This window comes from Amycolatopsis sp. NPDC058278, assembly GCF_042881395.1.
Lineage (GTDB): Bacteria > Actinomycetota > Actinomycetes > Mycobacteriales > Pseudonocardiaceae > Amycolatopsis.
On record NZ_JBHVXZ010000036.1, the window covers coordinates 1 to 57,418 of the forward strand.

Here is a 57,418-nt window from a genome sequence, read left to right on the forward strand (position 1 = left end):
GTGAGAAGGGTGTTCAGGTCGGTCGTCACAAACTGATCTTGGACACCCTTCGCCCGTCTCCGGTCACCACCCAGACTTACGCATTACTCGTCTAGACGATGTTGTGTTCCACCGGTGCGGTATCGACGGTTTCGAACCGCCGGACGTCGAGCTCGGCGATGTCCACCGCCGGCCGTCGCCGCAGGTAGAGGTCCCGGATCAGCTCGCCGGCGGCCGGGCCCATCTGGAAGCCGTGTCCGGAGAAGCCGGTCGCGTAGAAGAACCGCGACAGCAGGACGCTTTCCCCGATGATCTGGTTGCGGTCCGGCGTCGTTTCGTACAGCCCGGCCCAGGCTGTCCGGACGCCGGCGTCGAGCACGGCCGGGATCCGGCGGCCCGCCAGCTCGGCCAGCCGCGGCAGCCACTCGCCCGCCTCGTACTGGGTGTCGAAGCCGGGGACGCCGTCGTCCTCCGAGAACGACATCGCCAGGCCGGGGCCCTCGCGGTGGAAGTAGAAGGCCGACGGCATCTCGATGGTGAGCGGAACCGATTCCGGCAGCCCGGGCACCGGCCCCGTGAACACGACCTGCCGCCGGAACGGGCGCACCGGCAGGTCCAGCCCGGCCAGCTCGCCGATCCGGCCCGACCACGCGCCGGCCGCGCACACCACCGCGCCGGTCCGGACGAACCCCGCGGTCGTGACGACGCCGGTCAGCGCGTCGCCGTCGCGCTCGATCCCGGTGACCTCGACGCCGGTCCGCAGGTTCGCGCCGTGCGCGCGGGCCGCTCTCGCGTACCCCTGGACGACCGCGTCCGGCGTCGCCTTGGCGTCGTCCGGCGACCAGAGCGCGGCCACGAGGCCGTCGGTCTCCACCAGCGGGAGCACCTTCCTCGCCTCGCCGGGGTCGAGCAGGTGGCTGCGGACGCCGTACTCGCGCTGGAGCTCGGCGCAGCGTTCGAACGCGGGCACGTCGGCCGGGTCGGTGACGAGGTAGAGGTAACCGTCGCGGCGGAAGTCGATCTCGGTGCCGAAGTCCCGCGAGAAAGCGCTGTACGCGGCCAGCCCGCGCAGGCCGAGTTCGACGTTGACGCGACTGGTGAACGACGACCGGATGCCGCCCGCGGCCTTCGCCGTCGAGCCGCCGCCCAGCTCGCCGCGCTCGAGGAGCAGCACGTGCACTCCGGCTTCGGCGAGCCGGAACGCGCAGCTGAGGCCGATCACCCCGCCGCCGATCACGACGCAGTCGGCCATCGGTGGCAAGGACGTTTCCCCGGCGCCGCGGGCGGTCATACTCGCCAGAGTAGAACGTGATCCACCGGCGGCCACCGAGCGCGTAGAGTCGGCGTGCCGAGCTTGAGAAGGTGATGTCCCATGGCGATGATGCCCGTGACCGATTCGATGTTCCTCCTCGTCGAAACGCGCGAGCATCCGATGCACGTGGGCGGTCTGCAGCTGTTCAAGAAACCCGAGGGCGCCGGCGACGACTACCTCCGCGACGTCCGGCGTTCGCTGCTCGAGTCGGACAACATGCGCTCGGTGTTCCGGCGCCGCCCGGCCCGGCCGGTCAACACGATGGGGCACGTCGCCTGGGCGAACGACACCGAGCTCGAGCTCGACTACCACTTCCGGCACTCGGCGCTGCCGCAGCCGGGCCGGGTCCGCGAGCTGCTGGAGCTGACCAGCCGCTGGCACAGCACCCTGCTCGACCGGCACCGGCCGCTCTGGGAGACCCACCTCATCGAAGGGCTCGACGACGGCCGGTTCGCCGTCTACACCAAGGTCCACCACGCGCTGATGGACGGCGTTTCGGCGCTGCGCCAGCTGCAGGGCTCGCTCTCGGACGACCCGGCGGACATGGATTGCCCGCCGTGGTGGGGCAGCCGGCGCAAGCCGGGCGAAGAACGCGCGAAGCGCCCGCGGTCGTTCCTGCAGACCGCGAGCAAGACGGCCAACCAGCTCGCGAGCCTGGCTCCCGCCGCGATGAAGGTGGCGCGGGAGGCGTTCGGCGAACACACCCTGACGCTGCCGGGCCAGGCGCCGAAGACCATGCTCAACGTGCCGATCGGCGGCGCGCGGCGGTTCGCGGCGCAGAAGTGGCCGCTGGACCGCGTCCGCCAGGTGGCGACCGCGGCCGGGGTCTCGCGCAACGACGTCGTGCTCGCGATGTGCTCGGGCGCGCTGCGGGACTACCTCATCGAACAGCGCGCGCTGCCGGACGCGCCGCTCATCGCGATGGTGCCGGTGTCGCTGCGGCGCCAGAACGATCCGGGTGAGGCGGCGGGCAACAACATCGGCGCGCTGCTGTGCAACCTCGCCACCGACCTGCCGGACGCGGGCAAGCGGCTCGTCACGATCCACCAGTCGATGCGCAACGGCAAGCGGCTGTTCTCGGAACTGACGCCGCTGCAGACGTTGCTGCTCTCGGCGGTGAACGTCGCGCAGCTCGGCGTCTCGCCGATCCCGGGCGTCGTCAAGAACACGCGGCCGCCGTTCAACCTGGTGATCTCGAACGTGCCCGGCCCGCGCAAGCAGATGTACTGGAACGGCGCCCAGCTCGACGGCATCTACCCGGCGTCGGTGCTGCTCGACGGCCAGGCCGTGAACATCACGCTGACCAGCAACGGCGATCACCTCGACTTCGGTATCACGGGCTGCCGCCGCAGCGTCCCGCACCTGCAGCGGATCCTGACACACCTCGACACGGCCTTGGTGGAACTCGAAGCTGCGGTAAGGTAGCCCGCTCACCGACACGTCGGCTCCCCCATCGGAAGGAATCTTTCCGAAAGCGGGGCGAAAATTCTGGTCAGTACCCTCCGCGCGCTCCTAAGGTGGCGGCGATCAGCCCCCGGAAAGAGGAGCAGGACATGACCGAGGAGTGGACGACCCCGGACTTCGTCGAGTACGAAACCCCGATGGAGGTCACCGCCTACGCGGCCCGCATGGCGGACTGACGGATGCCGGTCGAGCCACTCCCGGAAAGCGCGTTCATCGACGCGCTGCGCGGTCTTTCCGGCCGGTACTGGGGAACGCACCCGTTCCACCGCCGGCTGCACGCGGGCGAGCTCGACGAGCGCGCGCTGCGGATCTGGGCGGCGAACCGCTGGTACTACCAGTGCGTGCTGCCGCAGAAGGACGCGGCGATCATCAGCAACTGCCCGCTGCCCGAGATCCGCCGCCAGTGGCTCGACCGGATCGTCTACCACGACGGCGTGAGCGCCGGTACCGGCGGGATCGAACGCTGGCTGCGGCTCTGCACGGCGGTCGGCCTGGACCGCGACGAGGTTCTCGATGAACGGCACGTCGCTCCCGGCGTCCGGTTCGCCGTGGACGCCTACGTGACCTTCGCGCGGACGAAACCGTGGTGGGAGGCCGTCGCGTCGGGACTGACCGAGATGTTCGCCGGGCACCTGATGCGGCAGCGGGTGGCGGACATGCTCGCGAACTATTCGTGGATCGCGCGCGAAGACCTCGACTACTTCACCAACCGGATCGACAAGGTTTCCGGCGAAGGCAAGGACACCCTCGACATCGTGGTCCGCCACTGCGTCACGCGCGAACAACAGGACCGCGCGATCGCCGCGCTGTCGTTCAAGTGCGACGTGCTGTGGTCGATGCTCGACGCGATCGAACGGACGGCCGCGTGATCACCGCCGAGTCGGTTCCGCAGCTGCGCCGCGGCGTCCGGCTGTCCTTCGACCACGTGAGGGAGACGCACGTGCTGCTGTTCCCCGAGGGTGTCCTGGTGCCGAACGCCACCGCGGCCGCGGTGCTCGAGCTCTGCGACGGCGCCCGGTCCGTCACCGAGATCACGGCGGCGCTTTCCGAGCGCTACTCCGGCGTGGTCGCGCAGGACGTCCTGTCCGTGATGGCCCGGCTGGGCGAACGGCGGGTCGTCGCATGGACGTGAGCCCGCCGCTGGGCCTGCTGGCCGAGCTGACCCACCGCTGCCCGCTGCACTGTCCTTATTGCTCGAACCCGGTGGAACTGACCACCCGGAACGCCGAACTGTCCACAACGGACTGGCTGTCGGTGCTGTCCCAGGCCCGCGAACTCGGCGTCCTGCAGGTGCACATGTCCGGCGGCGAGCCGTTGCTCCGGCCGGACCTGCCGGCACTGGTCGCGCACGCGAGCGGGCTCGGCTGCTACGTCAACCTGGTCACTTCCGGGCTCGGCCTGACGTCGTCGCGGCTCGACGACCTCGTGGAGCGCGGGCTGGCACACGTCCAGCTGTCGGCGCAGGGCGCGACCCGGGAGCGGGCCGACCTGCTGGCCGGGGCGAAAGCGCACGACCGGAAGCTCGCCGCGGCCGCGCTGGTGAAGGCGTCCGGGCTGCCGCTGTCGCTGAACGTGGTGCTGCACCGGCAGAATCACGACCAGCTGGCCGGGATCATCGAGCTGGCCGAGCGGATGGGCGCGGACCGGCTGGAGCTGGCGAACACGCAGTACTACGGCTGGGCGCTGCGCAACCGGGACGCGCTGATGCCGACGGCCGCGCAGCTCGCCGCCGCGGAGCCGGTGGTGCGTGCGGCGGTCGCGCGCTTGCGGGGCACGATGGAGATCGTCTACGTCGTCGCCGACTACCACGAGCCGTACCCGAAGCCGTGCATGTACGGCTGGGGTGCGCGGCAGCTGACCGTGGCCCCGGACGGCACGGTGCTGCCGTGCCCGGCGGCGTCGGCGATCACGACGCTTTTGCTTTCGTCCGTGCGGGACACGCCGCTGGCCGAGATCTGGTACCACTCGTCGTCGTTCAACGCCTACCGCGGCGAGGAGTGGATGACCGAGCCCTGCCGCACGTGCGACCGTCGCGAAATCGACTTCGGCGGCTGCCGCTGCCAGGCGTTCCTGCTCACCGGCGACGCCGCGGCCACGGACCCGGTGTGCTCGCGCTCGCCGCGGCGTTCCTCGGTCGATCTGATCCTGAGCCGTCCTCCGGTGGCTGATTTGGTCATGCGCCGGTGAAGGTGATCCTGCTCGGCACCGCGGCGGGCGGCGGGTGTCCACAATGGAACTGCGCCTGCCGCCTCTGCACGTCCGGGCTGGTGCCGCGCACGCAGGACTGCGTCGCGATCAGCGCGGACGGCACCGGCTGGTACCTGCTGAACTGCTCGCCGGACATCCGGGCGCAGATCCTCGGGACGCCGGAGCTGCGGGCCGGGCCGGGGCCACGTGAGATCCCGCTGCGCGGGGTGCTGCTGACGGACGCCGAACTCGACCACGCGCTGGGCCTGCTGATGCTGCGCGAATCGGGCGGGCTCCCGGTGTGGGCGCCACCGGCGGCGCTGTCCGCGCTGTCGCCGTTCCGGGCCGTTCTGGACGGCTACGGCGGCTGGACGTGGTCGTCCGTTGTGGACATTCCCGGGTTGCGGATCGAGGTGCTGCCGGTGAGCGACAAGCGGCCGAAGTACGCCACTGCTCCAGTTGAGGGCCCCTGGGTGGTCGCCTACCGGATTTCGGACCCGGCGACCGGCGGGGTGCTGGTGTACGCGCCGTGCCTGCGGAGCCGGCCTGCCGGGTTTGACGAGTTCGTCGCGGACGCTTCTCTCGTCCTGCTGGACGGGACGTTCTACGCGCCGGACGAGATGGCCGGCGTCGGCGGGCCGGACCAGCTCGCGATGGGCCACCTGCCGATCACGGCGAGCCTGCCCCTGATCGACGGGCGGCGGTGGGCGTTCACGCACGTCAACAACACGAACCCGGTGCTGGACCCGGCGTCGGCCGAGCACGCCGCCGTGCTGGCGGCAGGTGCCTCGCTGCCGCCGGACGGCACGACGTACGTGCTTTAAGCCGTTGACAGCGGTGATTGGCTGGAGCCATGTGCCTCCCGGTGACCGCTCATCGCCGATCGCCGATGAGCGACCCGCACCGGCCTGACGCGCCCTTCCGCCGGCCGGCCGCCGCGCGACTGCCGCGTCCTCCCCGGCCGGAGCCGCTCCCGTGACCGCGTCACTCCTCGCCCCGCTGCGGGCAGCTCCGTTCCGCGCCCTCGTCGCCGGCCGGAGCCTGGCCCAGTTCGGGAACGCGGTCGCACCCTTCGCGCTCGCCTTCGCCGTGGTCGATCTCACCGGGTCCGCCGTCGATCTCGGGATCGTCGTCGGGGCTCGTTCGCTCGCGAACGTGCTTCTGCTGCTGTTCGGCGGGATGCTGGCCGATCGGCTCCCCCGGTCCGTCATCCTGCAGGGCACCGAAACCGCCGCCGCCCTCACCCAGGCCGTCGTGGCCGCGAGTGTCCTTTGTGGATTCGCTTCGATCCCGCTGCTGGCCGGGCTCGGGTTCGTCAACGGCGCCGTCTCGGCCATCTCGCTGCCCGCGGCCGCTTCCCTCACGCCGTCGACCGTGCCCGGTTCGCTGCTCACCCAGGCGAACGCCCTGGTCCGGCTGCTTTCGAACACCGGCCGCATCGCCGGGGCCGGGCTGGCCGGCGTGCTCGTCGCCTTCGCCGGCTCCGGGTGGGCCCTCGCCGCGAACTCCCTGCTCTTCCTCGCCGCCGCGCTCGCGTACCGGCGGATCCGGCTGCCGCGCGGGGAACGCCTGCCCGGCAGCCGTCCGCTCGCCGAGCTCGCCGAAGGCTGGCGGGAGTTCCGCGCGCGGGCGTGGGTGTGGCTGGTGGTGCTGCAGTTCATGATCGTCAACGCGGTGACCGCCGGTGCGCTGCTGGTGCTCGGCCCGCTCGTCGCCGACGACACCTTCGGCCGCACCGGCTGGGGGCTCGCGCTGGCCGGGCAGACCGCGGGATCGCTGGTCGGCGGCGTCCTCGCCGCCCACTGGCAGCCGCGACGGATGCTCTTCACCGGCGTCGCGGTGGTCATGGCCGGGGCGCTGCCGATGCTGGCCCTCGGCCGGACGCCGTACCTGCTGCCGCTGCTGGCCGCGATGTTCCTCTCGGGCGTCGCCCTCGAACAGTTCTCCGTCGCGTGGGACGTGTCGCTGCAGGAGAACATCCCGCCGGACAAGCTCGCCCGCGTCTACTCCTACGACATGCTCGGGTCGTTCGTCGCGATGCCGATCGGCCAGCTCACCGCGGGCCCGCTGGCCGAACACGCCGGCCGGTCGGCGACGCTCGCCGGGGGCGCGGCCCTGGTCGTCGTCGCGACGGCGCTCGTGCTGTGCAGCTCGCAGGTGCGGGGGCTGGTCCGCCGGGCGCCGGCCGGCTCGGACGCGCCGGGCTAGCTCCGGCCGGCCCACGCTGGGGCACCGGGCCGCGCCCGGCTACCGCCCCACGCGGGGGCACCGGGCCGCGCCCCCGCTACCGGCCTACGCGCGGTCCGGACGTCAGGTCGCGGTGGCCGTCGAGGCGCCACCAGCTCTCCAGCGTCTCGCGCAGGGCCTTCAGCAGTTCACCGCCGGTCTCCAGCGGGACCAGCGCCGCCCTGCCGTCGTCCACCCGCAGCGCGGCGGACAGCCGGTCGCCCTGCTCGATCAGGCCGACGACCACCCGCATCGGCTCCCCGGTGACGTCGACGGTCGGGATGACACGTTCGTACCGCCAGCCTGGAGCGTTCACCCGGCCGACAGTGGCACAGCTTCCCGCACTCCGGTCCGGGTTTCACCCTCACGTGTGGTCAAGCGGGCGCCCAGGGCCGCACTTCCTCCAGCAGCTTCGCCACGGCCAGCACGAGGTCGTCCGAGTGCCGCGGCCCGACGATCTGCAGGCCGACCGGCAGCCCCGCCGACGTGCGCCCGGCCGGCACGCTGATCGCCGGCTGCTGGGTCATGTTGAACGGGTACGTGAACGGCGTCCACTCCGGCCACTCGCTCAGCCCGCTGCCCGGCGGCACGTCGTGCCCGGCCTCGAACGCCGCGATCGGCAGGGTCGGCGTGATCAGCACGTCGTAGCGGGTGTGGAACTCGCCCATCCGGATGCCCAGCGCGGCGCGCTCGGCGGTCGCGTCGAGGTAGTCGCTCGCCGTCCACTTCTCGCCGAGTTCCCAGACCCGGCGCAGACCGGGGTCGGTCCGCTCCCCGGACCCGGGCGGGAACGAGTCCAGCAGCTTCGCCGCCCCCGAGGACCACAGGACGTCGAACGCCGGCTTCGGGTCGGCGAACCCGGGGTCGGTCTCTTCGATGTGCAAGCCGGCGTCGCCCAGCGCGCGGACCGCGCCGGCGACGATCCCGGCCACCTCGGGGTCGACGTCGACGTAGCCGAGCGTCGGCGAAAACGCGGCGATCAGCCCGCGCACGTCCCGCCGGACGGCCTCGCGGAACGACCCCGCCGGCGGCGCCAGCGCGGCCGGGTCGCGGTGGTCGGGCAGGGACAGCACGTCCAGCAGCAGCGCGGTGTCGTCCACCGACCGCGCCATCGGCCCGGCGTGCGAGAGCGGGCCGAACGGGCTCGCCGGGTAGAGCGGGATCCGGCCGTGGGTGGGCTTCAGCCCGACGATGCCGCAGAACGACGCCGGGATCCGCACCGAGCCACCGCCGTCCGTGCCGACCGACAGCTCGCCCATCCCCGCCGCGACGGCCGCGGCGCTGCCGCCGCTCGACCCGCCCGCCGTCTTCGACGGGTCGGCCGGGTTGCGCGTGATGCCGCACAGCGGGCTGTCGGTGACGCCCTTCCAGCCGATCTCGGGCGTGGTCGTCTTGCCCAGCAGCACCAGGCCGGCCTCGCGCATCCGCGCGGCGACCGGGCTGTCGACGTCCCACGGCTGGTCCGGGTCGATGCTCTTCGAGCCCCGGACGGTCGGCCAGCCCTGGGTGAGGAACATGTCCTTGATCGACGACGGCACGCCGTCGAGCCACCCGATCGGGTTACCGTCCCGCCAGCGGACCTCGGACGCCTTCGCCTGCTCCAGCGCGCGATCGGCGTCGACGAGGCAGAAGGCGTTGCACTCGCCGTCCCGGGCTTCGATGGCCTGCAGGGCGTTCTGCGTCGCCTCGACCGGCGAAAGCTCACCGGTCGCGTAGGCGGCGACGAGCTCGCTGGCGGTCAGCATCCTGTCGTTCATCCGGCTCCCTGGTTCCCCGACGGCACGTACCCGAGCGTCTTGTCGACGACATTGCGCAGCGGCTCCCCAGCGCGCCAGCGGCGGAAGTTTTCGGTGAACACCTCGACCAGCGTGGTCCGCCAGCCGACGAAGTCCCCGGACATATGCGGCGAGATCAGCACGTCCGGCAGGGTCCACAGCGGGCTTTCGGCCGGCAGCGGCTCGGTGTCGAAGACGTCGAGCGCGGCCCCGGCGATGGCCTTGCTTTCGAGTGCCGCGACCAGGTCGGAGGTGACGACCAGCTCGCCCCGGCCGACGTTGACGAACCGCGCCGACGGCTTCATCGCGGCAAACGCCCGCGCGTCGAACATGCCCTTGGTGTGCTCGGTCAGCGGCGCGACCGCGACGACGTAATCGGCGTGCGGCAGGATTTCGGTGAGCCGCGCGGACTCGTGCACGACGCCGAAGTCGGGGTCGCCGGTACGCGCCCGGCGCCCGGCGCCGCTCACCCGCATCCCGGCCGCGCGCAGCAGCCGCGCGATGGCCCGGCCGATCGGCCCGGTGCCGACGACCACCACCTCGCGCCCGGCGATCCGCTCGCTTTCGCGGTGCAGCCAGCGGCCCTCGCGCTGCAGGTCGCGCGAGCGCGCGAAGTCCTTCGCGAAGGCGAGTACGACGCCCAGCACGTACTCCGCGATGGCGTCGTCGAAGACGCCCCGCGAGTTCGTCAGGACCACGTCGCTCTCCCGCAGCCCCGGGAACAGCACGGGGTCGACCCCCGCGCTGGCGATGTGCAGCCAGCGCAGCCGGTCGGCCGCGTGCCACGCGCCGGGCACGGCCGTGGAGAGGAAGTCGTAGACGAAGAGGGCGTCCGCCCCGGACAACGCTTCGGCAAGGCCCGCCGCGTCCGTGTAACGCACGACCGCCCCGGATTCGACAGCACGCATGTCCGGTGGGCGGGACTCGCCGCAGAGCACGGCCAGGACGGGAGCTTCCCGGTGTTCCGAGGCGATCACGTTGACACGGTAAAAGTCACTCGTATGATTGTCAACAATCCGAGGAACGACCCCCGGAGCACCGGACGTGTCACACACAGACGTATTCCGGAGGCTGAGCCTTGGATTTCGACTTCCTGGCGTTCGACGGCCCGCTGGCGCAACGCGGCATCGGCGTCATCGCCCCCTTCGACCTCGCGCTGGAGCGCGAGCTCTGGCGCTGGGTGCCGATGGAGGTGTCCCTCCACCTCGCCCGCACGCCGTACGAGCCCGTGCCGGTCAGCATGGAGATGGCCCGCCTGGTCAGCGACAGCCACCACCTGGCCGGCGCGACCCGCGACGTGCTGCACGTCGAGCCCGAGGTCGTCGCCTACCTCTGCACGTCGGGCAGCTTCGTCAACGGCGTCGACTACGAGCGCTCGCTGACCAAGGCGATCTGCGACGCCGGCGCGCCGGACGCCGTCACCACCTCGGGCGCGCTCGCCGAAGTGCTACACCAGCTCGACCTCCACCGCGTCTCGGTGCTCACGCCCTACGACGCCGACCTGACCGCCGCCCTGCACGGCTTCCTCGCCGAACTGGACGTCACGACCGTCGCCAGCGACCACCTCGGCCTGGGCGGCGGCATCTGGAAGGTCAGCTACCGGACCATCGCCGAGCGCATCCTCGCCGCCGACCACGGCGACGCCGAAGCGATCTTCGTCAGCTGCACCAACCTCCCCACCTACGACCTGATCGAACCGCTGGAAGCCGCGCTCGGCAAGCCGGTACTCACCGCCAACCAGCTGACGATGTGGGCGTGCCTGCGCCGGATGCACCTCCCCATCGTCGGACCCGGGAGGTGGCTCCGTGACGTGTCGTGAAGGTTTTCCTTGACCTTCCCTCTAGGATTGTCGACAATTTGCGTCCCCTCCGGAGGTTCCGTGACCACCATCGGTTTCATCTACCCCGACCACGCGGCCGAAGACGACTACCCGCTGGCCGAGCAGCTGCTCGGCGGCATGGCCGTCGACGAGGGCGACATCCGGCTGGCGGTCGAGCACATCTACGGCACCGACAAGCACGCGGTGGCCGAGCTGCTCGACCTCGGCAGCGAGGCCCGCCTCGCCGACGGCGCCGCCCTCCTCGCCAAGCACGAACCCGACGCGGTCATCTGGGCGTGCACCAGCGGCAGCTTCGTCTACGGCTGGGAGGGCGCCCGCGACCAGGCCGACCGCCTCGCCGCCGTCGCCGGTGTCCCGGCCTCCAGCACCTCCTTCGCGTTCGTGCACGCCGCGCGCGCCCTGGACGTCAAGCGGGTCGCCGTCGCCGCCAGCTACCCGGACGACATCGCCCGGCTGTTCGTGGACTTCCTGAAGGCCGGCGGCATCGAGGTCGTCTCGATGGCCAGCGCGGACATCGTCACGGCGGCCGAGGTCGGCGCGATGAGCCCGGAGGCCGTCGTCGAGCTCGCCGTGAGCCACGACCACCCGGACGCCGAAGCGGTGCTCGTGCCGGACACCGCCATGCGCACCCTCGGCGAGATCAACGCGGTGGAAGCCGCGCTGGGCAAGCCCGTGCTGACCGCCAACCAGGTCACGGTCTGGGAGGGCCTGCGCCTGACCGGCCGGCACCGGCTCGTCCGCTCGCTCGGCGCGCTCTTCCGGCACCAACCGCGCGGGAGCGCCTGACATGGCCCTGCCACCGGGCATGCTGCCCGAGATCGAACCGGTGAGCCGCGAGTCGACGGCCGCCGTCATCGCGCGCCAGCTGCGTGACGCGATCATGACGGGCGCCCTCCCGCCCGGGACCCAGCTCGGCGAGAGCGAGCTGGCCGCGCGGTTCCAGGTGTCACGGGGGCCGCTCCGGGAAGCCATGCAGCACCTGGTGTCCGAAGGGCTGCTGCGCAGCGAACGGCACCGCGGGCTGTTCGTGATCGACCTCGAGCCGGGCGACGTCTACGACATCTACGCCGCCCGTTCGGCGATCGAGCGAGCCGCCATGCTGCGCGCCCTGCGCGGCGGCGACCGCGACCGGATCGCGGACCTGCTCGAGCAGACCGTCACCGAGATGGCGACCGCGGCGAGCGAGGACGACCCCAGCGCGCTCTCCACGGCGGACCTGAAGTTCCACGAGGCCCTCATCAACGCCTCCGGCAGCAAGCGGCTCGTGCGGATGGCCCGGACGCTGCTGATCGAGACGCGGATGTGCCTGACGGCGTTGCAGAGCACATACCAGCGGGTCGAGGAGCGCGTGGAGGAGCACACGAAGCTGATCCAGGCGCTTCGGGACGGCGACGAGGAGACGGCGCTGACGCTCCTCGAGGCCCATATGGAGGACGCGGTCCAGCGGCTCGCGCCGGGCACGAGCTTGACGGACGGGCAAGCCCCGCCGGTGCCGTGATCGCAGGGACGACACGCGTGATTGGACGGTCGACACGCGTGATTGGGAGGTCGACTCGCGTACCGGAGTGGACGACACGCGTGACCGGAACCCGACCTCGCGTGATTGGGGACGGAACTCGCGTGATTGGGGACGGAAGGTGCGGGTGGGGCGGGGCGGGTCAGTGGGCATGGCGGGGTCCCAGGACCGGCTGGCCCGCTCGGCCGTCGCGGTAGTCGGGGGACCAGGGAAGCGGCCCTGGGCGTCCGCGTGGACCAGTTGCAGCGCACGGATTTCCGGGCCGTACAGCGCCGCCGCGAAGACCAGGTGCACCGACGGCTCCGTGAGCTCGACGACCTCGACCAGCGGGCCGTCGGGCAGCGGGATGCGTTCGCCCGCCGTGGGTGGTGAGCCGCGCAGGACGTGGGCGGCCAGGGAGTTCAGCAAGCCGCCGGCCGCGAGGGCCGGGAGGCCGGTCACCACCAGCTCCGGCAAGCCGTACCCGCTCAGGCCGATCGTGTAGGCCCACGGCGGGTACGGCCCGGTTCCCTCCACTCCCTGCACCAGCCAGCCCCGCTCGGCCACGCCGCCGCGAAGCCGTTCCAGGTAACCGGGTCTGTCCCGGTTCTCGCACTCGAAGCACATCGGTGTCTCCTCCCCCTCGGTGGGCTCGGGAACCACCGTGCCGGAGGGCACCGACAAAAACTCAGCCCAGCGCTTCGGCCACCGCCGTGCCGAGCCGTTCTGTGGTATCCGTGCCGCCGAGGTCGGGCGTGCGCACGCGGCCCTCGTCGAGCACCCGGTCCACCGCGGTGCGGATCGCTTGCGCCGCAACGGTTTCACCCAGGTGTTCGACCAGCATCGCGGCCGCCAGGATCTGCGCCACGGGGTTGGCGATCCCCTGCCCCGCGATGTCCGGAGCGCTCCCGTGGACCGCCTCGAACATCGACGGGAATTCACCCGATGGGTTGATGTTGCCGGACGGTGCCATGCCGAGCCCGCCGGTGATCGCGGCCGCGAGGTCGCTGAGGATGTCGCCGAAGAGGTTCGACGCCACCACGACGTCGAGCCGGTCCGGCGCCTGGACCATCCGCGCCGCCAAGGCATCCACGTGCATCTGTTCACTGTGGACATCGGGATACCCGGCGGCCACCTCGGCGAAGATCTCGTCCCAGAAGGGCATCGAGTGGATGAGCCCGTTGGACTTCGTCGCCGAGCACACGCGGGAAGACCGCGTCCGCGCCAGTTCGAACGCGTACCGGATGATCCGCGTGACGCCGACACGCGTGAAAACCGACTCCTGCAGCACGAATTCGTCCGGCCGGCCGGCGTTGTGCCGCCCGCCGATCGCCGAGTACTCCCCTTCGGAGTTCTCCCGGACGATGACCAGCTCCAGCTCCTCGGCCTTCCGCCCGGTCAGCACGGACGTCGTGCCCGGCAGCAGCCGCACCGGGCGCAGGTTGACGTACTGCTGGAACGCCCGCCGCAGCGGGATCAGCAGGCCCCACAGGGAAACGTGGTCCGGCACGCCGGGGAAGCCGACCGCGCCGAGCAGGATCCCGTCGAACGCCGACAGCTGCGAAACGCCGTCGTCCGGCATCATCGACCCGAGCCGCGCGTACCGCTCGCAGCTCCAGTCGAACTCGGTCCACTCCAGCGAAAAGCCGAACCGCGCGGAAGCCCGGTCGAGGACCTTGCGGGCCTCGACCGTGACGTCCACGCCGATCCCGTCGCCCGGGATGCTCGCCAAGCGGTACGCACTCACAGGGCGACCGCGATGTACTTGGTCTCCAGGAACTCGTCGATGCCGACCGAGCCGCCTTCGCGACCCAGCCCGGACTGCTTGATCCCGCCGAACGGCGCCGCCGGGTTCGACACGATGCCCTGGTTGAGCCCGATCATGCCGGCCTCCAGCGCTTCCGAAACCCGCAGCGCGCGCTTGAGGTCGCTGGTGAAGAGGTAGGAAACGAGCCCGAACTCGGTGTCGTTCGCCTTCGCCACGGCCTCTTCTTCGGTGTCGAACGGCGTGATCGGGGCGACCGGACCGAAGATCTCCTCGTGCGTCAGCCGCGCATCCTGCGGGACGTCGGTGAGCACCGTGGCCTGGTAGAAGTGGCCCGGCCCGTCGACGGCCGAGCCGCCGGTGAGCACCTTCGCGCCGCGGTCGGTGGCGTCCTTGACCAGCTCGGTCACCTTGTCGACGGCCTTGTCGTCGATCAGCGGGCCGACCACGACGTCCTTCTCGGTGCCGCGGCCCATCGGCAGGGCCCGCATGCGCTCGGTCAGCCGCCGCGCGAACTCCTCGACGACGCCGCGGTGCACGTAGAACCGGTTCGCCGCGGTGCAGGCCTCGCCGATGTTGCGCATCTTCGCCTGCATCGCGCCGTCGATGGCCGCCTCCATGTCCGCGTCGTCGAAGACAAGGAACGGCGCGTTGCCACCCAGCTCCATCGACGTCCGCAGGATCTTGTCGGCGCACTGTTCGAGCAGCTTGCGGCCGACGCCGGTCGAACCGGTGAAGGAGAGCTTGCGGGCGCGGCCGTCGCGGATCAGCGGCTCCATCACGCCACCGGAGTCGCTCGTCGTGACGACGTTGAGCACGCCTTCGGGCAGCCCCGCTTCGGCGAGGATGCCGGCCAGCGCGAGCATCGACAGCGGTGTCTGGGCGGCGGGCTTGATCACCGAGGTGCAGCCCGCGGCGATCGCCGGGCCGATCTTGCGCGTGCCCATCGCCATCGGGAAGTTCCACGGCGTGATGAGCAGCGTCGGCCCGACCGGCTGCTTCGTGATGAGGAACCGGCCCGCGCCGTTCGGGGCGGTCGCGTAGCCGCCGTCGATGCGGACGGCCTCTTCGGCGAACCAGCGGAAGAACTCGGCGGCGTAGGCGATCTCGCCCTTCGACTCGGCGAGCGGCTTGCCCATTTCCAGGGTCATCAGCAGCGCCAGTTCCTCCTGGCGCTGCATCAGCAGCTCGTAGGCGCGGCGCAGGATCTCGCCGCGCTCGCGGGGGGCCATCTTCGCGAAATCGGCCTGCGCCGCGACGGCGGCGTCCAGCGCCGCGACACCGTCCGACGGCGAGGCGTCGGCGACGTGGCACAGCTGTTTGCCGGTGGCCGGGTCGACCACGGGAAAGGTCTTGCCGTCCTGGGCGGCGACCCACTTGCCGCCGATGAACAGTTCCTTGCCGACCGCCTCGACGACGCCGGACTCGGTGCTCGCGCTCATCCCGACTTGCTCCTCACGTGTTGTCCCGAGGGCCATGCTATGGATATTGTCAACAATCGACAACCCGCTCGAACCGACCGAGGAGCACGCTGTGGCCCAGCTCTCTCCGCTGCTCAAGCAGGCAACGCCCGTCGTGGTCGACCACGGTGAAGGGGTTTACCTCTACGACGTCGAGGGCAAACGCCACCTCGACTTCACCGCCGGCATCGGCGTCACGAGCACCGGCCACTGCCACCCCCACGTCGTGCGGGCCGCACAGGAGCAGATCGGCAAGCTCGTCCACGGCCAGTACACGACGGTCATGCACAAGCCGCTCCTCGAGCTGACCGAGCGCCTCGGCGCGGTCCTGCCGAGCGGGCTCGACTCGCTCTTCTACGCGAACTCGGGCAGTGAAGCCGTCGAAGCGGCGTTGCGGCTTTCGCGACAGGCGACGAAACGCCCGAACGTCATCGTCTTCCAGGGTGGCTTCCACGGCCGGACGGTCGCCGCCGCGACCATGACGACGTCCGGGACGCGGTTCAGCGCCGGCATCGGCCCGCTGATGGCCGGCGTGCACGTCGCGCCGTTCCCGTACGCCTACCACTACGGCTGGGACGAGCAGACGGCGACGAAGTTCGCCCTGCGCGAGCTCGACTACCTCTTCCAGACCGTCTGCGCGCCGAACGAAACCGCCGCGTTCTTTGTCGAACCCGTGCTGGGCGAGGGCGGGTACGTCCCGGCGAACACCGAGTTCCTGGCGGGCCTGCGCGAGCGCGCCGACCGGCACGGCATCCTGCTCGTCGTCGACGAGATCCAGACCGGCTTCGGCCGCACCGGGAAGTTCTGGGGCCACGACCACTTCGACGTCTCCCCCGACATCGTCCTCATCGCGAAGGGCCTGGCGAGCGGCTTCCCGCTGTCCGGCATCGCCGCTTCCCAGGAGCTGATGGCGAAGGCTTTGCCGGGATCGCAGGGCGGGACGTACGGCGGCAACGCCGTTTCGTGCGCCGCCGCGATCGCGACGCTCGAAGTCATCCAGCAGGAGAACCTGGTCGAAAACGCCGCCGAGCGCGGCCGCCAGCTCCTCGAGGGCGCGCGGGTGATCGCGGACAAGACGCCGTCGATCGGCGAGGTGCGCGGGCTCGGGCTGCTGGTCGGCTCGGAGTTCAGCACCGACGGCGGCGAGCCCGACACGGCCACCGCGCAGGCCGCCCAGCAGGCGGCGGCGAAGAACGGGCTGCTGCTGCTCACCTGCGGGCCGTACATGAACGTCGTCCGCATGGTGCCGCCGCTGGTCGTCACCGCCGAGCAGGTCGACGACGCGCTGCGGATCTGGGGCGACGTCGTCGCCTCGGTCACGGGGAGCTGAGCGTGGCCCGGTACATCACGATCACCCTCGACAAGCGCGGTGTCTCCTGCCGCGCCCGGCTGCTGGACGACGAAGCACCGCGGACCTGCAAAGCGGTCTGGGACGCGTTGCCGCAGAGCGGTTCCGCCTACCACGCGAAGTACGCGCGCAACGAGGTCTACACGCTCGTGCCGCCGTTCGCGGAACCCAAGCCCGGCCGGGAGAACCCGACGATCACGCCGATCCCCGGCGACGTCGTCTATTTCGGTTTCGAGGCTTGGGAAATCGGCAACCCGGCGTACGGCTACGACGAAGACAGCGAGGCGCACAGCGACCAGGGCGCAACCGACCTGGCGATCTTCTACGGCCGCAACAACCTGCTGATCAACGGCGACGCGGGCTGGGTGCCCGGCAACGTGTTCGCCACGATCGAAGAGGGCCTGGCCGAGATGGCGGCGGCCGCACAGGACCTGTGGCTGCGGGGTGTCGAGGGCGAGACGCTCTCGTTCGCCCGCGCCTGACGCCGGAACCTCGAGCCCGGCCGCGGGGAAACCACGGCCGGGCCGGGTTCAGCCGAGCGCGGTCAGCTGCTCGAAATCCTCGTCGGAGAGCGTCACGTCAGCGGCCGCGCAGTTTTCTTCCAGGTGCGGGATCGACGACGTCCCCGGGATCGGGATCACGACCGGCGAACGGTGCAGCAGCCAGGCGAGGGAGACCTGCGCGGGTGTCGCGCCGACGCCGGCCGCGACCTTGGCGAGCAGACCACCCGCCGTGGCGTGGTCACCGCGCGCGATCGGGAGCCAGGGGACGAACGCGATGCCTTCGCGCTCGCAATAGCGGAGCACGTCTTCGGACGCGCGATCGGTCAGGTTGTAGCGGTTCTGGACGCTCGCGATCGGGGCGATGGCTCGTGCCTCGGTCAGCTGCGCGACGCTGACCTCGGACAACCCGATCCGGGCGATCTTGCCCTCCTCCCGCAGCCGGGCGAGCGCGCCGATCTGGTCGGCGAGCGGCACCTGCGGGTCGAGCCGGTGCAGCTGCAGCAGGTCGAGGCGGTCGACGCGCAGGCGCCGCAGCGAAAGTTCCGCCTGCTGGCGGAGGTATTCCGGCCGGCCGAGCGGAACCCACTCGCCCCGGCTCGGGCGGGCGTGCCCGCACTTCGTCGCGATGAACAGCCCCGGATACGGGTGAAGCGCGTCGGCGAGCAGTTCTTCGTTCAGGCCCAGGTCGTAGGCGTCGGCGGTGTCGAAGAAGGTCACGCCGAGCTCCGCGGCGCGACGCGCGACCGCCGTGGCGCCGGCTTTCACGTGGTCCCATTCGGTGAGCCGCATGGCGCCGAAACCCAGCCGGTGCACGGAAAGGCCGTCTTCGAAGGTGTACGTCGAGGTCATGCCGGAAGCTTCGCCGCCGTCATCGTCACCCGCTAGAGATTTAGTCTGAGCTAAATCCACGGTTTCTACTCTGTGTGACCTGATAGCGCGAACAGAGCAGCTCGATTAGGCCGTTCGGGGATATGCGGACGGATCGAGCAACTTTAGGGTGATCGAACCTGACCACTGGGGTCGGCACGTCGAGGCGTCGGGACTAGGAGAAGACGAGCCACATGAACATCGAAACGGCGTTGAAGGAAGCCCTTTCCATCTCGGGCGCGGTGGGAGCCGCCCTGGTCGACTACGAAAGCGGGATGGCGCTCGGGACATTGGGCGGCGGCGACTGGCTGGACCTGGACACCGCGGCCGCGGGCAACACCGAAGTCGTCCGGTCCAAGCTGCGGGTGATCTCCGCCCTCCGGCTCAACGACGAGATCGAGGACATCCTCATCACGCTGGGCCATCAGTACCACCTGATCCGCCTGCTGAGGCCGGCCAAGGTCGACTCCGCGCTGTTCCTCTACCTCGTCCTGGACCGGGAACGGGCCAACCTCGCGCTGGCGCGGCACTACCTGAAGAACATCGAAGCCGAGCTGGTCGTGTGACGGAGATGCCGGCCGAGGTACCCGGCCCCCCGATCCCCCTGCCGACGCGCAGGCAAGGCGCGGCCCAGAGTTTCCCGCCACCGCAGAAGGTCCAGCCGTCCCACCCCGAGGCCGCGGCCGTGGCCAAGGCACTCCAGGAGATCCGCGACAAGGTCGACCGGGCCAACATCACCGGGCTCCTGCTGGCAAGCCGCGACGGCCTGCTGCTGGCCAGCGACACGCAGGAAATCGAAGACGACAGCGTGGCGGCCATGGCGGCCGCCGCCGTCGGGCTCGCCACGAGGTTCATCGGCCAGGCCGGCCTGGGCGAGGCACGGGGAGCGATGTTCCAGGGCTCTCTCGGGCACGTCTGCGTCTTTCCCGTGCAGGGATCCATCCTGTTGGTTCTGTTCGCCCGGCCGGACACGACCATGGGCCTGTTCAACGTCGTCGCCCGGCAGGCGCTGACACTGCTCCAAGACGCCCTGACCACGGCGAACTGACTACCAGGCCTCCTCCGCGCCGAAACGTGAAAATCCTTCATGGCGGCGTACCGCCGGTACGTACTACGCTGCGGTAACCACAGCGACGGCGCGGAGGAGACACTGCCGATGGGCGACGTGGCAACACGGCTGGCCGAGATCGTCGGGGACAAGAACCTGCTCACGGGCGAGGCGATCTCGGAGGACTACGCGCACGACGAGGCACTGACGGCGGAGCCGCAGAAGCCTGCGTACGTCGCGAAGCCGGCAACGGCCGAAGAAGTCGCGGAGCTGCTGAAAGCCGCTTCGGAGCACAACGTCCCCGTGACGGCCCGCGGATCCGGCAGCGGGCTTTCCGGGGCGGCCCGGCCGCAGGAAGACGGCCTGCTGATCTCGTTCGAACGGATGAACGCGGTCCTCGAAGTCGACACCGGCAACCACGTCGCCGTCGTCCAGCCCGGGGTGACCCTCGCCGAGCTCGACGCCAAGACCGCCGAAGCCGGGCTGAGCTACACCGTCTACCCCGGTGAGCTGAGCGCCAGCGTCGGCGGGAACGTCGGGACCAACGCCGGCGGGATGCGGGCCGTCAAGTACGGCGTCACCCGCAACAACGTGCTCGGCCTGCAGGCCGTGCTGCCGACCGGCGAGATCATCCGCACCGGCGGCAAGACGTCGAAGATCTCCACCGGCTACGACCTCACGCAGCTGATCATCGGCTCCGAGGGCACCCTCGCGCTGGCCACCGAAGTCACCGTGAAGCTGTACCCGCGGCTGGCCCACGGCGCCACGGTGCTCGCCCCCTTCGGCGACTTCGACCAGGTGATGGCCGCGGTGCCGGCGGTCCTCTCCAGCGGGCTCGCGCCGCACATCCTCGAGTACATCGACAACATGACGATGGCCGCCATCGTCTACAACGAGAAGCTCGAGCTCGGCGTCCCGGACAAGATCCGCGAGACGTGCGAGGCGTACCTCGTGGTGGCGCTGGAGAACCGCGAAACCGGACGCCTCGAGGAGGACGTCGAGACCGTCGGCGAGCTGCTCGGCGAACTCGGCGCGGCCGATGTCTACGTCCTCGACGGCGGTGCCGCGCGCAAGCTCATCGAGGCCCGCGAGAAGGCTTTCTGGACCGCGAAGGCCGTCGGCGCCGACGACGTGATCGACGTCGTGGTGCCGCGGACCGCTATGCCGCAGTTCATCACGAAGGCACGCGAGCTGGCGATGGCCGCCGGCGGCGGCGCGCTCGGCTGCGGGCACGCCGGTGACGGCAACGTCCACCTCGGGATCTTCTGCAAGGACCCCGCGGCGCGCAAGAAACTGCTCACCGGCATCTTCGCGTACGCCATGGAACTCGGCGGCGCGATCTCCGGCGAGCACGGCCTCGGCCGCACCAAGGCCGGCTACCACTCCGAACTCGAAGACCCGGCGAAGATCGAGCTGATGCGCCGGATCAAGCAGAGCTTCGACCCCGCCGGGATCCTCAACCCCGGCGTTCTCTTTCCCGAAGGAACCGCATGAGTGAGATGAACGGCGCCCAGTCCCTGATCAGCACGCTGGTCGACGCCGGTGTCGAGGTGTGCTTCGCCAACCCCGGCACGTCGGAGATGCACTTCGTCGCCGCGCTCGACACCGTTCCCGAAATGCGGGGCGTGCTCGCGCTGTTCGAAGGCGTCGTCACCGGTGCGGCCGACGGGTACGCGCGGATCGCCGGCAAGCCCGCCGCGACACTGCTGCACCTCGGCCCCGGCCTGGGCAACGGCCTGGCGAACCTGCACAACGCGCGTCGCGCGAACACGCCGGTCGTCAACGTCGTCGGCGACCACGCGACCTACCACAAGCAGTACGACGCACCGCTGGAGTCGGACATCGAAGCCGTCGCGGGCTCGCTGGAAGGCTGGGTGCGCCGCTCGGAGCACACCAAGGACGTCGGGGCGGACGCCGCCGCCGCGGTCGCCGCCGCGCAGGACGCGCCCGGCCGCGTCGCCACGCTGATCCTGCCCGCGGACGCTTCGTGGGGCGAGGGCGGCGAGACCTGCGCGCCGATTCCGCCGCGCATGCCGCAGGCCGTCGACGCCACGACTGTCAAGGACATCGCCGCGGTGTTCGGCACCGGCGAACCGGTCGCGCTGCTCGTCGGCGGCAGCGCGTGCCGCGAGGAAGGCCTGCGCGCCGCCGGCCGCATCGGCGCCGCGACGGGCGCCAAGGTGTTCGTCGAAACGTTCCCGGCGCGCCTGGAGCGCGGCGCCGGGCTGCCGTCGATCGAGCGGCTCGGCTACCTCGCCGAGCAGGTCGCCTACCAGCTCGACGGGATCAAGCACGTCATCGTCGCGGGCACGAAGGCGCCGGTGTCGTTCTTCGCCTACCCGGGCAAGGCGAGCGATCTGGTGCCCGAAGGCGCCCAGGTGCACACGCTTGCGTCGGCCGGGCAGGACGTGACGCGGGCGCTGACCGAGGTCGCCGGCCTGGTCGCCGCGGACACCGAACCCGTGCTGGCTCCCGAGTCACGGCCGTCGCTGCCGAGCGGGCCGTTGACCCCGCAGAACTGGGTCGAGGTGATCGGGGCGCTGCTGCCGGAGAACGCGATCATCGCCGACGAGGCCAACACGTCCGGCCTGATGCTGCCGATGGCGACGGCCGGCGCGCCGCGGCACGACGTCCTGACGCTGACCGGCGGCGCGATCGGCTACGGCATGCCGGTGGCGACCGGGGCGGCCGTCGCGGCGCCGGACCGGCCGGTGCTGAACCTGCAGTCCGACGGCAGTGCGCTGTACACGATCTCGGCGCTGTGGACGCAGGCGCGGGAGAACCTGAACGTCACGACGGTGCTGCTCAACAACCGCGCGTACGCGATCCTCCGCCTGGAACTCCAGCGCGTCGGGGCGGCCTCGGGCGGCCCGAAGGCGAACGACCTGCTCGACCTTTCCCGGCCGGACATGGACTTCGTGAAGATCGCGGAGGGCATGGGCGTGCCCGCGTCCCGCGCGACCACCGCCGAAGAACTCGCCGAACAGCTGCAGCGGGCCTTCGCCGAGCCCGGCCCGCATCTCATCGATGCGGCGGTGCCGCCACTGCTCTGAACCGGACTATCCTCACGCGATGACCGAGGAGCACGCGAAGCGCGGAATCGACTTCGACAAGCCCAACGCGGCTCGCGTGTACGACTACTTGATCGGTGGCAAGCTCAACTACGCCATCGACCGGGAGTTCGCCGAGCGGATCCTCGAGGTGCGGCCGGAGGCCAGGGACCTGGCCCTGCTGAACCGGCGGTGGCTGCGCCGCGCCGTCCGGTTCGGTGCCGAGCAGGGCATCCGCCAGTTCCTCGACATCGGCTCCGGCATGCCGACCGTGGGGCACGTGCACGAAGTCGTCCAGGCGATCGACCCGGAAGCCCGCGTGGTCTACGTGGACAACGAGCCGGTCGCGGTCGCGCACAGCGAGATCGTGCTGAAGGACAACGAGAACGCGGAAATGGTGCAGGCCGACGCCGAGTTCCCGGACACCGTCCTCGAACACCCGACGACCGAGCGGCTGCTGGACTTCGGCGAGCCGGTGATGGTGATCATGGCGGCGTTCATCCACTTCATCCCGGACTCGCGGGACCCGGCCGGGCTGATCGCCGCCTACCTCGGCGCGCTGGTCCCGGGCAGTTGCCTGGCGCTGTCGTCGGGCACGTTCGAGGGACAGGGCGAAGAGGTCCGGCGAGCGGCGGAGATGTACCGGAACAGCGGCACCGACGTCGTCGCGCGGTCCCGGGCGGAACTGGGCGCGCTGGTGGACGGCTTCGAGCTCGTGCCGCCGGGGATCGTGTTCACCCCGGAGTGGCGGCCGGACGATCCCGGCCAGGTCGGGCCGCACCCGGAGCTGTCGAGCCAGCTGGCTCTGGTGGTCCGCAAGAACTAGGCATCCCCGGCTCCGGCTATTCTCGCGTCACACCTGACTCCGGGAGCGGCGGATGAGCGAAGACGAGTACGCGCGGCGGGGCATCGACCTCGACAAGCCCAACGCCGCGCGCGTGTACGACTACATCCTCGGCGGGCAGCTCAACTACGCCGTCGACCGGATGTTCGCCGAGCAGGTGCTGGCCGCGCAGCCGAACGCGCGTGAGCGGGCGCGGCTCAACCGGCAGTGGCTGCGCCGGGCCATCCGGTTCGGGATGGACCAGGGCATCCGGCAGTTCCTCGACATCGGCTCCGGCATGCCGACCGTGGGGCACGTGCACGAGGTGGCCCAGGCCGTCGACCCGACCGCCCGCGTCGTCTACGTCGACAACGAGCCGGTCGCCGTGGCGCACAGCGAGATCGTGCTGGAGGACAACGAGAACGCCGCGATGGTGCACGCCGACGCCGAGTTCCCCGACGACGTCCTCGAACACGACATCACCGAGATGATGCTGGACCTGGACCAGCCGGTGATGGTCGTGATGGCGCTGTTCGTGCACTTCATCCCGGACGAGCGCGACCCGGCCCGGCTGATCGCCGCCTACCGCGACGCGCTCGCGCCCGGCAGCTACCTCGCCCTGTCGTCCGCCACCTACGAGCAGCAGAGCGACGGAACGGCCCGCGCCGTCGCGATGTACCAGAAGAGCGCCAACCCGGTGACACCGCGCTCGGCCGACGAGCTCCGGGCCCTGGTCGACGGCTTCGAGATCGTCGACCCGGGCATCGTGTTCATCCCCGAGTGGCGGCCGGACGACCCCGCGGAAATGCCGCCCGACCCCGCGGAGTGCGGCGGCCTGGCGCTGGTGGCGCGCAAGAACTAGGCGGCGACCAGCGCCGGCGCGGTCCGCCGCTTCGGGACCAGCGCCGCCAGCAGCGCGCCCGCCAGTGCGGCGCCCGCCGCCACCGCGAACGTCGCGCGGAAGCCGGCCAGGGACGGCACCGCCAGCCCACCGACGCTGATCGTCAGCTGGGCCAGCATCGCCGCCATCACCGCGCTGGAGATCGCCGTGCCGACCGAGCGCATCAGGGAGTTCAGGCCGTTCGCCGACGCCGTTTCGGTGACCGGCACCGAACCCATGATCAGCGCGGGCATCGCCGCGTACGCGATGCCGACGCCGGCGCCGATGATCACCGACGCCGTGATCAGCTCGAGCGCGTTGTCCATCAGCACGATCGCGAACGCGTACCCGGCGGCGATCACCAGCGCGCCGCTCATCAGCGTCGGGCGCGGGCCGAACCGGGTGATGAGCCGCGCCGAAACCGGCGAAAGCAGCATCATCACCAGGCCGTTCGGGGCCAGGGTGAGACCGGACTCGACCATCGTCTGGCCCAGCCCGTAGCCGGTCGACGCCGGTGCCTGCAGCAGCTGCGGGAACGACAACGCCATGGCGTACAACGCGAAGCCGACCATGATCGACGCGAAGTTCGTGAACAGCACCGGGCGGCGGGCGGACACCCGCAGGTCGACCAGCGGATCGCGGCGGCGCAGCTGGTAGGCGCCCCACACGAGCAGGATGACGACGGCGGCCGCGGCCAGCCCGAGCGTCGGTGCGCTGGCCCAGCCCCACGTGCCGCCCTTGACCACCGGCAGCAGCAGGCAGAGCAGCCCGGCGGCCAGGCCGAACGCGCCGAAGTAGTCGAACGGCGCGGGCGTGCGCACCGACGACTCGGGCACCACGGTCATGATCAGCAGCGCGCACGCCAGCCCGAGCCCGGCAGCGGTCCAGAAGAGCGCGTGCCAGTCGGCGTTCTCGGCGACCACGGCCGCGACCGGCAGGCCGATGGCCCCGCCGACCCCGAGCGTCGCGCTCATCAGCGAGATCGCGCCGCCGACGCGTTCGGGCGGCAGTTCGTCGCGCATGATGCTGATGCCGAGCGGGATCACGCCCATCGCGCAGCCCTGCAGCCCGCGGCCGAGGATCTGGAACGCGAGCGCGCTCGTCGTCGCGGAGACGACCGAGCCGGCGATGAGCAGCCCGAGGCTGACGAGGATCATCCGCCGCTTGCCGTAGAGGTCGCCGAGCCGCCCGCTGACCGGGGTGATGACGGACGCGGCCAGCAGCGTCACGGTGACCACCCAGGACGCGTCGGCCGCCGGCACGTGCAGCAGCCGCGGGAAGACCGGGATCAGCGGCACGACCAGCGTCTGCATGAACGACGCGACGAGCCCGCACGAGGCGAGCACCACGACGATCGCGCGGCCGGACGGCGCGGAACGGGACACCACCACACCCCCAGTGGGTATTTAGTACGCATCATGCAACTTCGTGCACTGTACCTACGCACTGGGGGATTCCGGCCCGGGTGGTGCGCTCGTCACAACCAGGTGCGGACGCCTCCGTGGCCGGAGCAGGTGCCCGAGCGGTGCTGGCTGTAGCTGTAGGTGCCGTCCTTGCACAGGGCCGTCGCACCGGCGGGGTTGTCGCCGGGCCGGTGAATGCAGTTGCCGTCCGAGTTGCGGTAGTAGTCCGCCCCGCATTCGGCCGGCTTCGGCGCGGCCTGCGTGGTCGTCTTCGGCGCCGGGGGTTTCGGCGCCGTCGTCTTCGGGGCGGTCGTCTTCACCGCGGCCGGGGCCGTGGTGACCACCGGCGCTTCGGACGTCGCCGGCGCCGAAGCGGACGTTTCGACCGGAGCCGGCGTGGAATAGGTGGGCGTCGAATACGTCGACGACGTGGCCGGGAGAACACCGAGGTTCTCCTGCTGCTTCGGCGGCACCGAGCCGACTCCGCACCCGGTGACCAGGACACCTGCGAGCAGTACCGCACCGAGCTTCATCCGCACAATGACTCCTTGGCATGGCAAACCAATGTGGCGGATGTCGCGCGAATTCGGCCGGCCGTTACACCGGAAATGATTTCGGGAACCAATCGGTTGCGGTCCGGCAACGGGCGTAACGATTTCGCTGCCAGCGGATCAGGCAGCGAACTCCCCCCGCGCCTCCCTACCCTCGCGACCATGGAGCTCGTCGAGATCACCCCGCGCCTGCACCTCGTCCGGTACGCGTTCGGCCAGGCCTACCTCTGGCAGGACGACGACGGCCTGACGATGGTCGACGCCGGGATCGCCGGGTCAGCGGCCGACACCGCCGCCGCGATCCGAGCCGCTGGGCGGGCCCCCGGAGAGCTGCGCCGGCTCGTCCTCACCCACGCCCACGCCGACCACGCCGGCGCCGCCGCCGAGCTGCGCGCGTGGGGCGGGGTCGACGTCCTCGCACACCGGGCCGACGCTCCGGTGATCCGCGGCGACCGGCCCGCCGCGGAGCCCGTGCTGCTCGACTGGGAACGGCCGTTGTTCGAGCGGAACAGCCCCCAGGCCGGCGGGCTCACCGGCCCGCCGTGCGCCGTCGACCGCGAACTGCGGGACGGCGACGAGATCGCCTTCGGCGGTGGCGCGCGAGTGCTCGCCGTGCCCGGGCACACCGACGGCAGCATCGCCCTCCACCTCCCCCACCACGGCGTGCTGTTCACCGGCGACTCGGTCGCCCAGCTGGACGGCAAGGCCATCCCCGGCGTCTTCAACACCGACCGGGACAAGCTCCGGGAGTCCTTCGGCCGGCTCGCCGCGCTCGACGTCGAGATCGCGTGCTTCGGCCACACCGACCCCTTCACCCACGACGCCGGGAAGAAGCTGCGCGAAGCGGCCTAGATGTGCCGCAGCCGAAGCCGGCTGGCGCCGGCTTGTTGGCGGCCTCACGACCGAAGTGCCACTCCTGCTCGCTGCTGCCGCTCTTGGGCTGGAAGACGGCGATCTTCAGGTCGTCGAGCGCACCACCGTCGATGGCCAGGCTGCCGAGCCTAGACTCGACGTATGTCCTGGCTACGGCGGTACGCAGCCGAGCTCGCGGTGGCCGTCGCGGTGCTCGTCGGCTCGCTCTTCGCCGTGCTCAACGACGGTGCCAAGCCCGCCCACCACGCCGCGATCGGGTGGGTGCTCACGGTCCTCTGCTGCGCCGCCCTCTTCTTCCGGCGCCGGTACCCGCTGGGCGTCGCCGGGTTCGCGCTCGTCTGCTGCGCGCTCTACTACCCCCTCACCGATCCCGATGGTCTCGTCCTGCTCGCCTTCGCCTACGTGCTCTACAACGCCGCCGCGGCCGGGCGGATTCGCGGGGCCGCCCTGCTCGTCGTCGCCGCGATGGCCGGTGTCACGGCCGGCGAGCTCGGCTCGCGGACCGGGCGGCACGTCGACAACTTCGCGTTCTTCCTGATGACCGGCTGGTTCGTCGCCCTGGTCGCCGGGGGTGCCGTCGCGCACTACCGCGCCGAAGCCGAGCGGACCAAGGAGGCCGAGGCCCGGGCGCGCGCGACCGATGAACGCCTGCGCATCGCCCGCGAGCTGCACGACGTCCTCGGCCACCACCTCGCGCTGATCAACGTCCAGGCCGGCGCCGCGCTGCACCGCCGTGACCCCGGGCAGGCCGAAGAGGCGCTCGGGGCGATCAAGGACGCCAGCAAGACCGCACTCCAGGAGTTGCGCGCGACGCTCGGCATGCTCCGCGGGACCGGCGGCCCGAGCCTCCAGCGGGTGGCGGAGCTGGCCGAATCCGTCGGCGCGTCGGGGCTGACCGTGCGCACCGAGATCGACGGCGTCGCCCGGGAGCTGCCGCCGGACGTCGAGCACGCGGCGTTCCGGGTGGTCCAGGAGGCGCTGACGAACGTCGCCAAGCACGCCGGGGCGAACACCGTCGTCGTCCGGCTCGGCTACGGCGCCGACGAACTGACCGTGGCCGTCGACGACGACGGACGCGGCGGTGCGGCCCCGGCGGGCAACGGTATCCGCGGGATGGCCGAACGCGCGCGGGCACTCGGCGGCGAACTGACCGCGGCGCCGCGCGAAGACGGCGGCTACCGGGTGCGGGCCCGGCTGCCGGTGCGATGATGGGCCGATGATCCGGGTCCTGCTCGTCGACGACCAGCGGCTCGTCCGCGCCGGCTTCCGGTCCATTTTGGACGGGGAGGACGACATCACGGTCGTGGCCGAGGCCGCGGACGGGCGCGAGGCGCTGCAGGCCGCGCACGACCACCACCCCGACGTCGTGCTGATGGACATCCGGATGCCGGTGCTCGACGGCCTCGCCGCCACCCGGCACCTCCTCGAAGACCCGGGCGTGCACACCAAGGTCGTCATCCTCACGACGTTCGACCTGGACGAAGACGTCTACGGCGCGCTGCGGGCGGGCGCGAGCGGGTTCCTGGTCAAGGACACCGAACCCGAGGAGCTGATCCACGCCGTGCGCGTGGTCGCCCGCGGCGACGCGCTGCTGGCGCCGTCGATCACCCGGCGGCTGATCGCGGAGTTCGCCGCGCGCGGCACCCGCCCGGCGCCGTCCCCGGCGCTCGACCGGCTCACCGACCGCGAACGCGAGGTGCTGTCCCTGGTCGCGGCCGGGCTGTCGAACGACGAGATCGCGCGCGAGCTCACCCTCAGCCCGGCGACGGCGAAGACGCACGTCAGCCGCATCATGACCAAGACCGGCACGCACGATCGCGCGCAGCTGGTCGTCCTCGCCTACGAGTCCGGCGCGGTGACGCCGCGGTGGCTGGCTCCCTGACCCGTACTCCCCCGGGAGTACGGGAACGGCCTTAGGGGACACCTCCGGGAGGACGTGAAGTGTCCTCCGCTGCGCGACGCGCGGTAAGGCCCCTCTCGCGAATCCTTGTCCACCATGGACACCATCACTCGTACCACCGGCGGCGGCCTGGCGCGGCTGGCCGGCTGGGCGCAGCGCCACCGGTGGCTCGCCGTCGCGCTCTGGGCGCTGGTCCTCATCGGCGTCACGTTCACCTCCCGGCTCGCCGGCAGCGCGTTCCACGACGACAACTCGTTGCCCGGCACCGAATCCCAGCAGGTCGTGGACCTGCTCGACAACACGGCCCAGTCCGGCGCGAGCGCGCAGATCGTGCTGAAGGCCGACGGCGGGCTCGCCGCGAACCGCGCGCCGATCGGCACCATGCTGGGCGAAGTCCGGTCCCTGCCCCACGTGCGGTCGGTGAGCGACCCGCTCGAGACGCTCTCCGCCGACGGCCGGATCGGCTACGCCACCGTCACCTTCGACGCGGCCTCGACCGACCTCCCCTACGACGACATCGTGAAGTTCGCCGACACCGCGAAGCGGGCCGGGCCCGTGGAGGTCGCGCTCGCCGGGGACCCGATCGCGCGGATCTCCGAGAGCGGCGGACCCGCGGAGGGCGTCGGCCTGCTCGCCGCGCTGGTCATCCTCGTCTTCCTGTTCCGCTCGCTGCTCGCGGCCGGGCTGCCGGTGATCACCGCGGTGTTCGCCGTGGGCAGCACGCTGGGCGTGATCACGGTCTTCTCGCACTTCGTCGACATCGCGAGCTACACCTCGCCGCTGATGATGCTGGTCGGGTTCGGTGTCGGCGTCGACTACGCGCTGCTGATCTTTTCCCGCTACCGCACCGAAATCCTCGCCGGTCACGACCGCGAACCGGCCGCCCGGCGGGCGCTCGACACCGCCGGCCGCTCGGTGCTGTTCGCCGGGACGACCGTGATCATCGCGCTGCTCGGCCTCCTCGCGCTCGGGCTCGGCGGGCTGCGCGGGGTCGCGCTGGCCGTCGCGCTCACCGTCCTGATGACGATGCTCGCGTCCGTCACGCTCCTGCCCGCCCTGCTGTCGCTGTTCGGCAAGCGGCTCGAACGCGGCATCCGCAGGCACGCCGCCCGGCGGGAGCACGGCAAGGCGTGGCGACGGCTCGCCGACGGCGTCCAGCGACGTCCGCTGGCTCCGCTCGCCATCGGCTTGATCGTCCTCATCGGACTGTCCATTCCGGCCTCGGGGATGCGGCTCGGGTTCGCCGACGCGAGCACCGACCCGGCCGGCTCCACCACGCGGAAGGGCTACGACCTGCTGGCCGAGGGCTTCGGCCCGGGCTTCACCGGCCCGCTCGCGATCGTCACCGAGGACGGCGACACCGTGACGCTGCAACGGAAACTCGCGGAGACCCCCGGCATCGCCCGGGTCCTGCCGCCGATGGGCAAGACCGTCCTGGCCTTCCCCACGACGTCACCGCAGGACGAAGCCACCGCCGAGCTGGTGACGCGGCTGCGGAGCGACGTCCTGCCGACGCTGCCGGGCCACTACCTCGTCGGCGGCTCGGTCGCGGCCGCGACGGACTTCGCCGGGGCCGTCGCGGATCGGCTGCCGTTGTTCGTGCTGGTCGTCGTCGGACTGTCGGCGTTGCTGCTCATGGTGGTGTTCCGGTCGATCCTGATCCCGCTCAAGGCGGCGCTGCTGAACCTGCTGAGCATCGGCGCCTCCCTCGGCGTCATGACGCTGGTGTTCGGCGACGGCTGGTTCGGCGCGCAGCCGGGCCCGATCGAGGCGTTCGTGCCGGTGATGATCTTCGCGATCGTGTTCGGGCTGTCGATGGACTACGAGGTGTTCCTCGTGTCGCGCATGCACGAGGAGTGGCGCCGCACCGGCGACGCGCGGCTCGCGGTGCGCGAAGGCCTCGCGTCGACCGGCGCGGTGATCACCGCGGCGGGCGCGATCATGGTGCTGGTCTTCGGCGCGTTCCTGCTCGACCCGTCCCGGATGCTGGCGCAGTTCGGCCTCGGCCTGGCGGTCGCGGTCCTGCTGGACGCGCTGGTGATCCGCTGCCTGATCGTCCCGGCGGTCATGCGGCTGCTCGGCGCCCGGGCGTGGTGGCTGCCGCGGTGGCTGGACCGCCGCCTGCCGCACGTCGCGCTGGAGCCCTAACTCCCCCAGGTCGCCGGCGTCTCGGACAGGCGGAAGTCCAGGCGCCCGCCGCGCAGGAAGGACGCGTCGACCTTCCAGTCGCGCTGCGGCCTGCCGTCCCGGCGGACGTCCTGGACGTACTTGCCGCTGCCCGACGTCGTGATCCGGATCGGCGCGCCACCCGCCGGCCGGATCACGGCGCCCGGGAACAGCGGGCTCGACAGCAGCAGCTCGCCCGAGCCGGGCGTGCGCGGGTAGACGCCGAGCGCGGCGAAGACGTACCAGGCGGACATCGTGCCGAGGTCGTCGTTGCCGGGCAGCCCGGACGGCCCGGTGCCGTACACGGAGTTCACGAGCTGCCGGACGGTCTCCTGCGTCTTCCACGGCTGCTCGAGCTCGTTGTACAGCCAGGGCGCGTGGATGTCGGGCTCGTTCGTCGGGTCGTACTTGAGCGGGCCGCCGCCCTTGAGCTGCCAGTTTACTGCTCCGTCGTGGAAGAACCCGTCGAGCCGGGTGACCGCGGCGGCCTTGCCGCCCATCGCGTCGGCGAGGCCGAACACGTCCTGCGGGACCATCCACGTGTAGGCCGCCGCGCTGCCCTGCGCGAAGCCGCGGTCGCTCGCCGGGTCGAACGGCGTCACCCAGCTGCCGTCGACGTTGCGGGCCTGCAGGTAGCCGGTGTCCGGGTTGTAGACATTGCGCCAGTACGCGCCGCGTGCGCGCAGCTCCGCGGCTTCGCGAGTGCGGCCCAGCATGTCTGCGAAGTGTCCCATCGCGGAGTCGGCGACGGAGTCTTCCAGCGTCTCCGCGGCGCCGCCCCAGCAGTGGCAGACGTCGTTGGGCGCGTAGTGCGACGTCAGGTACTGCGCGAGGTTGGGCCGCTGGCCGACGCACTGTCCGGGGCAGCCGCCGTCCTGCAGGCCTTCGGGCCGCGGGACGGTCGCCTGCCGGTAGAGCGAGTCGAACGCTCCGCGGTAGTCGAAGTTGCGGACGCCCATCGCGTAGAAGGTCGCGATCGTCGCCGCCGACGGGTCGCCGGTCATCACGTGCGTCGCGCCGTTGACGTGCACCCAGCGGTCCCAGACGCCGTCGTTCTGCTTCGCGTAGTTGTACAGCGATTGCGCGAAGTTCCCCGCGACGCGCGGCTCGGTCAGGGCCAGAAGCTGCACCTGCGCGCGGTACTGGTCCCAGCCGGAGAAGTTGGAGTACTGCGCGTCCTGCCCGCGTTCGACGCGGTGCGGCTTCCGGTCCATGCCGAGGTACTGGCCGTCGACGTCGCTGACGAGGTTGGGCTGCTGCAGGCTGTGGTAGAGCGCGGTGGTGAAGGTGATCCGCTGGTTGGCGGTGCCGCCGCTGACCTGCACCCGGTCGAGCTCGGTGTTCCAGGCCTTCTTCGTCCCGGCGGCCACGCTGTCCACAGTGGACCTCTTCGGCTGTTCGGCCTGGAGGTTGCGTTCCGCGCCTTCGAGCGAGACGTAGGAGATGGCGATCCGCACGGTGACCTTGCTGCCGGGCGCGAAGGTGACGTAGCCGCCGGAACCGCGTCCGGCGCGGTCCTTGCCGGTCGCGTAGCCCTCGCCGCCGGTCTGGTCGGTGCCGCCGGGCTGGAGCGTCGCGTCCTTCCACGTCCCGGTGCCGGTGACGGGCTGGTCGAACCGCGCGGTGAAGTACAGGCGGTAGTAGGACTTGCGGTTGTTGGCACCGCCGTTCGCACGGCGGCCGCAGAAGGCGCCGGTGAGCACGGACCCGGTCACGCGCCGGTTCGCCGCGTCGATGTGCGTTTCGGCGTCCTCGCTGCCGTTGAGGGAGTTCGACGTCCGGAAGAGCAGCCCGGCCGGCTTGCCCTGCGGGTAGGAGAGCGTGCCGATCGCGGTCCGTTCGGTGGCGGCGACATCGGTCGTGACGCCGTTCTGCAGACCGAGCCGGTAGCGGCCGGGCGTCGCGGCTTCGTCGGCGTGGCTGAAGTTGCTCGCGTAGACGGCGTCGGCGGTGTCGGCGCTCGGCGACGAGGTGACGTCGCCGGCGAAGGGCAGGATCGGCACGTCGCCGGCGGCGCCGGGGTTGCAGCCGGCGCCGTTGACGTGGGTGAGGCTGAAGCCGCGGAGCCGGGTGGTGTCGTACTGGTAGCCGTTGGCGGCGCCGGTCGACGTCTGGTCGCCGCGGGTGCTGGTGGGACTCCAGGCGAGCATCCCGAAGGGCGCGGTCGCGCCGGGGTAGGTGTTGCCGTCCCCGGCGGAGCCGATGAGCGGATCGACGAAGTCGGCCGGACTCAGGTCGGCGGCTGCCGACATCGTTGTCAACGTCGAGGCGAGCAGGGCGGCGGCGAGCGCCACCGTGAGGGAACGGCGCATGGGCGGAGATTAACCCGCGTCCGGTGACTTCCGGGCGAACGCGAGTGGACGAACTCGCGGACAGGATCCGCCCGACCCGGGCTCAGCGGTCCGTCGGGCACCACGGGTCCGAGGTGCGGCCGACGGCCAGCCCGCAGAACGCCTGCGGCGTCCGGTTCACCTCGCCACCCTCGACGCGCAGGACGGCGACCGGCTTGTCCTCCGGCACGTGCCGGCTGATGTCCCCGCCGTAGTCGATGGTCCCGGTGACGCCCTCGATGTACTTGTTCGTCTGTTGCGCGTCCGGGCGCGACGTGTGGATGGCGGTGATCTCGCGCCAGACCGCGCCCGGCGTCACCGGGATGTTCGCCGACGTCTCGCGCAGGTACGCGGTGGCCGTGATCATCACCAGCGCGGCGTCGTAGGACAGCCCGGCGTGGCCGTCGAAGGACCGGCCGCGCTCGGTCTGCTCGAACGGGAACAACGTCTTGTTCAGCGTGGTGTAGAAGTCCCGCGCCAGGCCCTGCGGCTCGGTCGCCGGCTCGTTCGCGAACGACAGGTAGTAGTACGGCAGCGCCCGGTTCTGCTCCCGCGCGACCTGGTCGGCGACGTAGCGGCTAACGTCGTCGTCGCCGATCACCGTCGCCTTGCTGCCGCACTGCGCGGCGCCGCCGGCGAAGTCGCCGAAGTCCGGGACCCCGCGGCCGGCGAAGAAGGCGAAGCCGTCGTACGAGCAGGTGTCGCGGCCCGCCGACGCGGCGTTGCCCACCAGCCGGTCGCCGTAGCGTTCGTGCGAATGCGGCGCTGTCTGCCCACCGTCCGGTGCGAACGCCCGGGCTTCGACCGAGAAACCCCGGTCCTTGAACGACCTCACCACGTCGTCGCGCAGGTTGGTGCTGTAGCTGTCGGAGTCGTCGTCGGAGTAGTAGACGCGCAGCGTGCGCGGGCCCGGCCGCTGGAGCGCGAACGCCGCGGCGACGGCCGCCTCGCGCCGGTTCTGCGGCGCCACCTGGAAGTAGATGGGGTTCTGGTCGGCGAGGTCGTCGGCGGACAGCGTGGAGGCGACCACCGGGATACCGGCGTTGCCCAGCGCGCGGATGGTCTCCTTCGTCGGCTCGCTGCTCATGTCCAGCCCGACCACACCGACGACGCTCTTGTCCTGCTCCGCCAGCTGTTTCAGCTGGCCGGCGACGCGCACACCCTCGCGCATCCCGCGGCCGCCGTTCGCGATCAGCATCCGCACGATCGGCTCGGACGTCGCGGTCGCGTTGAGCTGCCGCAGCTGCGCGACGGCGAACCCCTCCAGCGACTCCCGCTCGGCGGTCAGCCCCTCGGCGGTGTCGTTGGACGAGGTCAGCGCCTCGAAGTCGACGAGCGTGATGTACGGCCGTTCGCCGTGCTCTTCGTGCAGCTTTTCGGCGCGCCGGTTCTGGTCGGCGATCACCTGCTCGACCTGGCGGATGGTGTCGTCGGCCGGGTCGAACAGCGTGAACGAGCCGTCGGAGATCCCGACGCACTCGCTGCCGGTCCAGGTGAGCAACTCGCTGGAGGTGCCGCAGTGGCTCGCGCGGAAGTCCTCGTGCCGCACGAGGACCACGCTCGCGACAAGGCCGAGGACCACCAGGGGCACGCCCATCCGCACCCACCGCGTGGCCCACCACGGCGGGCTGGACTGGCGGCGGCGCAACACGTAGGTGTCGCCGAGGGACCGCAGTTCCTTGCGCGTCCCGCGCTGCTGCTCGGGGGAACCGGCGGGGGCGAGCCGGATCGGGAGGTACCACGCGGCGGCGTCGCGGGCGCGGCGGTCCTTGAGCAGCTCGTGCTGCCAGGCGCGGTAGGCGCCGCCGGCTTCGATCGCGGTGTGGTTGGGTCGTTCTTCGCTCGGCGTCGCGTCCGGCGGCGGCGCGTTGCTGGTGCTGACCACGAGCAACGGGTCGAACAGACCGGTCTGGTTGCGCACGTCGTTGATCAGCTTCAGCAGCCGGTAACCGCCGTTGACGGTGCTCACGTGGTCCAGCAGGAGCACGGGGTAGGTCATCCGGCGGCGGCGCCAGAACCCGGCCGGGCGCAGCCGGTACCCGCGGCGGAGGTCTTCCAGGAACGCGTTCACCAGCAGCCGCCCGACGAACTCCGGCGACTCCCGCTGCCATTCGCCGTCGGTCAGGCGCAGCGCGAACCGCACGAAGCTGCCCGACATCTCCGGCGCGAGATGCGGCTGGCGCAGGAACCAGCGGTACCGGCCGGACAGCCCCGGCACGCGCCCGGTGACGGCGAGCCGGAACGTGGCCATGGTCAGCAACCGCAGCAGCAGCAACGGGATCCGCCACGCGACGTTCTGCGGCACCAGCTCCTGCCCGACATTTTCGATCGCCGAGCGGAACCGCACCATCAGGCCGTTTTCCTGCAGCCGCCGCAGCAAGGTCCGCTCCGGCGCGGAGTCGTGCCCGGACAGCTGCTCCCCCATCAGCTGCACGACGAGGGTGAACAGCCCGAAGCGCAGGCCGGTGCCGCGCGAGCGCGGGCTGCGGAGCAGTTCGGTGCGCGCCTTCCAGAGGATGTCCCGGACGGCCTCGACGCTGGCGACGGTCGCGGCCCCTTCGTCGTCGGTCGCTTCACGCTCGCCGAGCGGGAGGTAGGCGTAACGCACACTGCCGCTGGGCCGGGCGCTGCGAAGCCGCGAACTGAACTCCTCGAGAACGCCCTCGCAGGAGTCCGACCGGACGAGGCAGACCATCGGCAGCCCCCGACGCCCGGCGCGTTCCTGCCGATCCTGGTACCCGGGTTCCCATTCGACGTTCGCCTGGTGCAGCGACCGAGGCAGATCCCCCATCCGCGGCCGCTGGTAGAGCGCGCCGATGAGCTTCACCAGCTTCTCGCTCCCGGGAAAGGCGAGCGGATCCCGTTGACGCTCCTGGGTGGCGGAAGTGGTCTGTGCCATGACCCATGGTCACACGGAGGTAAGGGGAGGGGTCCCGCATTTTTGCCGTCCCACCGGGAATCACGCGGATTTGTAGCACGGCTGGGCCGAACGAGTGGCGTGGGAACCGGCCGAGCGGACGGTTTCCGCTGTTCACCGCATAACGCATACGCAGTGTCAACGACCCTGCGCGGATCGTCATCCTCAAGGCGGCAGACAACTCCCGGAAAATCCGGTGAGTTGGAAGGCGGTGCATCACGGCGGACGCATGAGGGGACGGGAAGACCATGGAGCTCACAGACGCGTTGGAAAAGCTCTTGCAGGACTCTCATGTGGCGATTCACTCCACCGCAGAGCTGTCCGGAGCTGTAGCCCGCTACATCGCGAAACAGGACGAGAAGCGTTCCGAAGACGGAAAACCGGAGGTGCTGCGCAAGCCTGACATCGGGCCCGTCCCTCCGGCCGAACACGGAGGCGGCTTCATGATCAAGCCGTGGGAGTTGCTGCAGACGTTCGGCCGCGCGACCACGCTGTCCGGGCAGAACCCGTCACGCGGCCTCTCCCAGCATTGGAACTGCTTGCGCTACCTCACCACGCTGGAAACTCACGGCGGCCGGATGGCACTCTCACCCGACGGACATGACCCGAGGTATCACCGCAAGGGCGTGCAAGCGCAGGAACTCGGTGCAGCGTTCGCGCTGACTGCGGCGCGGAAGATATTGCAGCAAAGGCATCCTGGGTACCGTTTCGAAAGCGTCGACGTGGATCTCGCACTCGACGCAGGCTGGGCACTGCGGGGTCAAGGTGCCGAGGCGAAGGGTGCTGCACGACGAAGCAGACCTGGGCATCTTCTCGTCGGCAGAAAGCCCGGTGAGCCCTTGCGCATCGCTTTGGTCGACGGACGTGGGTCACACGGTCAGCCCAGCGCGCAGCACAATCAGCTGATGGCCTCGGCCGAGCGGGTCCAAGTGATCGCACTCGGCGACGGGCGCGGCAGTGCCGATCCGCTGCCGAGCCTGCTGATGTCGACGGCTTTCGTCGCGGAAGGCGGGATCGAGATACGCCTGCTCGATCCCGTGGGCGGCGGTGTACTCGCCGAACCAGGCAAGCCCCCTCCCGACCCGTACGGCCCGGTGCACGAGGAGAACTTCTTCCCGGACATCCAGACCGTCGACGCACAGGGTCAGACCTCGAGCCGTCCCGGTTTCCACATCACATCGGACAGGTTCGAGTGGTTTTCCCGGGTGTTGGTCCGCGCGAGCGCCGCAGCGCTCCTGACCTTCGTCGGCGATCGCGACAATGCGTGCAAGTACCTGACCGCGCGGCAGCAACGGCGGCTGGGCGCCGATCACTCTCCGCAGGCAGTCAACGCGGAATGTGACGTTCGCGTCGAACTCGGCGGGATCGCGTTCGTCGGCACCGACCACGTCTTCCGGTTCGCACGTGAGCGAGTCGAGGTCTTCTCGGCGATGCCGAAAGAACTGCACGAGATCCTCAAGACGGGTGACGGCGCCCGGGCCTACGCGGAGAAAATGCCGAAAGTGGTCGCCGAGTGCGGGGAGCATTGGGCGGCGGTACAGCGGGACTGGAAGGGAATCATAACCATGGATAACGATGGAGCGGTCATGGCGCTCCGCGCACTGAAGAGCGAAGGGCGGCCACTCGAAGCGATCCCCGAACCGCACGAAGGACCCGCATGAAGCACAAAGGCCACCTCGCGGGAGTGGATCCCCGCAAGGTGGCCCTGCCCAGCGTCACCGCTTATTCGTAGATCTCGCCCTTGGCGGCCTTCTCCACGAGCGAAGCCGGCGGCTCGAAGTGGTCGCCGTACCGGGCGGCCAGCTCACGGGAACGGTCGACGAAGCCCTGCAGGCCACCCTCGTACTGGTTGATGTACTGGATGACGCCACCGGTCCACGCCGGGAAGCCGATGCCGAAGATCGAGCCAATGTTCGCGTCCGCCACCGACGTCAGCACGCCTTCGTCGAAGCACTTCACCGTCTCGAGCGCCTCGGCGAACAGCATGCGCTCCTTGAGGTCCTCGAACGGCACCTCGGCCGAGCCGGACTTGAACGCGTCGCGCAGGCCCGGCCACAAGCCGACGCGCTTCCCGTCTTCGGAGTACTCGTAGAAGCCCGCGCCCGTCGAACGGCCCTTGCGGTCGAACTCCTCGACCATCCGGTCGATCACGGCCTCGGACGCGTGCGCCTTCCACGTGCCGCCCGCGGCCTCGATCGCCTCGCGGGTCTCCTTGCGGATCTTGCGCGGCAGGGTCAGCGTCAGCTCGTCCATCAGCTGCAGCGGCGGCGCCGGGTAGCCGGCCTGCGAACCCGCCTGCTCGATCGACGCCGGCTCGACGCCCTCGCCCAGCGCGGCGACGGCCTCGTTGATGAACGTGCCGATCACACGCGAGGTGAAGAAGCCGCGGCTGTCGTTAACGACGATCGGGGTCTTCTTGATCTGCAGCGTGTAGTCGAAGACCTTCGCCAGCGTCGCCGGCGACGTCTTCTCGCCGCAGATGATCTCGACCAGCGGCATCTTGTCCACCGGCGAGAAGAAGTGGATCCCGATGAAGTCCTCGGTCCGCTGCACGCCCTCGGCGAGGGTGGTGATCGGCAGCGTCGAGGTGTTGGAGCCCAGCACCGCGTCGGCGTTGACGATGCTCTCGATCTCGCCGAACACCTTGTGCTTCAGTTCGACGCTCTCGAAGACGGCCTCGATCACGAAGTCGACGCCCGCGAAGTCGGCCGGGTCGGCGGTCGGCTTGATCTTCGCCAGCAGCGCGTCCGACTTCTCCTGCGTGGTCTTGCCGCGCGAAAGGGCCTTCTGCTCGATCTTGGCCGCGTAGCCCTTGCCCTTTTCGGCCGCCTCGAGCGAGACGTCCTTGAGGACGACGTCGATGCCCGCCTTCGCCGACACGTACGCGATCGCGGCGCCCATCATCCCGGCGCCCAGCACACCCACCTTGCGAGCCGTGTACTTCTCGAAACCGTCCGGCCGCGAGCCCCCGGAGTTGATGGTCTGCAGGTCGAAGAAGAACGCCTTCGTCATGTTCTTCGAGACCTGGCCGGTGGCGAGGTGGATGAAGTAACGCGTCTCGATCTGGAGCGCGGTGTCGACGTCGACCTGCGCGCCCTCGATCGCGGCGGCCAGGATCGCCCGCGGCGCCGGCATGTTCGCGCCCTTGATCTGCTTGCGCAGGTTCGCCGGGAACGCCGGGAGGTTGGCCGCGAAGCTCGGGTTCGACGGGGTGCCGCCGGGGATCTTGTAGCCCTTGACGTCCCACGGCTGGACGCCGCCTTCGGGGTTCGCCTTGATCCACGCCTTCGCGGCGGGGACGAGTTCCTCGACCGTGCCGACGAGCTCGTGCACGAGGCCCAGCTCGAGCGCCTTGGCCGGGCGGTGCCGCTGCCCCTGCAGCAGGACGTTCAGCAGCGCGCTCTGGATACCCAGCAACCGGACCGTGCGGACCACGCCACCGCCGCCGGGCAGCAGGCCCAGCGTCACCTCGGGCAGGCCGATCTGGCTGCCCTTGACGTCGGCGGCGATGCGGTGGTGCGTCGCCAGCGCGATCTCCAGGCCCCCGCCGAGCGCGGCGCCGTTGATCGCCGCGACGACCGGCTTGCCGAGCTGCTCGATCCGGCGCATCTGCCCCTTCATCAGGGAGCTGCCCTCGGTCAGCTCGGCCGCGTGCTCCGGCTTCGCCTGGATGAGGTCGTTCAGGTCGCCACCGGCGAAGAACGTCTTCTTCGCGGACGTGATGACGACACCGGTGATGCTGTCCTTCTCGGCCTCCAGCCGGTCGACGGTGACGCCGAGCGACTCGCGGAAGTCGGCGTTCATCGTGTTCGCCGACTGGTTCGGGTCGTCCAGGGTCAGCGTGACGATGCCGTCCTCGTCCTGCTCCCAGCGGATGGTCTTGCTCTCAGCCATTAGTGTCCTCACACCCGCTCGATGATGGTGGCGACGCCCATGCCGCCGCCGATGCACAGGGTCACCAGGGCGCGGCGCGCCTGGCGGCGTTCGAGCTCGTCGACCACGGTGCCGACCAGCATCGCGCCGGTGGCGCCGAGCGGGTGGCCCATGGCGATCGCGCCGCCGTTGACGTTGACCTTCTCCTCGTCGAGGTGCAGGTCCTTGATCCACTTGAGCACGACGGACGCGAACGCCTCGTTGAGCTCCCACAGGTCGATGTCCTCGGGCTTGAGGCCCGCGGTCTTCAGTACTTTTTCCGTGGCCGGGGTCGGGCCGGTGAGCATGATCGTCGGCTCGGAGCCGATCGACGCGGTCGCCACGATCCGGGCGCGCGGCGTCAGCCCGAAGGTCTTGCCGATCTGCTCGGAGCCGACGAGCACCAGCGCGGCGCCGTCGACGATGCCGGAGGAGTTGCCGCCGGTGTGGACGTGGTTGATCTTTTCGACCGAGTGGTACTTCTGCAGCGCCACGGCGTCGAAGCCGCCCAGCTCGCCGATGCCGGCGAACGCGGGCTTGAGCTTGCCGAGGCCCTCGACGGTGGAGCCGGGACGGCGGTGCTCGTCGTGGTCGAGGATGGTGACGCCGTTGATGTCCTTGACCGGGACGACCGACTTGGCGAAGTAGCCACCGGACCAGGCCGCCTCGGCCCGGTCCTGCGAGCGGACGGCCCAGCGGTCGACGTCCTCGCGGGAGAAGCCCTCGATGGTCGCGATCAGGTCGGCACCGGTGCCCTGCGGGACGATGTAGTTGTCGTACGCGGTCGCGGGGTCCATGAACAGCGCGCCGCCGTCGGAGCCCATCGGGACGCGCGACATCGACTCGACGCCGCCGGCGATGACCAGGTTGTCCCAGCCGGAGCGGACCTTCTGCGCGGCGGTGTTCGTGGCCTCCAGGCCGGAGGCGCAGAAGCGGTTGAGCTGCACGCCGGCGACGGTCTCGGGCAGGCCGGCGTTCAGCGCGGCGGTGCGCGCGATGACCGCGCCCTGCTCGCCGACCGGCGAGACGACGCCCAGTACGACGTCGTCGATCACGGCGGGGTCGAGGTTCGGGTGGCGGACCTTCAGTTCGTTGATCAGGCCGACCACCAGGTCGACCGGCTTGGTGCCGTGCAGGGCACCGCCCTTGTTCTTGCCGCGAGGCGTGCGGATCGCCTCGTAGATGTAGGCCTCGCTACTCACTGAACATCTCCTCGCGAACGTGTCGGAACGTCGTCGTGCCTAGCCGTGTCGCAGCCGACTATACCGGCCAGTAGGGCTAATGCCCATTAACATATCTCCGGATAACCCCATGGTGTCAATGGGTTGCAGGTGTGCCATCACCCGCTATCGTTCACTCACCATGACCGACGTCGAACGCAGCTCGCGCCCCCGCGACCGCAAGGCCCAGCTGGCCACGGTGGCGGCAGAGCTGTTCCGCGCCCGCGGCTTCCCGGGAGTGTCGATCAAGGACATCGCGGACGCGGCGGGGGTAACCGGCCCGGCGCTGTACCGGCACTTCGCGGACAAGCAGGCGATCCTCGCGTACGTGGTCCTGAGCGGCTTCGACGATCTGGAGGAGGCGACGGCGGAGGCGCTGTCGGACTCGGTTCCCCCGGCTGACCAGCTGGAGTTCCTCCTGGGCCTGCTCGCCACGCAGGCGGTCGAGCGACGCGAGATCGCGGCGTTGTGGCGCTGGGAGGGCAGGCATCTGCCGAAGGAGGACCAGCGCGAGATCGCCCGCCGCTCGGCACTGGCGCTGGCGGCGTGGTCGAAGGCGCTGCAGGCCCGGCGCCCGGAACTGGCCGCCGAGGACGCCGAGCTCCTCTGCTGGGCAGCCCTGTCGGTGTTCGGCAGTGTGTCGGTCCACCACACGTCGGTGGCCCGCCGCCGGTTCGCCCAGCTGCTGGTCGAACTGGCCCTCGGTGTGCTCAACGCCACACTGCCCGCCCCGTCTTCCCCGCCTCCACCGGCGGCGTCGAGCCTGGGCACGCCCTCCCGTCGCGAGCAGGTCCTGGCGGAGGCAACGGCGTTGTTCGCCCAGCGCGGCTTCCACGACGTGAGCATGGAGGACATCGGAGCGGCGGCGGGCATAGCCGGGCCCAGCGTCTACCGCCACTTCCCGAGCAAGGCGGCCTTGATGGTGGCGATCGGCCACCGGGCGGCGGACAGACTGGCACTGGCGGCAGAGCGGGCACTCCAGGCACCGGACGAACGCTCGGCCCTACGGCGCTTGGCGGCGTCGTACGTCGACACGATCTTGCACACGCCGGAGCTGCTGGTGTCGTTTTCGGCGGACCGCGTGACGATGCCGGACCGCGACAAGGTGGACCTGCTGCGGGTGCAACGCGACTACGTGGCCCAATGGGTGACGCTGCTGTCGGCGGTCCGCCCTTCGCTGCCGGCGCGCGAAGCCAAGATCACGGTCCACGCGGCACTGACGATCGCGAACGATCTGGCCCGCACGCGTCGGGTCGCGTCGAGGCCGAATTTGGCCGCCGAGCTGACAGCGTTGCTGCACACGGCCCTGGGTGTCACCGACTGATGATGACCACCCGCGGCTGACATCGATGTCAGCACTGTCACAGTAGCGTCCGCCCGGACGCTTTCACTCGGAATGCACGTGCACGGCGGCCCCCAAAGCTGGCATCATGAGGCACCGTGGCCGTCGATCGGCCCATTCGCCGATCGGGAGGGACGCAATATGACCGCGCTACTCGACACGTTGGTCCCGAACCTCGAATCCGAGGTGATGGACCTGGGGAACGTCTCGCTGGCGATGCTCCGCACATTGGACAGTCCGGTGCTGCACCGCGCGGTCCGGCACGTGGTCGAGGACGCGGGATACGTCCGGGTCTGCGATCAAAAGCTGGAAAACGGCTGGTCTCGCTGACGTCCCAGCACCGTGACACCGTACGTGGCAGGAACAGGTCCCGAAGAATTCACGGTTCACCGGCTCAGCATGGTGGACTTCGCCGAATTGGCCCGCGGGACCGGCGGCGCCCCAGTGGTACACCGGCTCCGGCAAACCGAGCGCAGCCGCCGGCTGCTGCTGCTCCGCGCGGTGACCGACATCGCCGCCAAGAAGAGCGACTTGCCGGGGCCGCTGCCCGATCCGGAACAAGCCTGGGAGCTGCTGTCCCGGGTACAGGGCGTGGCGCCGGACGTCCTCGACCTCGTCCTCGCCCATCCGTACACCGGCAGCTGGCTCGGCTACACCTCCCGGCTGCTCCACCGGCAGATCGCGGGCGTGTGCCCCCTGTGGGTCCACGTCGGCCACATCCACGCGATCGCGGCGGCCGCCGCGATCCGCGCGAACCTGCCGTTCACCACCGAAATCCCGGTATGGTCCGGAAATGCCGCACTCCCCGGCCTGGGCGTCGCGAGGTTGAGCGGCGACGAACCCCACTCCGTCGCGGAGGTGCGGTGCGATCGCAGCGGCCGGGAGATCCGTGGCGGAACGTCGACCGTCGTCCTCCCCGTCGACCTGTCGAGTGACGCCCCCGGCTGGTGGGGCGTACGGCAGCTGACCTTGCGGGCCGCCACGAAGACCCTGTCGCTCCGGCTCGATGACGTCGACCCCTACCGCGGTTCGTACGACCCGATCCTCCCCCAGCGGCTGCCCGCCACCGAAGTCCGGGAATGGGCCGTCCTGCTCGACGAAGCGTGGCAGCTGATCACCCGCTGCCTCCCCCATGAGGCCGAAGCGCTGCAAGCGGGTTTCGACTCCGTCGTCCCGCGGGCGTTGATGCCGTTCCGCACATCCAGCGCCTCGAGCGGCGAGGCGTTCGGGAGCGCGATCGTCGCCAGACCCACCGATCCGGCCACGCTGGCCGCGATGCTGATCCACGAATTCCACCACAACCGGCTGAGCGGCCTGTTGCACCTCGTCCACCTGCACACCGACGATCCCGTCGAACGGTTCTACACCCCGTGGCGCGACGACCCCCGGCCACTCGGTGGCGTTTTCCAGGGCGTCTACGCGTTCTTCGGGGTAGCCGCCTTTTGGCGGGCGCTCACCGAAGACGCCGGCCACCAGCACGGGCGGCTCGCGGAATTCGAATTCGCCTACTGGCGTGCGGCGACCTGGCGTGTCCTTCGCGTGCTGCAAAACGATCCCGAGCTGACCGACGACGGACGGCTCTTCCTGGGCGGTGTCGCCGAACTGGTCGGCCCCTGGCAACACGAAAAGGTGTCAGCGGCCATCGCGGCAGCCGCCGCGGCCGCCGCCGCCGACCACTACGCCGGCTGGCGGCTGCGCCATCTGCGCCCGAACCCGGTCGTGGTCACCGCGCTCGCGGACGCCTGGTGCGCGGGCGGGAACCGGCCGCCGGTCGGCCACCTCGAGGACGGTCTGCCCACACCGGTACCCGACGGACGCTGGCGTCATGCCCGCCTCGACCTCGCCCGGCTGGCCATCACCGATCCACGGGGACTGGCGAGTTCCTGGTCGACGGTGCCCGACGCCACCTCCGCCGATTTCGCCTACGCCGACGGCCGTTTCCCGGCCGCTGTGCAGGGATACCTCACGGAACTGGCCGAGGATCCCGACGATCCCGCGGCTTGGGCCGGGCTGGGGCTCGCGCTGGCCAAGACGGACGCCGCCGCCGCGCACGCACTCCTCCGCTGCCCCGAGCTGGTGCGCGCGGTGCACCGGGCGGTACGCGCACGAGACTTCGCGTGCGCCCCCGAAAACCTGTCCGCCTGGATCGGCTGGCTCGACGTCGGCGGGCAACCAGGCGGCTAGCGTGTCGCCCCGGCAAGGGGACCGGCCCGGTTCCGCCCGCAGTCACCCCGTCACAACGGAAGCGGATCGATGTCGCAGTCCGCGCGGAGTCCCTTCAAGACGGCCTGAACGTCGGGGTGCCCATCACCGAGGGCGTGCCGGTACTGCGCGAGCACCTCGGCGTAGGCCGCCTCCACTCCCTGCTGCCCCACCGACCGCAGGTCCAGCACGCGGTTGAAGCAGGCAGCCAGGGTGATCGGATGGCCGGCGCCGAGCACGCGCTCGGCCCTGGCCACGATGTCCGTGCCGAGTTCCAAGGCCGCCTCGGTGGCCTGAGCGGCAGCGAGATCGCTGGCGAGGTTGACACCACACGCCAGCGCGCTGGGGTGGTCGGGGCCGAGCGACTCCCGGAGCTGGGCCAGCGAACGTTCGTCGAGCTCCTTCGCCGCCGGGTCACCGGAGAGGCGCAGGGTGACAGCGAGATCGACCGCCGCGGCCGTGGTGTGCGGATGGCTCTCCCCCAGGTTCCGCCGGTACCTCTCGAAGATCTCCTCGCCGAGCCGGCGCGCCTGGGAAAGGTCGCCCGCGTACCGCAAGTCGATCGAATACCCGAGCGCGCAGGCCATCACGTTGAAGTTGTCGTTGCCGTACCGCTGCACGAACCGTTCCAGCACCTCGGCGGCCAGCTGCCGGGCGGCGTCGTGGTCGCCCGCCTTGCGCCGGGTCACCGCGAGGTAAGCGCGCCTCCTCAGTGTCTCGGCGTTGTCATCGCCGAACATCTCGCGGACACGTTCGGCGATCACCTCGTGCTCCCGGCGGGCCCACTCGTAGCGTCCGGCTTCCCGCTGACCGATGATGAGGCCCATCAGCGAACTGAGCGTTTCGGCGTGGTCGTAGCCGAGCACCTCGATCTGCCTGCGGTAGTTGGCTTCGTCGAGTTCGACGCTGGCGCGGAAGTCACCGCAGAGCCGCAGGCTGGTGCCGTGGATGCGGGCCGCGCGCAGTGTTGCCGGGTCGTCCTCGCCGAAAAGTGCTTTGGACTTGTGGTAAACCTCTTCGGTCAGGTCCCGGGCCGCCATGAAGTCACCCTGAGCGCTGAGGTCGCCGGCGACCGCGATCTGCGCGGCCAGCGTCTCTTCGCTTTCGTCGCCCGACATCCGCCGCCGCGTTTCGAGCGTCGTCCGGTTGATCTGCGCGGCTTCGGCGTAGCAGCCGGTCACCCAGTAGTAATAGCCGAGCCGCTCTGCCGCCTGCACGGTTTGCGGGTCGTCTTCGCCCAGCCGGGTCCGCCATTCGCGAAGAGCCAGCTCGGCCAGCCGGACGGCTTCGTCGTGATCCCCCCACTGGTAGAGGAAGCTCATGAGATTGAGGACCAGCTGACGGACCCAGCGGTCGTCGCACTCCACGATCTCCGCGGCGTAGGCGTGCGGAAGCAGCTCCCGGTAGCGCGGCCACTGCTTCGACGAAACCGGGTCGTTCGGATCCAGGTTGCTGAGCAGGAGATGCGCGCCGTGCCGCATTTCGGCCCGCCACTTCGGCGTCATCCGGTTGCGCAACACCAGCTGGACCAGGCGGTGCACGATCAGGGTGTCACTGCGGTGGTCGATCTTGGCGAGACCGTAGCGGTTGATGGCGCGGATGGCCATGGACAGCTGGATCGGGTCCCGCAGGGCCGAATCGAGCTCCGGCGATACCGTGACTCCGCGAACCCCGGAGAAAACCGCGCGGGAAATGGGTTCGGGGGCGAAGAACGCACACACCTGGAGCAGCTGGTGCGCGGCCGCGTTGCGCGTCCGCAGCTCGTCGAACGCGACGTTCCAGGCCGCCGCGACCGGCAGCTCGTAGTCGGCCGGAGCGGACGTGTTCAGGATCTCCGCGACCTTCTCGTCGAACAACCGCAGGTATTCGTGCACCGGCATTCCGGTTTCCGCGCGCCATGCGGCCGCCTGTTCGATCGCGAGCGGCAGGTCACCCAGCTTTTCGGCGAGCTGGTCGGCGTCGGCCTCGTCGATCTCCGGACCGCGCAGGTGCAGGAGCTCCAGGCTTTCCGAGCGGGAGAACACCTCGACCTCGATCGGCCGGGCGACCCGGGTCCAGTCCGGATTCCTCGTGGTGACCAGGATTTGACCGGTCCCGTTGGCAGGGAAGAACGAACGGACCATCAGGGGGTCCTCGGCCGAGTCGAACACCAGGAGCCAACGCCCGTGGGGCTGCCCGGTTCGCAGCGCCTCACGCACGGCCGGAACCGCGGAGTCCGCCTCGCCCGCACCGGGAAGGCGCAGCTTGCGGGCGAGTTCGGTGAACGCGATCCGGATCTGCGTCGGGTGCGCGGCGTGGATCCACCAGACGATGTCGTAGTCCGACAGGTGGTGGTAGATGTATTCGACCGCGATCTGGGTTTTCCCGATACCGCCCATGCCGTGCAGCACCGACGGCAAGACGTTGGAGGCACCACTGACCATGGACTCGGAGAGCTGCCGGAGAAGTTCTTGCCGCCCGGTGAATTTCGGGTTCCGCGGGGGGATGTTGCCCCAGATGGCCGGAACCTCGGGCCGCTTCTGGTATTCCAGCTCGCGTGCCGGTTCCGGGTAACGCGTGGTCGTGGGCGCTTCTTCGCGTGCCGGTGGTGTCTGTGGACCTTCTTCGGCGGCTCGTGCTTCTGTCGGCAAAGGCGTCTCAGGCCTCATCGCAGTCACGAGCTCACCATAGCTCTCGGCGAGATCCTGGCTTTTCGGGTCCCGCGGCTTTCCTTCGGCAAGGAATTGACGGGAAGAATGTCGCTCGATCGAGCTAATTCGTTGGGCGCGAGACAAATAGGGGCCGCTCAGTGCCTGCATCACCACCCGTTCCAGCGCCGTGCCGCCGGCGGTGTCCGCGCCCGGCTCGGGATCGGGTGCGCTGTCCGGCGCGTCGACGGCGGCCGGGATCCGGCTGAACGCACCCAGCGAGTCGCCGAACCGTGCCGAAGTGGCACGCACGACTTCGGCGGTTTCCGACCGCCGTGCCCCGCTCAGCAGGACCTGCCGCACGGAAACGGGGAATTCGAAGGTCAGGGTGTCCGCGATCCGGTCGTCGTCCACGTCGCCGATCGGGGGCAGCAGACCGCTGTAGAGCACCTCCGCCAAGTGCTCCGATCGCGCTTCGGGCACCAGCTCGGCCTGCACGAACTGCGCCACCGGGAAAGTCGCCGGCACGGCGGCGAGCATCTTGGCGAGCCGGTGCGCGGGCGGTGAAGCCGTGCTCAGGAAGTACCGGACCCGTTCCTGCGCGGACTCCTGGTCCCGGCGCGCGAAGTCCGGGGCGGCGTCATCCGCGCCCGCACCGCCGAGCAACACCCTGGCCATCACCGGTCCGGCGTGTTCGCCGCAGACCAGCCTGGCCCACCAATCCAGCCAGCGCGGCCCCATCTCCAGCACCGGAACGGGCACCGAACCACGGTGCGCGGTGTCCGCCTGCCCCCCATCGGCCCAGGCGTCCGGCAGCTCCAGGTCCCACCGGCAGTTCGGCGTCAACGGGGCCGGCACGCTCAGCCTGGCGCGGTGGACCTCCAGCCCACGCGCCCACAACCGCTGCGGCAGCATGTGCACCACCGCCGTCGGCATCACTTCGGCCCACTCGGCGAGGACCGCCGGAACCGCTCCGGTCCGCCAGAGTTCGCCCGCTCCGTCGGTCAGCACCAGGACCAGGCGGCGGCCGGTCGGGTCGATCAGCGCGGCCGGATCACGGGGCTGCGAGGCCGGTGCGTCGCCGTGCAGCACCGGCCTGGTCCGGCAGCCGGTGCCGGCCCGGGTGTCGAGCCGGCGGAACTGGATGGTCCGGAAAGCGCCCAGCTGTTCGAGGCCGGTGCGGAACGCCGCGACCGTGGACTGCCACAACCGCATGGACGGCGCAGCGTCGGTCACCACGGTCAGATCCAGCCACCGTTCGGTGTCGGGTGTGGTGATCGGCAGCCAGAGCCCGTCCTCGGCGACCCGCTCGGCCGTGGCAACTTCGTCGAGCACGACCTCGTCCGCGTGCCGCGACTCCACCTTGCGCTTGAGGGTGCGGAGGGCGCGAACGACGGCGGAAGCCTTGATCAACGCCGGATCCTGGACCGGCAGCGGCACGGCGGACAGTGCTGCCGCGGTACCTTCGCCGGCCTCCGGCGCCGGTATCCGCTTCGGGGGCCGGACCGGCCCCGGGGCCGGTGCCCGGGAGGGAGCAGTGCGCGGCCGTTCCCCCGGCTTCCGGTCACCCGCGGAGAGGAACGAGCTGTCCCGCGGCAGGGCGTCCGCGGTCCGTTGTTCCTGCTCTTCCGGTACCCGGCCGCCGGTCATCACGTTCAGCCACACGGCGTCGGCCAGATCCCGCCAGTCGAGCCCGGACGCCGCCGGCGCCTCCGTCCGGCCACGACGGGTGCCGTGGCTCGCCGCCGGATTCACCTTTCCGGCGTGATCCGAAGCCGGCGGAACCGCGGGGCCCACCACGTCAGCGCACCGCCGAACTCAACTGCTGCCACAAGGCGTCCATCAGGCGCGGCCACGCGACGCCATCCCCGGAATAGGCGCCCGAAGTGGCCAGGTAGACGGCGTCGAGGAGCTTGTCGGCAGGCAGCCCACCGCCGACCTCCGCACTGCGGCGGACGAACTCCTCGATCAATTCCCGCCGGGCATCACCCTTCGCCTCGAGCAGGTGCGCGACCACCATCGCGGCGAGTTGCTCCGCGTCGGGCTCGGGCATCTCGAGCCGCAGGCAGCGACGCAGGAAAGCCGGCGGGAATTCCCGTTCGCCGTTGCTGGTGATGACGACGACGGGGAACGCACGGCAGCGCACCCGGCCGCCCGCCACGATGGCCGAGCCGTCCGGGTCGTCGGTGAACACGGCCAGCTCGGGCGAGCGATTCCGGATCCGCTCCAGTTCGGGAATGGGGAATTCGGCCTCTTCGAAGATGCCGAGCAGATCGTTGGGCAGGTCGACTTCGCTCTTGTCCAGCTCGTCGATGAGCAGCACCCTGGGCAGCCGGTGGGGCAGCAGCGCGGTGCCGAGCACCCCCAGCCGCAGGAACTCCCCGATCGGGGGTTCGTCCACGGAGGCACCGGGGTCGCCCGCTGCCGCGGACCGGGCACCGGCGGCCTGGACCCGGCCGATCGCGTCGTACTCGTAGAGCCCGGACTTCAGCGTGGTGCGGCTCGTGATCGACCACCGGAGCACCCGGCCCAGCCCGAGTTCACGCGCGATCCGGTAGGCCAGCGTCGATTTGCCGGTGCCGGGCCTGCCGGTGACCAGCAACGGACGCCGCAGGAACAGCGCGGCGTTGACCATGTCGAGCTCCGCCGCGCTGACGCGCTGCCCGGAACGGTGGTGCGCCCGGCCGAGCCGCCGGACCGCCTCGCCGTCATCCGGCGGAGGTTCGTCGGGCTCGGGTAGCGGGCCGCCGTCGAAGTCACGCCAGGGCGGTGGTGGCGGCATGGCTTCGGCCAGATCGATGCCCTCGATCGGGCGGCCGGTTCCGCGGTAGATCCACCATCCGGGATCGGCGTGCCGGGGGACATCCGCGACGGATGCCTGTTCCTCAGGAGGCTTGCTCACGGTCATCGACGATTTCCTCCCGCCGCTGCGGGTGACCCATCGGCCGGTCGAAAGCCACAAGCCGACTCGGGTCGTCCCACAATATCACCAAATCTCGCATCACATCTTCGAACGAGGACACCGGATCCTGTTGTGCGGGGCGCCGCGCGTCTTTGGCGCGCATCGGCAGATCCCCGATCCCTTCGCCTTCGGTGAACTTGGCCACCAATTCCCGGAGCGTGTCCGGTGCCGCACAAGGGTGCCAGAGTACGGCCGGGATTCCGGAGCGCAAGGCAGCGGTGAGGCTGTCCGCACGGGCCGGCGGCTCCGGCGAGGGCGCCTCGGCGAGGACGACCAGCCCCCATTCCGGTTCGCTCAGCACGAGGTCGAGATCGGAACTGTCGTCACCGTTCTCGAAATACACCCGGGTGGCGGATGGATCGGCCATCAAGGCGTCCCAGTGCATGTGCCAAAGCCGGTGCCAATGGCGTGAATTCATCCGCTCGAGGGAGCGCACCACGATCACGTAGTCGACGGCCAGCGGTCGTGGTGTCCCCGAGTCGTACTCCCGGTGCCAACGGTGCACCGGGAGGTTCAGCAACGCCCGCGGCAACACGAACTCGAGCGCGACGGTGCCGCGGTGCTCGGACCAGAGCCGCTCCGCCCCGACGACGAGACGATCCACGCACCGTTCGAGGTCGACGGCGAAAACGAGCTCGGAACCGCCGCAGGGCGGCGGCCACTCCGCCGGATCCTCCTGACACCAGTGGGACACGAGGTAGCGGTCGGCGTCGATGGCGTCGTGCTCGACCACGATCATCAGGTGCAACCGGGACCTTTCCGGCTGCTCCTGGGCCGCGGCCGCGCGCCGGGCGAGCAACGCGGGCTCGAGGCGGAGCCGCCGGGCCTGGAAGTCGTTCCACTCGATCAGCCTGCTCCGCAGCTGTCCGCCGATCCGGTGGGCGACGAGCTCGAGAAAGGCGAACGCCGGGGGTATCCCGTCGGGACCGGCGTTGAAGTCGGCGAGGTAGGAGAAGGCCTCCCACGCGTTGTGCACACCGGACGATCGCGGCATTCCCGGACCACCCGCCCGGCGCATCAGCGCACTGAGACCGGGGAACACGACCCCGCCGAGCCACTCCCGCAGCCGATCCTGCTCGGCCGGGGGAAGCAGATCGAGCACCCGGGGACGTTGCACCAGCTGGCGGATCCGTTCGCACTCGGGCGATCCGGGTCGCATGAAGCCGACGACGTACGCGAGCGCGAGCATGCCGCCTTCGTACCGCGAGCAGGCGGTGACGACTTCGATCAGCTGGCTCCGGCCGGTCGAGTGCTGCGGGATGGCGAGTTCGACGTCGAGTGCCTGGCTGATCAGGCGGATCATCAAGGACCTGCCGGTCACGTCGTCCGCGAGCCCGGCTTCGGCCAGCACGTCGACCACGGCCTCGCGGATCACGTGGGCCGGCACCTGGCGCGACACCTCCTCGGCATGGCACCTCCCATTCCGACCGGCCGAACTCGCTCGGGCAGCACGATTTTACCCGGCGAACGTGACGTACCCGCTGCCGAAAAGCGGTCATCTGCGGTCGATCGTGCGCCAGCGAGCGACGTGATCGCTCAACCGGCGCACCGGTTCCGACCCGGGCTCGAGCATCTGGATGGTCATCACCAGCTCGGTCAGCCCGCCCTGGTAGCGCGCGCAGGTGCGCACGAGTTCGAGAACGTGCAACCGGGTCTGGGAATGGTGCGGCACCATCGCCCGGATCTCCGGCCGCAGCCAGCTCAACAGCACCCGCCTGCCACTTTCCTCCGCCACGGACGGAATGGTCAGCAACAGCTCCGTGAGCTCCCAGATCTGATCGAGGGAAAGATCCGTGCCCAGCGCCTCCCGGCGCTCGCCGCCGAGGGACGCCGTGGCGATCGCCGCGCGCGGAAACGGGGCGACGCCGTTCACCGCCGCCCCGATCAGCCGGAGCCACGCTTCGGCGGCGGTTTCCTTCACCCGCACCCGGATCCGCTGGTACGAACGGGGGTCCGCGGCCGGATCGTGGGCGACCACGTGGTGGTAGAACTCGTCCGACACGATCAGCGCGAGCATGGCGCCCGACTCTTTCAACGCGCTCTTGGCTTCCGGCGCGTCGAGGATGCGGAAGGCGAAGCTCGTCGCCTGGCTCACGGTGCCGTGGCTCGCTTGGAAGACTTCGCCCGCGTGCAGCGCGACCCGGAGCTGGACGTTCGCTTCGTCGGCGTGGACGTCGTTGTAGCGGCGGAGCTCCGCGAGCAGGCAGTCCGGAAGCCGGGCCACGAGGCCGGCCTTGGCGATCCCGGCGGGCAGCTGGATCATCGCGCCGTCGCCGGTGTTCTCCTTGAAGCAGTCGTCCCAGGGAAGGCCGACTTCGTCGAACGATGCCCGCAGCAGCTCCCAGAAACCCTCGTGCACCGCCAGCTGGTGGGTCGTGGTGCGCTTCGGGTCGTTGTACCCAGCGATGTCGACGGCCATGATCGTCTTGTGCTGTGCGGCTGGGTCCCCGGTCACCGGACCTCCCCATTACTCGGCAGATCGATTGTCGCAGGTCACCTCGGCCCGGCCAAGCTCGCGCGGCGACGGCGGCCAAGGTGTCCACTCTGGGCGAAAGCTGTCCGAAGACTGTCCTTGACATGCGAAGATTCGGCGTGCCCACGACACGCCTGCACCTGGTGAGCGCGGATGAGGACCACCGCGTCTCGACCATCGAGCTCTTCTTCGACCTGGTCTTCGTCTACGCCATCACCCAGACCACCCAGCTGATGGCCGACCACCTGAGCCCGACCGGGGTCGGGCAGGGGGTGGCCATGCTCGCCGTCCTGTGGTGGTGCTGGTGCAGTTATGCCTGGCTGGGGAACACCATCCACGTCGACCACGGGATCGCGCGGCTGGCGATGTTCGGCGCGATGGGCGTCATGTTCCTGGTGTCGCTGACCATCCCGGAAGCCTTCGTCGACCACCCCGGCGGGTTGTTCGCGCCCGCTTTGTTCGTTGCCTGCTACGCGCTCGTGCGGCTGCTGCACCTCGTTGCCTACCTCGGTGCCGCGAAACACGACCCCGGGCTCCGGCGGGTGCTGCTCAAGATGTTCGTCGGGTTGCTGCCGAGTGTCGGGCTGCTGGCCGTCGCCGCGTTCCTCAGCGGGCCTTGGCAGCTGGGGTTGTGGGTGGTGGCATTGGGAATCGATTACCTCAACGTCTACCTCGCCGGGCCGGACGGGTGGCGGCTCAACGCTCCCGCGCACTTCGCCGAGCGGTTCGGGCTCATCGTAATCATCGCGCTCGGCGAGTCGATCGTCGCGATCGGCATCGGGATCGGGGCGCTGCCGATGTCGTGGCTGGTCGCCGGCGCGGCCGTGTGCGGGCTGACGCTGGCCGCCGGGATGTGGTGGACGTACTTCGACGTCGTCGCGCGTGTGTCCGAGCACCGCCTGACCACTGCGACCGGGGTCGAACGCGCGAAGCTCGCCACCGACTCCTACACCTTCCTGCACCTGCCGCTGATCGCCGGGATCGTGCTGGTCGCCCTCGGCCTGAAGAAGGCGTTCCTCTACATCGCCGACACCGAGCACCACAGCCCCGGCGAAGCGCTGCACGGCGTGCCGATCTGGACGCTCACCGGAGGCCTCGCGCTCTACCTGATCACGCTGAGCGCCCTTCGCAAGCGCAACCTCGGCAGCTGGAACGTCCAGCGGCTGGTCCTCGGCGTGCTGCTGGTCGCGGCGACGCCGCTGCTGGAGCACGTGCCCGCGGCCGTCCTGCTGCTGATCGCCGCCGCCCTGGTGCTCGGGCTCATCACTTTCGAGCGCATCCGGTTCGCCGAGTGGCGCAGGAAAGTGCACACCGCCCACGCGTAAGTGACCCCGCACTGGCGCTGCGCCGTCTCCCGGGTTAACCTACTCGCGAGTAGGTAACGGGATGGAGGGCCACATGGCTGCGCCAAGGAAACGGGACGCGATGGGCTGGGGCCTGTCCGCGCTGACCCGGCTGGCCGGGAGCAAGGTCGTCGATCGGGCCGGGCTGCGCAAGCCCCTCGAAGGCCTGGTCACGGCGGGGACGCGCAACGGCTTCCGCGTCGCCGGCGCGGCGACCCGGTCGTTCAAGTCGGTGCAGAAGCTGGGCAAGCCCGCCCGGCTCGCGCCGGCCGCCGACACCGGGCTGTTCGACCTCACGCCGACCGAGGACCAGCAGCTCATCGTCGAAACGGTGACCGAGTTCGCCGCCGAGCAGCTGCGGCCGGCCGCCGCGGACGCCGACGCCAAGCTCGAGGCGCCCGAGGGACTGCTGAGCCGGGCCGCCGAGCTGGGCATCAGCCTGGTCGGCATCCCCGAGGAGCTCGGCGGCATCGGCACGGAACGCTCGGTGGTGACCAACGCGCTCGTCGCGGAAGCGCTTGCGCACGGCGACCTCGGCCTGGCCGTGGCCGTGCTCGCGCCGTCGGCGGTGAGCACCGCGCTGGTCAGCTGGGGCGACGAGCAGCAGCAGGCCGACTACCTGCCCGCCTTCACCGGCGAGCACGTTCCGGCCGCGGCGCTGGCGCTGCAGGAGCAGAAAGCGCTCTACGACCCCTTCAAGCCCGCTACGAAGGCGCGCCGCACCCCGAAGGGCTACCAGCTCGACGGGGTGAAGTCGCTGGTCCCGCGGGCGACGCAGGCGGAGCTGTTCATCGTGTCGGCCGACCTCGAAGGCCGCGGCCCGGCGCTGTTCCTCGTCGAGTCGTCGAACGCCGGGGTGTCCATCGAGGCCGAGCCGGCGATGGGCCTGCGCGGCGCCGCGACCGGCAAGCTGCACCTCGAGCAGGTCGCGCTGCCCGCGGGCGCGCTGCTCGGCGGCGGGAAGGCGGATGTTTTCGCCGAGGTCGTCCGGCTGTCGCGGCTCGGCTGGGCGGCGCTGGCCGCCGGCACCGCGAAGGCCGTCCTCGACTACGTCGTCCCCTACGTCAACGAGCGGGTCGCGTTCGGCGAGCCGATCAGCCACCGGCAGGCGGTGGCGTTCTCCGTCGCCGACATCGCGATCGAGCTGGAGGGCCTGCGGCTGGTGACGCTGCGCGCCGCGGCGCGGGCCGAGCAGGGCAAGTCCTACGCCCGCGAGGTCGCGCTGGCGCGGAAGCTGGCCGTGGACAAGGGCATGCAGATCGGCAACGCGGGCGTGCAGCTGCTCGGCGGGCACGGCTTCGTCAAGGAGCACCCGGTCGAGCGCTGGTACCGGGACCTGCGGGCCATCGGCGTCATGGAAGGCGCCGTCCTTCTCTAGGCTTCGGAAAGGCAAGTCATGATCAACCTGGAAGTCCCCAAGAAGGCCGGCGCGCTGATCAACCAGGCGTACCAGGCCGCGGCCGAGGTGTTCCGGCCGATCTCGCGCAAGTACGACCGCGCGGAGCACACCTACCCGGCCGAGCTGGACATGTTCGCGGCGCTGCTGGACGGCCTCAACTCCTCCGGCGAGGGCGGCGCGGGCGCGGCGGGGGTACGCCGCTCCGGTTCCGACGATTCGGCCAAGGGAAATCGCAACGGCGCCAACCTGAACGTCGTCCTCGGCACGATCGAGATGTGCTGGGGTGACGTCGGCCTGCTGCTGTCGATGCCGCGCCAGGGCCTCGGCAACGCGGCGATCGGCTCGGTGGCGACGGACGAGCAGCTCGAGCGCTTCTCCGGCATGTGGGCCGCGATGGCGATCACCGAGCCCGCCTTCGGGTCGGACTCGGCGGCGGTCAGCACGACGGCTCGTCTCGACGGCGACCACTACGTGTTGAACGGCGAGAAGATCTTCGTGACGTCGGGCGAGCGCGCGGACGCGGTGGTCGTGTGGGCGACGCTGGACAAGAGCAAGGGCCGCGCGGCGATCAAGTCGTTCGTGGTCGAGAAGGGCACGCCGGGCTTCGAGGTGGTGCGCACCGAGCACAAGCTCGGCATCCGCGCCTCCGACACGGCGGTGCTGCGCTTCGAGAACTGCCGCGTGCCTCGCGAAAACCTGCTGGGAACACCGGAAATCGACACGAAAAAGGGTTTCGCGGGCGTCATGCAGACGTTCGACAACACCCGGCCGCTGGTGGCGGCGATGGCGATCGGCGTGGCCCGCGCGGCGTTGGAGGAGACGCGCGAGATCCTCACCGCGGCCGGTGTCACCATCGACTACGACCGCCCGGCGAACAGCCAGCACGCGGCCGCGGCGGAGTTCCTCCGCCTGGAAGCGGACTACGAGTCGGCGTACCTGCTGACACTGGAATCGGCGTGGATGGCCGACAACCGCCAGCCGAACTCACTGCAGGCATCCATGGCGAAGGCCAAGGCGGGGCGATCGGTGGTGGAGATCGCACTGAAGTGCGTCGAGCTTACCGGGGCGTACAGCGAAGAGTCGCTGCTCGAGAAGTGGGCGCGGGACGCGAAGATTCTCGACATCTTCGAGGGGACGCAGCAGATTCAGCAGCTGATCGTCGCGAGGCGGATCCTCGGGAAGACGTCGACTGAGCTGAAGTAGCGGCAACAGCCGGGAGGCACCCGGCTCTCGCGGGCGAGAGCCGGGTTGCTTCCGATGTAGCGATTCACCGGGAACTTACGATGGCTTGGATGTCCGGCACCCCGCCCACCTGAGGACGTCATGAGCGAATCGGCTACACCACCCGCCAACCCCACGGACGCGCAAGTCGGCTACCAGGCCGCGGTCGCGTTGTGGGTCGGGGAGGCGAACTTGGTGTGGACCAAGTTCAACGCTTTCCTGGTCGCGAACAGCATCGTATTGGCCATCTACGGCCTCACGCTCGGCAGCGCACGGGTGTCCCGCGCCTTCGCCATCGGGCTGCCCGTCGCTGGGCTCGTGCTGTGTCTGGTCTGGTGGGCGCAGACCAAACGCGGTTTCGACTACTTCACCTACTGGATCCTCTCGGCCCGGGAACTGGAGGAAGAAGGCCTCAGCGCCCAGGTGAAGACGGCCGCGCGCGGTGGTTCGTTCGGGGCGGGGAAGCCGGTGTCGATCACCATCGACGGCAAGGCACGCGATCTCCAGATGTCGCGGGTCAGCAGGGCGCTCAAATCGAGTATCGGCGCCTACGCG

The 57,418-nt window shown here is 70.5% G+C and carries 47 protein-coding genes and 1 pseudogene (1 of these 48 cut by a window edge); 30 read left to right on the top strand and 18 right to left on the bottom strand.

The features are described 5' to 3' along the window. Positions 1-91: 91 nt before the first annotated feature. Positions 92-1,270, bottom strand: a complete 1,179-nt coding sequence (locus ACFVYA_RS20155; RefSeq protein WP_387046864.1) for an NAD(P)/FAD-dependent oxidoreductase — start codon at positions 1,268-1,270, stop codon at positions 92-94. A gap of 81 nt (positions 1,271-1,351) precedes the next feature. On the opposite strand from ACFVYA_RS20155, the gene ACFVYA_RS20160 reads away from it, so the two are divergent. The 7 genes from ACFVYA_RS20160 to ACFVYA_RS20190 all read left to right on the top strand — a co-directional run bounded on the left by ACFVYA_RS20160 (position 1,352) and on the right by ACFVYA_RS20190 (position 7,150). Beyond that, on the top strand, positions 1,352-2,716 hold the full coding sequence (locus ACFVYA_RS20160) for a wax ester/triacylglycerol synthase family O-acyltransferase (RefSeq protein ID WP_285985981.1): 1,365 nt from the start codon (positions 1,352-1,354) through the stop codon (positions 2,714-2,716). Positions 2,717-2,844: 128 nt separating this feature from the next. Further along, positions 2,845-2,931, top strand: a complete 87-nt coding sequence (gene pqqA / locus ACFVYA_RS20165; protein WP_043776987.1) for a pyrroloquinoline quinone precursor peptide PqqA — start codon at positions 2,845-2,847, stop codon at positions 2,929-2,931. A 3-nt stretch (positions 2,932-2,934) separates the two neighbouring features. Continuing rightward, complete coding sequence (gene pqqC / locus ACFVYA_RS20170; protein WP_387046866.1) at positions 2,935-3,624, top strand: pyrroloquinoline-quinone synthase PqqC; 690 nt, start codon at positions 2,935-2,937, stop codon at positions 3,622-3,624. Beyond that, entirely contained in the window at positions 3,621-3,887 is a 267-nt protein-coding gene (pqqD, locus tag ACFVYA_RS20175) for a pyrroloquinoline quinone biosynthesis peptide chaperone PqqD (protein WP_387046868.1), read from the top strand. The genes pqqC and pqqD overlap by 4 nt, the downstream gene beginning before the upstream one ends. Then, a complete protein-coding gene (gene pqqE / locus ACFVYA_RS20180; RefSeq protein WP_387046870.1) occupies positions 3,878-4,942 on the top strand; it encodes a pyrroloquinoline quinone biosynthesis protein PqqE in 1,065 nt (354 codons plus the stop codon). Before pqqD ends, pqqE begins: the two co-directional genes overlap by 10 nt. Next, positions 4,939-5,766 (top strand): pyrroloquinoline quinone biosynthesis protein PqqB, encoded by an 828-nt coding sequence (gene pqqB, locus ACFVYA_RS20185; protein WP_387046872.1) that lies wholly within the window; start codon positions 4,939-4,941, stop codon positions 5,764-5,766. The genes pqqE and pqqB overlap by 4 nt, the downstream gene beginning before the upstream one ends. 151 nt (positions 5,767-5,917) lie before the next feature. Beyond that, entirely contained in the window at positions 5,918-7,150 is a 1,233-nt protein-coding gene (locus ACFVYA_RS20190) for an MFS transporter (protein WP_387046874.1), read from the top strand. Positions 7,151-7,226: 76 nt separating this feature from the next. Here the strand turns inward: ACFVYA_RS20190 and ACFVYA_RS20195 are convergent, their stop codons facing one another. The 3 genes from ACFVYA_RS20195 to ACFVYA_RS20205 are packed head-to-tail and all read right to left on the bottom strand — an operon-like array spanning position 7,227 to position 9,920. Next, positions 7,227-7,484, bottom strand: coding sequence for a hypothetical protein (locus ACFVYA_RS20195; RefSeq protein WP_387046876.1), 258 nt, complete (start codon positions 7,482-7,484; stop codon positions 7,227-7,229). 58 nt (positions 7,485-7,542) lie between these two features. Further along, positions 7,543-8,925 carry an amidase gene (locus ACFVYA_RS20200; protein WP_387046878.1) on the bottom strand — a complete coding sequence of 461 codons (1,383 nt, stop codon included), beginning with the start codon at positions 8,923-8,925 and terminating at the stop codon, positions 7,543-7,545. Beyond that, the gene (locus ACFVYA_RS20205; protein WP_387046880.1) at positions 8,922-9,920 is read right to left on the bottom strand and encodes a D-2-hydroxyacid dehydrogenase; all 999 of its coding nucleotides are present in this window, start codon (positions 9,918-9,920) and stop codon (positions 8,922-8,924) included. Before ACFVYA_RS20205 ends, ACFVYA_RS20200 begins: the two co-directional genes overlap by 4 nt. Before the next feature lie 101 nt (positions 9,921-10,021). Between ACFVYA_RS20205 and ACFVYA_RS20210 the strand changes: the two genes are divergently transcribed. Genes ACFVYA_RS20210 through ACFVYA_RS20220 form a run of 3 tightly spaced genes read left to right on the top strand, consistent with a single transcriptional unit; the run spans position 10,022 to position 12,281 of the window. Further along, positions 10,022-10,762, top strand: a complete 741-nt coding sequence (locus tag ACFVYA_RS20210) for an Asp/Glu/hydantoin racemase (RefSeq protein WP_387046882.1) — start codon at positions 10,022-10,024, stop codon at positions 10,760-10,762. A gap of 60 nt (positions 10,763-10,822) precedes the next feature. Next, positions 10,823-11,569: a maleate cis-trans isomerase gene (locus ACFVYA_RS20215; RefSeq protein WP_387046884.1), complete on the top strand. Its 747-nt coding sequence runs from the start codon at positions 10,823-10,825 to the stop codon at positions 11,567-11,569. A gap of 1 nt (position 11,570) precedes the next feature. Further along, entirely contained in the window at positions 11,571-12,281 is a 711-nt protein-coding gene (locus ACFVYA_RS20220) for a GntR family transcriptional regulator (protein WP_285985992.1), read from the top strand. A gap of 160 nt (positions 12,282-12,441) precedes the next feature. On the opposite strand, the pseudogene ACFVYA_RS20225 reads toward ACFVYA_RS20220, so the two are convergent. From ACFVYA_RS20225 to ACFVYA_RS20235, 3 genes and pseudogenes are all read right to left on the bottom strand, one after another. After that, positions 12,442-12,905: pseudogene (locus tag ACFVYA_RS20225) on the bottom strand (DUF4262 domain-containing protein). Between the two features lie 61 nt (positions 12,906-12,966). Next, positions 12,967-14,025 (bottom strand): tartrate dehydrogenase, encoded by a 1,059-nt coding sequence (locus ACFVYA_RS20230; protein WP_387046886.1) that lies wholly within the window; start codon positions 14,023-14,025, stop codon positions 12,967-12,969. Further along, the gene (locus ACFVYA_RS20235; protein ID WP_387046888.1) at positions 14,022-15,485 is read right to left on the bottom strand and encodes an NAD-dependent succinate-semialdehyde dehydrogenase; all 1,464 of its coding nucleotides are present in this window, start codon (positions 15,483-15,485) and stop codon (positions 14,022-14,024) included. Before ACFVYA_RS20235 ends, ACFVYA_RS20230 begins: the two co-directional genes overlap by 4 nt. A 91-nt stretch (positions 15,486-15,576) precedes the next feature. Here ACFVYA_RS20235 and ACFVYA_RS20240 point away from each other — a divergent pair, with 91 nt between their 5' ends. Continuing rightward, positions 15,577-16,833, top strand: a complete 1,257-nt coding sequence (locus tag ACFVYA_RS20240; RefSeq protein WP_387046890.1) for an aspartate aminotransferase family protein — start codon at positions 15,577-15,579, stop codon at positions 16,831-16,833. Positions 16,834-16,835: 2 nt separating this feature from the next. Continuing rightward, on the top strand, positions 16,836-17,333 hold the full coding sequence (locus tag ACFVYA_RS20245) for a DUF3830 family protein (RefSeq protein WP_013229621.1): 498 nt from the start codon (positions 16,836-16,838) through the stop codon (positions 17,331-17,333). Between the two features lie 48 nt (positions 17,334-17,381). Here ACFVYA_RS20245 and ACFVYA_RS20250 read toward each other — a convergent pair whose 3' ends face one another. Then, a complete protein-coding gene (locus ACFVYA_RS20250; protein ID WP_387046892.1) occupies positions 17,382-18,203 on the bottom strand; it encodes an aldo/keto reductase in 822 nt (273 codons plus the stop codon). A gap of 212 nt (positions 18,204-18,415) precedes the next feature. Here ACFVYA_RS20250 and ACFVYA_RS20255 point away from each other — a divergent pair, with 212 nt between their 5' ends. The 6 genes from ACFVYA_RS20255 (at position 18,416) to ACFVYA_RS20280 (ending at position 24,004) form a co-directional block, all read left to right on the top strand. After that, positions 18,416-18,787 carry a hypothetical protein gene (locus tag ACFVYA_RS20255; protein ID WP_387046894.1) on the top strand — a complete coding sequence of 124 codons (372 nt, stop codon included), beginning with the start codon at positions 18,416-18,418 and terminating at the stop codon, positions 18,785-18,787. 5 nt (positions 18,788-18,792) lie between these two features. Further along, a complete protein-coding gene (locus ACFVYA_RS20260; protein WP_387046982.1) occupies positions 18,793-19,269 on the top strand; it encodes a roadblock/LC7 domain-containing protein in 477 nt (158 codons plus the stop codon). Positions 19,270-19,377: 108 nt separating this feature from the next. Then, the gene (locus ACFVYA_RS20265; protein ID WP_387046895.1) at positions 19,378-20,763 is read left to right on the top strand and encodes an FAD-binding oxidoreductase; all 1,386 of its coding nucleotides are present in this window, start codon (positions 19,378-19,380) and stop codon (positions 20,761-20,763) included. A gap of 5 nt (positions 20,764-20,768) precedes the next feature. Continuing rightward, positions 20,769-22,322, top strand: coding sequence for an acetolactate synthase large subunit (locus ACFVYA_RS20270; protein ID WP_387046984.1), 1,554 nt, complete (start codon positions 20,769-20,771; stop codon positions 22,320-22,322). A gap of 19 nt (positions 22,323-22,341) precedes the next feature. Next, complete coding sequence (locus ACFVYA_RS20275; protein WP_285986000.1) at positions 22,342-23,145, top strand: SAM-dependent methyltransferase; 804 nt, start codon at positions 22,342-22,344, stop codon at positions 23,143-23,145. Between the two features lie 52 nt (positions 23,146-23,197). Next, complete coding sequence (locus ACFVYA_RS20280; RefSeq protein ID WP_387046896.1) at positions 23,198-24,004, top strand: SAM-dependent methyltransferase; 807 nt, start codon at positions 23,198-23,200, stop codon at positions 24,002-24,004. Here the strand turns inward: ACFVYA_RS20280 and ACFVYA_RS20285 are convergent. Both ACFVYA_RS20285 and ACFVYA_RS20290 read right to left on the bottom strand, forming a co-directional pair. Continuing rightward, complete coding sequence (locus ACFVYA_RS20285; protein ID WP_387046898.1) at positions 24,001-25,413, bottom strand: MFS transporter; 1,413 nt, start codon at positions 25,411-25,413, stop codon at positions 24,001-24,003. The two genes, ACFVYA_RS20280 and ACFVYA_RS20285, sit on opposite strands and share 4 nt — an antisense overlap. Before the next feature lie 86 nt (positions 25,414-25,499). Beyond that, positions 25,500-25,958, bottom strand: a complete 459-nt coding sequence (locus ACFVYA_RS20290; protein ID WP_387046900.1) for a DUF3761 domain-containing protein — start codon at positions 25,956-25,958, stop codon at positions 25,500-25,502. Between the two features lie 180 nt (positions 25,959-26,138). On the opposite strand from ACFVYA_RS20290, the gene ACFVYA_RS20295 reads away from it, so the two are divergent. From ACFVYA_RS20295 to ACFVYA_RS20310, 4 genes are all read left to right on the top strand, one after another. Further along, on the top strand, positions 26,139-26,828 hold the full coding sequence (locus tag ACFVYA_RS20295; RefSeq protein ID WP_387046902.1) for an MBL fold metallo-hydrolase: 690 nt from the start codon (positions 26,139-26,141) through the stop codon (positions 26,826-26,828). 162 nt (positions 26,829-26,990) lie between these two features. Beyond that, on the top strand, positions 26,991-28,058 hold the full coding sequence (locus tag ACFVYA_RS20300) for a sensor histidine kinase (RefSeq protein WP_387046905.1): 1,068 nt from the start codon (positions 26,991-26,993) through the stop codon (positions 28,056-28,058). A gap of 7 nt (positions 28,059-28,065) precedes the next feature. Further along, on the top strand, positions 28,066-28,731 hold the full coding sequence (locus ACFVYA_RS20305) for a response regulator transcription factor (RefSeq protein ID WP_285986006.1): 666 nt from the start codon (positions 28,066-28,068) through the stop codon (positions 28,729-28,731). 114 nt (positions 28,732-28,845) lie between these two features. Then, a complete protein-coding gene (locus tag ACFVYA_RS20310) occupies positions 28,846-30,897 on the top strand; it encodes an MMPL family transporter (RefSeq protein WP_387046908.1) in 2,052 nt (683 codons plus the stop codon). Here the strand turns inward: ACFVYA_RS20310 and ACFVYA_RS20315 are convergent. Then, positions 30,894-33,227, bottom strand: a complete 2,334-nt coding sequence (locus ACFVYA_RS20315; protein WP_387046910.1) for a GH92 family glycosyl hydrolase — start codon at positions 33,225-33,227, stop codon at positions 30,894-30,896. The genes ACFVYA_RS20310 and ACFVYA_RS20315 overlap by 4 nt on opposite strands. A gap of 82 nt (positions 33,228-33,309) precedes the next feature. Beyond that, positions 33,310-36,144 carry a hypothetical protein gene (locus ACFVYA_RS20320; protein ID WP_387046913.1) on the bottom strand — a complete coding sequence of 945 codons (2,835 nt, stop codon included), beginning with the start codon at positions 36,142-36,144 and terminating at the stop codon, positions 33,310-33,312. Between the two features lie 266 nt (positions 36,145-36,410). On the opposite strand from ACFVYA_RS20320, the gene ACFVYA_RS20325 reads away from it, so the two are divergent. Then, positions 36,411-37,823, top strand: coding sequence for a hypothetical protein (locus ACFVYA_RS20325; RefSeq protein ID WP_387046916.1), 1,413 nt, complete (start codon positions 36,411-36,413; stop codon positions 37,821-37,823). Positions 37,824-37,884: 61 nt separating this feature from the next. Here the strand turns inward: ACFVYA_RS20325 and ACFVYA_RS20330 are convergent, their stop codons facing one another. Next, on the bottom strand, positions 37,885-40,056 hold the full coding sequence (locus ACFVYA_RS20330) for a 3-hydroxyacyl-CoA dehydrogenase NAD-binding domain-containing protein (protein ID WP_387046919.1): 2,172 nt from the start codon (positions 40,054-40,056) through the stop codon (positions 37,885-37,887). An 8-nt stretch (positions 40,057-40,064) separates the two neighbouring features. Beyond that, entirely contained in the window at positions 40,065-41,276 is a 1,212-nt protein-coding gene (locus ACFVYA_RS20335) for an acetyl-CoA C-acetyltransferase (protein WP_387046920.1), read from the bottom strand. A gap of 160 nt (positions 41,277-41,436) precedes the next feature. Here ACFVYA_RS20335 and ACFVYA_RS20340 point away from each other — a divergent pair, with 160 nt between their 5' ends. From ACFVYA_RS20340 to ACFVYA_RS20350, 3 genes are all read left to right on the top strand, one after another. Then, positions 41,437-42,618 (top strand): TetR/AcrR family transcriptional regulator, encoded by a 1,182-nt coding sequence (locus ACFVYA_RS20340; RefSeq protein ID WP_387046921.1) that lies wholly within the window; start codon positions 41,437-41,439, stop codon positions 42,616-42,618. A gap of 159 nt (positions 42,619-42,777) precedes the next feature. Continuing rightward, on the top strand, positions 42,778-42,966 hold the full coding sequence (locus tag ACFVYA_RS20345) for a hypothetical protein (protein WP_387046923.1): 189 nt from the start codon (positions 42,778-42,780) through the stop codon (positions 42,964-42,966). Between the two features lie 69 nt (positions 42,967-43,035). Further along, complete coding sequence (locus ACFVYA_RS20350) at positions 43,036-44,820, top strand: HEXXH motif domain-containing protein (protein ID WP_387046925.1); 1,785 nt, start codon at positions 43,036-43,038, stop codon at positions 44,818-44,820. Positions 44,821-44,870: 50 nt separating this feature from the next. Here ACFVYA_RS20350 and fxsT read toward each other — a convergent pair whose 3' ends face one another. The 4 genes from fxsT to ACFVYA_RS20370 all read right to left on the bottom strand — a co-directional run bounded on the left by fxsT (position 44,871) and on the right by ACFVYA_RS20370 (position 52,882). Then, positions 44,871-49,220, bottom strand: a complete 4,350-nt coding sequence (fxsT, locus tag ACFVYA_RS20355; protein ID WP_387046926.1) for an FxSxx-COOH system tetratricopeptide repeat protein — start codon at positions 49,218-49,220, stop codon at positions 44,871-44,873. Between the two features lie 46 nt (positions 49,221-49,266). Further along, the gene (locus ACFVYA_RS20360) at positions 49,267-50,373 is read right to left on the bottom strand and encodes an AAA family ATPase (RefSeq protein WP_387046928.1); all 1,107 of its coding nucleotides are present in this window, start codon (positions 50,371-50,373) and stop codon (positions 49,267-49,269) included. Beyond that, positions 50,351-51,814, bottom strand: a complete 1,464-nt coding sequence (locus ACFVYA_RS20365; protein ID WP_387046930.1) for a hypothetical protein — start codon at positions 51,812-51,814, stop codon at positions 50,351-50,353. Before ACFVYA_RS20365 ends, ACFVYA_RS20360 begins: the two co-directional genes overlap by 23 nt. A gap of 108 nt (positions 51,815-51,922) precedes the next feature. Beyond that, on the bottom strand, positions 51,923-52,882 hold the full coding sequence (locus tag ACFVYA_RS20370) for a hypothetical protein (protein WP_387046932.1): 960 nt from the start codon (positions 52,880-52,882) through the stop codon (positions 51,923-51,925). 137 nt (positions 52,883-53,019) lie between these two features. Between ACFVYA_RS20370 and ACFVYA_RS20375 the strand changes: the two genes are divergently transcribed. From ACFVYA_RS20375 to ACFVYA_RS20390, 4 genes are all read left to right on the top strand, one after another. Then, positions 53,020-54,225: a low temperature requirement protein A gene (locus ACFVYA_RS20375; protein WP_387046934.1), complete on the top strand. Its 1,206-nt coding sequence runs from the start codon at positions 53,020-53,022 to the stop codon at positions 54,223-54,225. 100 nt (positions 54,226-54,325) lie between these two features. Then, positions 54,326-55,621: an acyl-CoA dehydrogenase family protein gene (locus ACFVYA_RS20380; RefSeq protein ID WP_387046986.1), complete on the top strand. Its 1,296-nt coding sequence runs from the start codon at positions 54,326-54,328 to the stop codon at positions 55,619-55,621. Positions 55,622-55,639: 18 nt separating this feature from the next. Then, positions 55,640-56,845, top strand: a complete 1,206-nt coding sequence (locus tag ACFVYA_RS20385) for an acyl-CoA dehydrogenase family protein (RefSeq protein WP_387046936.1) — start codon at positions 55,640-55,642, stop codon at positions 56,843-56,845. Between the two features lie 120 nt (positions 56,846-56,965). After that, positions 56,966-57,418, top strand: the 5' portion of a protein-coding gene (locus ACFVYA_RS20390) for a hypothetical protein (RefSeq protein ID WP_387046938.1). 48 nt of this gene lie beyond the right edge of the window; 453 of the gene's 501 nt are visible here — the first part of the coding sequence; its start codon is at positions 56,966-56,968; the stop codon falls past the right edge of the window.

Bases quoted from the DNA above. Each gene is read 5' to 3' on its own strand.
- ACFVYA_RS20290 (WP_387046900.1), bottom strand. From the start codon at position 25,958: ATGAAGCTCGGTGCGGTACTGCTCGCAGGTGTCCTGGTCACCGGGTGC.
- ACFVYA_RS20295 (WP_387046902.1), top strand. From the start codon at position 26,139: ATGGAGCTCGTCGAGATCACCCCGCGCCTGCACCTCGTCCGGTACGCG.
- ACFVYA_RS20325 (WP_387046916.1), top strand. From the start codon at position 36,411: ATGGAGCTCACAGACGCGTTGGAAAAGCTCTTGCAGGACTCTCATGTG.
- ACFVYA_RS20315 (WP_387046910.1), bottom strand. From the start codon at position 33,227: ATGCGCCGTTCCCTCACGGTGGCGCTCGCCGCCGCCCTGCTCGCCTCG.
- ACFVYA_RS20155 (WP_387046864.1), bottom strand. From the start codon at position 1,270: ATGACCGCCCGCGGCGCCGGGGAAACGTCCTTGCCACCGATGGCCGAC.
- pqqC (WP_387046866.1), top strand. From the start codon at position 2,935: ATGCCGGTCGAGCCACTCCCGGAAAGCGCGTTCATCGACGCGCTGCGC.
- ACFVYA_RS20330 (WP_387046919.1), bottom strand. From the start codon at position 40,056: ATGGCTGAGAGCAAGACCATCCGCTGGGAGCAGGACGAGGACGGCATC.
- ACFVYA_RS20340 (WP_387046921.1), top strand. From the start codon at position 41,437: ATGACCGACGTCGAACGCAGCTCGCGCCCCCGCGACCGCAAGGCCCAG.
- ACFVYA_RS20280 (WP_387046896.1), top strand. From the start codon at position 23,198: ATGAGCGAAGACGAGTACGCGCGGCGGGGCATCGACCTCGACAAGCCC.
- ACFVYA_RS20360 (WP_387046928.1), bottom strand. From the start codon at position 50,373: ATGACCGTGAGCAAGCCTCCTGAGGAACAGGCATCCGTCGCGGATGTC.
- ACFVYA_RS20255 (WP_387046894.1), top strand. From the start codon at position 18,416: ATGAACATCGAAACGGCGTTGAAGGAAGCCCTTTCCATCTCGGGCGCG.
- ACFVYA_RS20320 (WP_387046913.1), bottom strand. From the start codon at position 36,144: ATGGCACAGACCACTTCCGCCACCCAGGAGCGTCAACGGGATCCGCTC.
- ACFVYA_RS20235 (WP_387046888.1), bottom strand. From the start codon at position 15,485: ATGAGCGCGAGCACCGAGTCCGGCGTCGTCGAGGCGGTCGGCAAGGAA.
- ACFVYA_RS20220 (WP_285985992.1), top strand. From the start codon at position 11,571: ATGGCCCTGCCACCGGGCATGCTGCCCGAGATCGAACCGGTGAGCCGC.
- ACFVYA_RS20345 (WP_387046923.1), top strand. From the start codon at position 42,778: ATGACCGCGCTACTCGACACGTTGGTCCCGAACCTCGAATCCGAGGTG.
- ACFVYA_RS20385 (WP_387046936.1), top strand. From the start codon at position 55,640: ATGATCAACCTGGAAGTCCCCAAGAAGGCCGGCGCGCTGATCAACCAG.
- ACFVYA_RS20265 (WP_387046895.1), top strand. From the start codon at position 19,378: ATGGGCGACGTGGCAACACGGCTGGCCGAGATCGTCGGGGACAAGAAC.
- ACFVYA_RS20305 (WP_285986006.1), top strand. From the start codon at position 28,066: ATGATCCGGGTCCTGCTCGTCGACGACCAGCGGCTCGTCCGCGCCGGC.
- ACFVYA_RS20160 (WP_285985981.1), top strand. From the start codon at position 1,352: ATGGCGATGATGCCCGTGACCGATTCGATGTTCCTCCTCGTCGAAACG.
- ACFVYA_RS20310 (WP_387046908.1), top strand. From the start codon at position 28,846: ATGGACACCATCACTCGTACCACCGGCGGCGGCCTGGCGCGGCTGGCC.
- ACFVYA_RS20380 (WP_387046986.1), top strand. From the start codon at position 54,326: ATGGGCTGGGGCCTGTCCGCGCTGACCCGGCTGGCCGGGAGCAAGGTC.
- ACFVYA_RS20350 (WP_387046925.1), top strand. From the start codon at position 43,036: ATGGTGGACTTCGCCGAATTGGCCCGCGGGACCGGCGGCGCCCCAGTG.
- ACFVYA_RS20300 (WP_387046905.1), top strand. From the start codon at position 26,991: ATGTCCTGGCTACGGCGGTACGCAGCCGAGCTCGCGGTGGCCGTCGCG.
- pqqA (WP_043776987.1), top strand. From the start codon at position 2,845: ATGACCGAGGAGTGGACGACCCCGGACTTCGTCGAGTACGAAACCCCG.
- ACFVYA_RS20260 (WP_387046982.1), top strand. From the start codon at position 18,793: ATGCCGGCCGAGGTACCCGGCCCCCCGATCCCCCTGCCGACGCGCAGG.
- pqqE (WP_387046870.1), top strand. From the start codon at position 3,878: ATGGACGTGAGCCCGCCGCTGGGCCTGCTGGCCGAGCTGACCCACCGC.
- ACFVYA_RS20275 (WP_285986000.1), top strand. From the start codon at position 22,342: ATGACCGAGGAGCACGCGAAGCGCGGAATCGACTTCGACAAGCCCAAC.
- ACFVYA_RS20270 (WP_387046984.1), top strand. From the start codon at position 20,769: ATGAACGGCGCCCAGTCCCTGATCAGCACGCTGGTCGACGCCGGTGTC.
- ACFVYA_RS20200 (WP_387046878.1), bottom strand. From the start codon at position 8,925: ATGAACGACAGGATGCTGACCGCCAGCGAGCTCGTCGCCGCCTACGCG.
- ACFVYA_RS20250 (WP_387046892.1), bottom strand. From the start codon at position 18,203: ATGACCTCGACGTACACCTTCGAAGACGGCCTTTCCGTGCACCGGCTG.